Source organism: Pseudomonas sp. NPDC077451, assembly GCF_044543345.1.
GTDB lineage: Bacteria > Pseudomonadota > Gammaproteobacteria > Pseudomonadales > Pseudomonadaceae > Stutzerimonas.
This window is the reverse complement of record NZ_JBITVX010000027.1, coordinates 1-41682: the sequence shown is the minus strand read 5'-3', so window position 1 is coordinate 41682 and position 41682 is coordinate 1. Positions and strand designations below refer to the sequence as shown.

At 62.4% G+C, this 41682-nt stretch carries 34 protein-coding genes and 1 pseudogene; 17 read left to right on the top strand and 18 right to left on the bottom strand.

Going from position 1 to position 41682, the window contains the following annotated elements; genetic code table 11:
• Nucleotides 1-76 precede the first annotated feature (76 nt).
• The gene (locus tag ACIGHL_RS22560) at nucleotides 77-1159 is read right to left on the bottom strand and encodes a substrate-binding domain-containing protein (RefSeq protein WP_499176829.1); all 1083 of its coding nucleotides are present in this window, start codon (nucleotides 1157-1159) and stop codon (nucleotides 77-79) included.
• A gap of 197 nt (nucleotides 1160-1356) precedes the next feature.
• Between ACIGHL_RS22560 and ACIGHL_RS22555 the strand changes: the two genes are divergently transcribed.
• From ACIGHL_RS22555 to fdhD, 5 genes are all read left to right on the top strand, one after another.
• A complete protein-coding gene (locus ACIGHL_RS22555; protein WP_128119829.1) occupies nucleotides 1357-1851 on the top strand; it encodes a formate dehydrogenase subunit gamma in 495 nt (164 codons plus the stop codon).
• Nucleotides 1848-3410: a formate dehydrogenase beta subunit gene (locus ACIGHL_RS22550; RefSeq protein WP_128119828.1), complete on the top strand. Its 1563-nt coding sequence runs from the start codon at nucleotides 1848-1850 to the stop codon at nucleotides 3408-3410. The genes ACIGHL_RS22555 and ACIGHL_RS22550 overlap by 4 nt, the downstream gene beginning before the upstream one ends.
• Nucleotides 3411-3424: 14 nt before the next feature.
• Nucleotides 3425-6259, top strand: coding sequence for a formate dehydrogenase subunit alpha (gene fdhF / locus ACIGHL_RS22545; protein ID WP_128119827.1), 2835 nt, complete (start codon nucleotides 3425-3427; stop codon nucleotides 6257-6259).
• A 103-nt stretch (nucleotides 6260-6362) separates the two neighbouring features.
• Nucleotides 6363-6608 carry a formate dehydrogenase subunit delta gene (locus tag ACIGHL_RS22540; RefSeq protein WP_128119826.1) on the top strand — a complete coding sequence of 82 codons (246 nt, stop codon included), beginning with the start codon at nucleotides 6363-6365 and terminating at the stop codon, nucleotides 6606-6608.
• 39 nt (nucleotides 6609-6647) lie between these two features.
• Nucleotides 6648-7466: a formate dehydrogenase accessory sulfurtransferase FdhD gene (gene fdhD, locus ACIGHL_RS22535; RefSeq protein WP_128119825.1), complete on the top strand. Its 819-nt coding sequence runs from the start codon at nucleotides 6648-6650 to the stop codon at nucleotides 7464-7466.
• A 166-nt stretch (nucleotides 7467-7632) separates the two neighbouring features.
• Here fdhD and ACIGHL_RS22530 read toward each other — a convergent pair whose 3' ends face one another.
• Both ACIGHL_RS22530 and yrfG read right to left on the bottom strand, forming a co-directional pair.
• A complete protein-coding gene (locus ACIGHL_RS22530) occupies nucleotides 7633-9708 on the bottom strand; it encodes a hybrid sensor histidine kinase/response regulator (RefSeq protein WP_128119824.1) in 2076 nt (691 codons plus the stop codon).
• A gap of 166 nt (nucleotides 9709-9874) precedes the next feature.
• The gene (gene yrfG, locus ACIGHL_RS22525) at nucleotides 9875-10555 is read right to left on the bottom strand and encodes a GMP/IMP nucleotidase (RefSeq protein ID WP_128119823.1); all 681 of its coding nucleotides are present in this window, start codon (nucleotides 10553-10555) and stop codon (nucleotides 9875-9877) included.
• 120 nt (nucleotides 10556-10675) lie between these two features.
• Between yrfG and nudE the strand changes: the two genes are divergently transcribed.
• From nudE to ACIGHL_RS22510, 3 genes are all read left to right on the top strand, one after another.
• Complete coding sequence (gene nudE, locus ACIGHL_RS22520; protein ID WP_045431494.1) at nucleotides 10676-11242, top strand: ADP compounds hydrolase NudE; 567 nt, start codon at nucleotides 10676-10678, stop codon at nucleotides 11240-11242.
• Nucleotides 11239-12054, top strand: a complete 816-nt coding sequence (gene cysQ / locus ACIGHL_RS22515; protein ID WP_128119822.1) for a 3'(2'),5'-bisphosphate nucleotidase CysQ — start codon at nucleotides 11239-11241, stop codon at nucleotides 12052-12054. Before nudE ends, cysQ begins: the two co-directional genes overlap by 4 nt.
• A 126-nt stretch (nucleotides 12055-12180) precedes the next feature.
• Complete coding sequence (locus ACIGHL_RS22510; protein WP_128119821.1) at nucleotides 12181-15045, top strand: ATP-binding protein; 2865 nt, start codon at nucleotides 12181-12183, stop codon at nucleotides 15043-15045.
• 8 nt (nucleotides 15046-15053) lie between these two features.
• Here ACIGHL_RS22510 and ACIGHL_RS22505 read toward each other — a convergent pair whose 3' ends face one another.
• Both ACIGHL_RS22505 and ACIGHL_RS22500 read right to left on the bottom strand, forming a co-directional pair.
• Nucleotides 15054-16046, bottom strand: a complete 993-nt coding sequence (locus ACIGHL_RS22505; RefSeq protein WP_128119820.1) for an asparaginase — start codon at nucleotides 16044-16046, stop codon at nucleotides 15054-15056.
• 59 nt (nucleotides 16047-16105) lie between these two features.
• Nucleotides 16106-17551, bottom strand: coding sequence for an alanine/glycine:cation symporter family protein (locus ACIGHL_RS22500; protein WP_128119819.1), 1446 nt, complete (start codon nucleotides 17549-17551; stop codon nucleotides 16106-16108).
• Between the two features lie 151 nt (nucleotides 17552-17702).
• On the opposite strand from ACIGHL_RS22500, the gene ACIGHL_RS22495 reads away from it, so the two are divergent.
• Nucleotides 17703-18524 (top strand): helix-turn-helix domain-containing protein, encoded by an 822-nt coding sequence (locus ACIGHL_RS22495; RefSeq protein WP_128119818.1) that lies wholly within the window; start codon nucleotides 17703-17705, stop codon nucleotides 18522-18524.
• A gap of 130 nt (nucleotides 18525-18654) precedes the next feature.
• Here ACIGHL_RS22495 and ACIGHL_RS22490 read toward each other — a convergent pair whose 3' ends face one another.
• Both ACIGHL_RS22490 and ACIGHL_RS22485 read right to left on the bottom strand, forming a co-directional pair.
• Nucleotides 18655-19413 (bottom strand): substrate-binding periplasmic protein, encoded by a 759-nt coding sequence (locus ACIGHL_RS22490; protein WP_045423398.1) that lies wholly within the window; start codon nucleotides 19411-19413, stop codon nucleotides 18655-18657.
• A 124-nt stretch (nucleotides 19414-19537) separates the two neighbouring features.
• Nucleotides 19538-20962 (bottom strand): aspartate ammonia-lyase, encoded by a 1425-nt coding sequence (locus ACIGHL_RS22485; RefSeq protein ID WP_128119817.1) that lies wholly within the window; start codon nucleotides 20960-20962, stop codon nucleotides 19538-19540.
• Between the two features lie 192 nt (nucleotides 20963-21154).
• Here ACIGHL_RS22485 and ACIGHL_RS22480 point away from each other — a divergent pair, with 192 nt between their 5' ends.
• The 3 genes from ACIGHL_RS22480 to ACIGHL_RS22470 all read left to right on the top strand — a co-directional run bounded on the left by ACIGHL_RS22480 (nucleotide 21155) and on the right by ACIGHL_RS22470 (nucleotide 26166).
• Nucleotides 21155-22060 carry a LysR substrate-binding domain-containing protein gene (locus ACIGHL_RS22480; RefSeq protein ID WP_128119816.1) on the top strand — a complete coding sequence of 302 codons (906 nt, stop codon included), beginning with the start codon at nucleotides 21155-21157 and terminating at the stop codon, nucleotides 22058-22060.
• Between the two features lie 100 nt (nucleotides 22061-22160).
• Nucleotides 22161-25070 (top strand): ATP-binding protein, encoded by a 2910-nt coding sequence (locus tag ACIGHL_RS22475; protein ID WP_128119815.1) that lies wholly within the window; start codon nucleotides 22161-22163, stop codon nucleotides 25068-25070.
• Nucleotides 25060-26166, top strand: a complete 1107-nt coding sequence (locus ACIGHL_RS22470; RefSeq protein ID WP_128119814.1) for an HD domain-containing phosphohydrolase — start codon at nucleotides 25060-25062, stop codon at nucleotides 26164-26166. The genes ACIGHL_RS22475 and ACIGHL_RS22470 overlap by 11 nt, the downstream gene beginning before the upstream one ends.
• A gap of 5 nt (nucleotides 26167-26171) precedes the next feature.
• Here the strand turns inward: ACIGHL_RS22470 and adhP are convergent, their stop codons facing one another.
• The gene (gene adhP / locus ACIGHL_RS22465) at nucleotides 26172-27194 is read right to left on the bottom strand and encodes an alcohol dehydrogenase AdhP (RefSeq protein ID WP_128119813.1); all 1023 of its coding nucleotides are present in this window, start codon (nucleotides 27192-27194) and stop codon (nucleotides 26172-26174) included.
• A gap of 247 nt (nucleotides 27195-27441) precedes the next feature.
• Between adhP and purE the strand changes: the two genes are divergently transcribed.
• The 5 genes from purE (at nucleotide 27442) to ACIGHL_RS22440 (ending at nucleotide 30641) form a co-directional block, all read left to right on the top strand.
• Nucleotides 27442-27933, top strand: a complete 492-nt coding sequence (gene purE, locus ACIGHL_RS22460; protein WP_045423408.1) for a 5-(carboxyamino)imidazole ribonucleotide mutase — start codon at nucleotides 27442-27444, stop codon at nucleotides 27931-27933.
• A complete protein-coding gene (locus tag ACIGHL_RS22455; protein WP_216707048.1) occupies nucleotides 27934-29019 on the top strand; it encodes a 5-(carboxyamino)imidazole ribonucleotide synthase in 1086 nt (361 codons plus the stop codon). It begins immediately after the preceding gene.
• Between the two features lie 101 nt (nucleotides 29020-29120).
• Nucleotides 29121-29372 (top strand): GlsB/YeaQ/YmgE family stress response membrane protein, encoded by a 252-nt coding sequence (locus ACIGHL_RS22450; RefSeq protein WP_025243550.1) that lies wholly within the window; start codon nucleotides 29121-29123, stop codon nucleotides 29370-29372.
• A gap of 51 nt (nucleotides 29373-29423) precedes the next feature.
• The gene (locus tag ACIGHL_RS22445) at nucleotides 29424-29954 is read left to right on the top strand and encodes a DUF3299 domain-containing protein (protein ID WP_128119812.1); all 531 of its coding nucleotides are present in this window, start codon (nucleotides 29424-29426) and stop codon (nucleotides 29952-29954) included.
• Nucleotides 29955-29957: 3 nt separating this feature from the next.
• The gene (locus ACIGHL_RS22440; protein WP_128119811.1) at nucleotides 29958-30641 is read left to right on the top strand and encodes a uracil-DNA glycosylase family protein; all 684 of its coding nucleotides are present in this window, start codon (nucleotides 29958-29960) and stop codon (nucleotides 30639-30641) included.
• Nucleotides 30642-30645: 4 nt separating this feature from the next.
• Here ACIGHL_RS22440 and ACIGHL_RS22435 read toward each other — a convergent pair whose 3' ends face one another.
• The 10 genes and pseudogenes from ACIGHL_RS22435 to ACIGHL_RS22390 all read right to left on the bottom strand — a co-directional run bounded on the left by ACIGHL_RS22435 (nucleotide 30646) and on the right by ACIGHL_RS22390 (nucleotide 41289).
• Nucleotides 30646-31725 (bottom strand): FAD-dependent oxidoreductase, encoded by a 1080-nt coding sequence (locus ACIGHL_RS22435; protein WP_128119810.1) that lies wholly within the window; start codon nucleotides 31723-31725, stop codon nucleotides 30646-30648.
• Nucleotides 31726-31949: 224 nt separating this feature from the next.
• Nucleotides 31950-32840: a D-hexose-6-phosphate mutarotase gene (locus tag ACIGHL_RS22430; protein WP_128119809.1), complete on the bottom strand. Its 891-nt coding sequence runs from the start codon at nucleotides 32838-32840 to the stop codon at nucleotides 31950-31952.
• 155 nt (nucleotides 32841-32995) lie between these two features.
• Nucleotides 32996-33685: an ABC transporter permease gene (locus ACIGHL_RS22425; RefSeq protein WP_128119808.1), complete on the bottom strand. Its 690-nt coding sequence runs from the start codon at nucleotides 33683-33685 to the stop codon at nucleotides 32996-32998.
• On the bottom strand, nucleotides 33682-34377 hold the full coding sequence (locus ACIGHL_RS22420) for an ABC transporter permease (protein WP_045423422.1): 696 nt from the start codon (nucleotides 34375-34377) through the stop codon (nucleotides 33682-33684). Before ACIGHL_RS22420 ends, ACIGHL_RS22425 begins: the two co-directional genes overlap by 4 nt.
• 62 nt (nucleotides 34378-34439) lie before the next feature.
• Nucleotides 34440-35195, bottom strand: a complete 756-nt coding sequence (locus tag ACIGHL_RS22415) for an ABC transporter substrate-binding protein (protein WP_045423424.1) — start codon at nucleotides 35193-35195, stop codon at nucleotides 34440-34442.
• A gap of 16 nt (nucleotides 35196-35211) precedes the next feature.
• Nucleotides 35212-35985, bottom strand: a complete 774-nt coding sequence (locus ACIGHL_RS22410) for an ABC transporter ATP-binding protein (RefSeq protein WP_019340445.1) — start codon at nucleotides 35983-35985, stop codon at nucleotides 35212-35214.
• A gap of 293 nt (nucleotides 35986-36278) precedes the next feature.
• Nucleotides 36279-38336: a BCCT family transporter gene (locus ACIGHL_RS22405; RefSeq protein ID WP_128119807.1), complete on the bottom strand. Its 2058-nt coding sequence runs from the start codon at nucleotides 38334-38336 to the stop codon at nucleotides 36279-36281.
• 308 nt (nucleotides 38337-38644) lie between these two features.
• Nucleotides 38645-39601 (bottom strand): DMT family transporter, encoded by a 957-nt coding sequence (locus tag ACIGHL_RS22400; RefSeq protein ID WP_128119806.1) that lies wholly within the window; start codon nucleotides 39599-39601, stop codon nucleotides 38645-38647.
• Nucleotides 39598-40329 carry a TetR/AcrR family transcriptional regulator gene (locus tag ACIGHL_RS22395; protein WP_241509083.1) on the bottom strand — a complete coding sequence of 244 codons (732 nt, stop codon included), beginning with the start codon at nucleotides 40327-40329 and terminating at the stop codon, nucleotides 39598-39600. The genes ACIGHL_RS22400 and ACIGHL_RS22395 overlap by 4 nt, the downstream gene beginning before the upstream one ends.
• Nucleotides 40330-40489: 160 nt before the next feature.
• A pseudogene (locus ACIGHL_RS22390) lies at nucleotides 40490-41289 on the bottom strand (substrate-binding periplasmic protein).
• Between the last annotated feature and the right edge of the window lie 393 nt (nucleotides 41290-41682).

Sequence of the window (41682 nt, the reverse complement as noted above, 5' to 3'; positions counted from 1 at the left end):
GTGATACACGGTAAGCGTTCAGCGTGTGATACAGCTACCCGTGCAGCCTGTGATACAGATACGCAAGGTGAGTTAGCTAGACGCTTACGCTCCATTGCTCCACTGCCTGGGTAAAAGGCAGCACGTCGCCGGGACGGCTCAGGGCATAGCCCGGCAGACGGCTTATGCGTTCCTGGAATTCCGGGTCCTGTAGTACGCGCAGCAGCGCGGCCATCGCCGGAAGCTCAAGACTGTCCTCGCGGCACAGGAGACAGTAGTGTTCGCGGGCCATGGGGATGAACGTAAGGCCGAACTGACGCGCCGCAGCCTCAACGCCAAAGCCGACGTCAGCCATGCCGCTGGCGACGTAGGCGGCGACGGCCGCGTGGGTAAACTCCTCACTGTGAAAGCCTTTGATCGCTGTGCTGTCCAGACCATCGCGGCGCAGCAGGTCTTCGAGCAGCAGGCGTGTACCGGAGCCCGGCTCGCGGTTGACGAAGCGCAGCTCGGCGCGCGCCAGGTCTGCCAGCGCCTTGATGCCGAGTGGGTTGCCGGGGGCGAGCATCAGCCCTTGGGTTCGCACGACAAAGGTGATCACCCGCTGGTCGGGGCGCAGCCAGGGCTGGATGCGGTTGATGCTCAATGCACCGAGCGGCCCGGTCGGCACGTGCAGGCCGGCCACCTCGCAGTCGTGGCGCTGCAGGGCGATCATCGCCTCGCTGCCACTGCGAAACTGCACCTCCCACTGCCAGCTGGGGTCGCGTTCCAGCCACTCGCGCAGCGCCGCCACGGCGAAACCGTGACTGGCGTGGATGCGCAGGCCGGGTTTGCTGGCCTGCAAAACCCGGTTCAGTTCCAGTTCCAGCTCACCGGCCAGGTTGTCCAGCTGCGGCGACAGTCGCGCACGGATGCGCTGGTCGGCCCACAGCAATTTCTCTCCCAGCGGCGCCAGGCGTGCGCCCTTGCCGCGCTTTAGTTCGATCAGCGGGCTGCCGAAGAATGCCTCCCATTTGCCCAGCAGATTCCAGGCATGACGGTAGGAATAGCCTACCCGGGCGGCTGCTTCAGTCAGCTTGCCGGTGTCGTGCACCGCCTGCAGCAGCGCGAGCCCTTGAGGGTCAAGGCTGCTGCCGTCGCTCTGGTGAAACCGCCAGCGCGGCTGGATCTCGATTCGAATCATATGATGTGTGCTTCATATTTGTTCATGGAAATGGCCATGCTACCTTGCATTACCCGGGCGATAGGTACCGGATAATAAGAACTTCATTTCATATCTGGCGAGCGCTTTTGTGCCGCCAGGGATAAGCACCAATCAGCCGTGACTGTGGTGCTTATCTCGGACAGTACCGGTTATAGCCGCCGGCTGGAGCTTCGAATATGGCCATTCTTCCCCAGCGCTTCGCTCCCGATCAGTGTCAGGCCGTTGCCCGTGAGGTACTCGCCGCCCGCCGCGGCCAGCCTGGCGCCTTGCTGCCCATTCTTCACGATATTCAGGATCGCCTTGGTGCGGTTCCGCCGGACCTGTTGCCAATGATCGCCGAGGAGCTTTGCCTGTCGCGCGCTGAGGTGCATGGGGTGGTCAGTTTCTATCACGATTTTCGCGCCAGCCCACCCGGTCGGCATGTGCTCAAGCTGTGCCAGGCAGAGGCCTGCCAGTCGATGGGCGTGAAGACACTCACCGCCGAGCTGGAACAAAGGCTGGGCGTGTCGCTTGGCGAGACCCTCGAGGATGGCAGCCTGAGCTTCGAAGCGGTGTATTGCCTGGGTAACTGCGCTTGCGCGCCCAGCGCCATGCTCAATGGCGAGCTGCACGGTCGGGTCGATGCCGAAGAGCTGATGGCGCTGCTGGCCGAACAGGAGACCCTCGCATGAATCCGTCCATCACCGTCTATGTGCCGCGCGACGTTACTGCCCTGAGCCTTGGCGCCGATAAGGTGGCCAAGGCGCTCGTGACCGAGGCTGCTGCACGCGGAATCGAACTGAATCTGGTGCGCAACGGATCTCGCGGGCTGTTCTGGCTTGAGCCGTTGGTCGAGGTGGCGACCAGTGCTGGGCGCGTCGCCTACGGTCCGGTCAAGGCCAGGGACGTTGCCGGCTTGTTCGAGGCCGGTTTTCTCGAAGGCGGGGCGCATCCGCTGGGCCATGGCCTGACCGAGGAGATCGAATATCTCAAGCGCCAGGAACGTCTGACCTTTGCACGTGCCGGCATCACCGACCCGCTGTCCCTGGACGACTACATCGCTCACGACGGGTATCGCGGCCTCAGGCGCGCCCTGGGCATGACGCCCGAGGCAATCGTCGCCGAGGTCACCGAGTCCGGCCTGCGCGGCCGCGGCGGCGCCGCGTTCCCCACCGGCATCAAATGGCGCACCGTGCTTGGCTGCGAGGCCACCCAGAAGTACATCGTCTGCAACGCGGACGAAGGCGACTCGGGGACCTTCTCCGACCGCATGGTGATGGAAGACGACCCCTTCGTGCTCATCGAGGGCATGACGATCGCCGGCCTGGCCGTCGGCGCGACCATGGGCTACATCTACCTGCGCTCTGAATACCCGCATGCCGAGGCCGTTCTCAAGGCGGCCATCGCCAGCGCCAACGCCGCCGGCTACCTGGGCGACGACTTGCTCGGCAGCGGCCACGCATTCCATCTGGAGCTGCGCCGCGGTGCGGGTGCCTATATCTGTGGTGAGGAAACCGCGCTGCTGGAGAGCGTCGAAGGCAAGCGTGGCACCGTGCGTCCTAAGCCCCCGTTGCCGGCAATCGAGGGGCTGTTCGGCAAACCGACAGTTATCAACAACGTCATCTCGCTGGCCTCGGTGCCCATCATCCTCGATAAAGGCGGCGCCTATTACAAGGATTACGGCATGGGCCGCTCGCTTGGCACCTTGCCGATCCAGCTGACCGGCAACATCGCCCGCGGCGGGCTGATCGAGAAGGCCTTCGGCATCACCCTACGCGAGCTGCTTTATGAGTACGGCGGCGGTTCGGCCAGTGGTCGGCCGATTCGCGCAGTGCAGGTCGGCGGCCCCCTCGGCGCCTATCTGCCGGAGTCGCAATTCGACACCCCTCTGGACTACGAGGCCTTCGCCGCGCTCGGCGCAGTGCTTGGTCACGGCGGCATTGTGGTGTTCGACGACACCGTCGATATGGCCGATATGGCGCGCTACGCCATGGAGTTCTGCGCGGTCGAGTCCTGCGGCAAATGCACACCCTGCCGGATCGGCTCGACCCGTGGCGAGGAGCTGCTCGACCAGATCATTGTCGCCCGCTCCGAAGGGCCGCAGCCGGGCCGTATTGAACTGCTCAAAAGCCTGTGCGACACCATGCTCGGTGCCTCGCTGTGCGCCCTCGGCGGGATGACTCCCTACCCCGTGATGAGTGCACTCAATCATTTTCCCGAGGATTTCGGCGACTCCGCCGAAGCCCGCTGATCCGGAGGCACAACATGGCCCTGTATCGTGAACTCGACTATGGCACCCCTGCCCGCACCGGCGCTCCGGTAACCGTGGAAATCGACGGCACGGCGATCAGCGTGCCCGCGGGCACTTCGGTGATGCGCGCCGCTCAGGAAGCCGGCATCGCCGTACCCAAGCTGTGCGCCAGCGATAGCCTGGAGCCATTCGGCTCGTGCCGCCTGTGCACGGTGGAGATCGAAGGCCGGCGCGGCTTCCCTGCTTCCTGTACCACGCCGGTCGAACCAGGCATGAAGGTGCGCACCCAGAGTCCCAAGCTCGCTGAACTGCGCCGCGGCACCATGGAGCTGTACATCTCGGATCACCCGCTGGACTGCCTGACCTGCTCGGCTAACGGTAACTGCGAACTTCAGGACATGGCTGGAGTGGTCGGCCTGCGCGAGGTGCGCTACGACCCGGTGAAGACCCACCTGGCCGAGGCCAAGGACGAATCCAACCCTTATTTCACCTACGACCCGGCCAAGTGCATCGTCTGCAACCGCTGTGTGCGTGCCTGCGAAGAGGTGCAAGGCACCTTCGCCCTGACTATCGATGGCCGTGGCTTCGACTCGCGGGTCGCAGCCAGCCAGGCCGAGGACTTCCTCGACTCCGAATGCGTGTCATGTGGCGCCTGCGTGAACGCCTGCCCGACCGCCACCCTGACCGAAAAGTCGCTGATTGAGATGGGCCAGGCCGAACGCAGCGTCACCACCACCTGCGCCTACTGTGGCGTGGGCTGCTCATTCAAAGCCGAGGTCAAGGGCAACGATGTTGTGCGCATGGTGCCGAACAAGGATGGCCACGCCAACCACGGCCATTCCTGCGTCAAGGGTCGTTTTGCCTGGGGATATGCCACTCACGCCGACCGTATCAAGACCCCGATGATCCGCGACAATATCAGCGAGCCCTGGCGCCCGGTGAGTTGGGACGAGGCGATTGGCTATGCTGCCCGGCGCTTCAAGGAGATCCAGGCGCAGTACGGCCAAAATTCTGTGGGCGGGCTGACGTCCTCGCGTTGCACCAACGAAGAAACCTATCTGGTTCAGAAGCTGGTGCGCGCAGCATTCGGCAACAACAACGTCGACACCTGTGCAAGGGTCTGCCATTCGCCCACCGGCTACGGCCTGAAGGTGACGCTCGGCGAATCCGCCGGTACCCAGGACTTCGACTCGGTGCTGTCGGCCGACGTGGTGCTGGTGATTGGCGCCAACCCCACCGACGGGCACCCTGTATTCGGTTCACAGCTCAAGCGCCGTCTGCGCGAAGGCGCCCGGCTGATCGTCGCCGACCCGCGGGGCATCGACCTGGTACGCGGGCCGCACGTAAAGGCCGACCACCATCTGCAACTTCGTCCGGGCAGCAACGTTGCCTTGCTCAACAGCCTGGCGCACGTGATCGTCACGGAGAACCTTGTCAACGAGGCCTTTGTTGCCGAGCGCTGCGAGGCCGAGGGATTCGATCAGTGGCGCGCCTTCGTCGGCGAGCAGCGCAACAGTCCCGAAGCCATGCAGGAGCTGACCGGCGTGCCGGCCGCCGAGGTTCGCGCCGCGGCGCGTCTGTACGCCACCGGCGGCAACGCGGCGATCTACTACGGCCTCGGTGTCACCGAGCACAGCCAGGGTTCGTCCACCGTCATTGCAATCGCCAACCTGGCCATGGCCACCGGCAACATTGGTCGCCCGGGCGTCGGCGTGAACCCGTTGCGCGGACAGAACAATGTGCAAGGCTCCTGCGACATGGGCTCCTTCCCCCATGAACTGCCGGGCTACCGCCACGTTTCCGATCCGGTGGTGCGTCCGCAGTTCGAGCAAGCCTGGGGCGTCACGCTGCTCGACGAGCCGGGCCTGCGCATTCCGAACATGCTGGCGGCGGCGCACGCAGGGACTTTCAAGGGCCTGTACATCCAGGGCGAGGATCCGGCGCAGTCGGACCCCGATACCCAGCACGTCACCGGTGCGCTCATGGCCATGGAGTGCGTGGTGGTGCAGGACCTGTTCCTCAACGAAACCGCCAAGTTCGCTCACGTGTTCCTGCCCGGTGCTTCTTTCCTGGAGAAGAACGGCACCTTCACCAACGCCGAGCGGCGCATTTCGCCGGTGCGCAAGGTGATGCCAGCGCTGGCCGGTAAGGAAGACTGGGAAGTGACGGTGGCGCTGTCCAACGCCCTCGGCTACCCGATGAACTACACCCATCCGTCGCAGATCATGGACGAGATCGCCAGCCTGACGCCGACGTTCACCGGGGTGAGCTACGCCAAGCTCGATCGCATGGGCAGTATCCAGTGGCCATGTAACGACGAGGCGCCGGAAGGCACGCCGATCATGCATGAGGACGCATTCGTGCGCGGCAAGGGCCGCTTCGTGATCACCGAGTTCATCGCCACCGACGAGCGCACCTCGCGTAAGCGGCCGCTGGTACTAACCACCGGGCGTATTCTTTCGCAGTACAACGTAGGGGCGCAGACGCGACGTACCGCTAACAAAGCCTGGCACGCCGAGGACATCCTCGAGCTGCACCCGGTGGATGCCGAGGACCGGGGCATCAACGACGGTGATTGGGTCGGTATCAACAGCCGTGCGGGCGAGACGGTGATGCGCGCCAAGGTCACCCTGCGCATGCAGCCAGGCGTGGTGTACACCACCTTCCACCACCCGGAGTCCGGTGCCAACGTGATCACCACGGACAACTCGGACTGGGCCACCAATTGCCCCGAATACAAGGTCACCGCCGTGCAGGTGCGTAAGGTGGAGGTGCCCTCGAAGTGGCAGCAGGAGTTCAACGCCTTCACCCGCGAGCAGGTGAACCTGCTGCCCGTGGTGCAGTTGTGAGCTACTTCGAAGCGACAGTCGTCGGGGGGGTGCGCCATGCGCCCCTGTCCCGCGCTGGGCAGCCAGCCGGTGCGGATTTCAGGTCCAATAGCGGAGCACGTCCATGGGCATGAATGCCACGCAACTGATCAGGATGGCCAACCAGATTGGCGCCTTTTTCGCATCCCAGCCCGACGCCGAGCAGGCGCGCACGGACTTTGCTCTGCATCTCAAGCGCCAGTGGGACCCGCAGATGCGTACGGCGCTTTTTGCGCACCTGGATGCCACGGCCGGCGAAGGGTTGAATCCGTTCGTCCTGAGTGCTCTGAGCGGGCTGCGTGAGCAGATCGAACCGCAGGTACACGCCTGAGTCGAATATCCTTACAGCTCGACTGCAAGGAATACCCTCATGCCTCGTCCTGCGCCCCTTAGTACCACCATGCCCGTCATTAGCTCCGCGCCGGACGCTTATACCTATATCGAGCTGGATGACGCGGCAGGTTCGGGCCGCGCGGTATTGGCGGAAGAGTGCGCGCTGGCCATCGCTTATAACGGCATCAGCCATGCGGTGATGATGGTCTCGCCCAGTGCGCTGGAAGACTTCGTGGTTGGCTTCAGTCTGAGCGGTGAAGTGGTTGGCGGTATCGACGACATACATGACATCCAGCTCAATCGTCGCGGTGACGCATTCAGCGCCGAGGTGCAGATCGGCAATAGGGCGTTCTGGGCGCTCAAGGAGCATCGGCGCAATCTGGCCGGGACCAGCGGCTGCGGGCTCTGCGGAGTGGAGGCCATCGAACAGGCGTTGCCGAAACTGACTGCGCTGGCGCCCAGCCCGCTGCCGCCGGCCGCGCATCTGCACGAGCTGCGCGATCGCATCAACGACGCGCAGCGCCTGGCGCGCCAGAGCGGTGCACTGCATGCGGCGCTATTTGTCGACGAGCAGGGCGAGATCGTGCTGTGCCGAGAGGACATCGGTCGCCACAACGCCTTGGACAAGTTGATCGGTGCGCTGCGTCGGGAAGGTCGTGATAGCCGGCAGGGCTTCGCGGTAGTTACCAGCCGTTGCAGTCTGGAGTTGATTCACAAGGCAGTGCGTGCGGGTTTATCGACCCTGGTCAGCCTCTCGGCACCGACCGACCTTTGCGTGCGCTGGGCGCGTCAGCACCGGCTCAATCTGATTCACCTGCCGCACCACAACGCGCCGCGGGTCTACAGTTCTCTGTAACAGAGCCTGGCCGGGCGCTGCTTGCAAGTAGCTGCGGCAAATCCCGCTGCTTGGCCGAGCAGGTCAGGGTAGCTTCAGCGACCGTCTATGCTCAGGTCGTTGCTCTGTAAATCGCCGGGTGCACTCCCGTTAATGTTGCGCATATGGACCTGACCGCACGCGCCCTCTAGGGCATGTCAACAAGTATCTTGCGTACCCGTGCTGCCAATTGATCGATGGTGAAGGGTTTGCTGATCATGTCCATGCCGGCATCGAGAAAACCGCTGCTGATCGCCTGCTCGGCGTAGCCGGTCATGAACAGCACAGGTAATCCGGGGCGGTGCTCGCGGGCGATATCTGCCAACTGTCGGCCGTTCATCCCTGGCAGCCCGACATCGGATACCAGCAAGTCGATACGCTCGTCGCTCTGCAGCAGCTTGACCGCCGCGTTGGCCTCGGCCGCCTCCAGTGCGCAGTAGCCGAGCATGCCCAGCACGTCGAGTACCAGCAGACGTACAGCAGGATCATCCTCGACCACCAGCACGGCTTCGCCTCGCGCCGCTTGTGTGGTCTGTTCAAGCGGCGGGACCGCTACCTCGGTCGCCAGCAATGAATGGTGTGCCGGTAGATAGAGGGTGACTTCGGTGCCGTTGTCCGGTTCGCTGCGCAGCTGCACGTGGCCACCGGCCTGCCGCGCGAAGCCGTAGATCATCGACAGTCCGAGCCCGGTGCCCTGGCCGATGGGTTTGGTGGTGAAAAAGGGCTCGAAGGCCGCTGCCAGGACCTTAGGCGTCATGCCGCAGCCGCTGTCGATGACGCTGAGGCTGACATAACGTCCGGCTGGCAGCTCGCCCACCTCGCCCTGCTGCAGGGTCACATTGGCCGTCGCGATATAGAGGCTGCCGCCGTCGGGCATGGCGTCGCGTGCATTGATCACCAGATTGAGCAGGGCGCTTTCCAGTTGATTCTCATCACTGCTGGCCGGCCACAGACCCGATTCGAGCATGGTGTCGACGAGGATGTGGCTGCCCAGGGTGCGCACGATCAGATCGCGCATCGACTCGACCAAGTCGTTCAGGTCGACTCGCTTGAGATTCAGCGGCTGGCGTCGCGCGAAGGCCAGCAGGCGATGGGTCAGCGCCGCAGCGCGGTTGGCCGAGGTGACTGCGGCATCGATGAAGCGCTGGGTTTCAGCGTGGCGACCGGTTTGGTTGTAGCGCTGGATCAGGTCCAGTCCACCGATGATGCCGGTAAGCATGTTGTTGAAGTCGTGAGCGATGCCACCGGTGAGCTGGCCGACGGTTTCCATCTTCTGTGCCTGACGCAACGCCTCCTGGGCCTGTTCCCGGCTGGCCATTTCGGTCAGCAGGCGCTCGTAGACTTCGGCTAGCGCAGTGGTGCGCTCCTGGATTCGGCTTTCAAGGGTGTCGTTGAGCTCGCGCAGCGCCTGCTCGGCGCGCCAGCGTTCAGTGACATCCTGCGCCAGCACAAAGAGCCCTAGCACCTCGCCATCACCGCCACGGTGCGGCAGATAGTGCATCAGGGTCTGGCGCAGCACGCCGTCCTGGTGAGGCATAGAGGCTTCGAACACAACGTCCTGTCCGGCAAGAGCCGCCTCGATTTCTGCGCGGCGTGCGTCGTATGCACGCTGGCCAACCACCTCTGTCAGGTGCTTCCCATAGAGCATCTCGGGAGTCTGGCCGAACCAGCTTTCATAATGGCGGTTGTTGTAGCGATAGCGTTTGTCGCGATCGACGTAGCTGATGAGCACGGGCAGGGCATCGGTGATCTCGCGGACTTCCGCTTCGCTGCGGCGCAGGCACAGCAGTTGGCCACCAATGCTTTGGCCGTCGCGGATCGGGCTGACGGCCAGGTCGAACCAGGTCGTGGTGCTGCTCGTAGTAGTTGTGGCGCAAAGGCGACGGTTGCGCAGCACGCATGCCTGGCCAGATTCGCCGCGCATGCGCGCCTCGATCAGTTCGGGCCAGATCTTGTCCCATGTCGCGGCCACCGGCATGCCCAGTGCGCCAGGGTGGTGGCTGTCGATCAGCGCGGCGTGCGCATCGTTGTACAGCTGAACGCCGGCCTCCCCCCACAACACGCACATCGGCAGCGGTGCCTCGAGCAGCGTGTCGAGGAGCACCCGTAGCGACGCTGGCCAGTGATCGACCGAGCCCAACGGCGTTTCGCTCCAATCGTGCCGGCGGATCCGCCGGCCCATTTCGCTGCGTTCGGAAGGCCAGAATCCTGCGTCTACAACCATAGTTCATCCATTTGAGCGAGCCGGGTGGGCCACAGTTTTGCACTTAAGTAGCGTTCATTTGCAAGGTGCACATCAGTCACCCGGATAGCCCTTTTCACCATCCGCTCGCCCCCCTCTATAAGGCGGAAGCACATGGACCTGAGTTAAGCACGCCAGCATCTTTCGGTCAGGACGAGAAACCCTGCAGGCTGCGGATCAGTTCGAGGTAATCGTCGACAGCAGTGAATTCTTCGGTTTGCTTCTTGCCGCGGCGGCTGTCCGGTTCGCTGATAGCCAGCAGATGGGCGACGCCGTAGGCCCGCGCGCTGCGCAGGACGGGCAGGCTGTCGTCGATGAACAGGGCGGTTGCCGGATCGAAATCGAGGTCGGTTTTCAGAGCGTGCCAGAACTGGGCCTGCTCTTTGGGAAAGCCATAGTCATGAGAACTGATCAAACGATCGAACCAGGGGGCCAGCTCGATGCGTTCGAGCTTCAGCGATAGCGAATCGCGATGGGCATTGGTGATCAACACCACGCGCTTGCCGGCGTCGCGCAGGGCTGCGAGAAACTCGTCTGCAGCAGGCCGCAGAGCGATCAAGTGAGCAATTTCACGCTTCATTTCGCGGATCGGCAGGTTCAGCTCGCGGGTCCAGAAATCCAGGCAGTACCAGGTGAGTTTGCCCTCGTGTTCGTTGAACAGGGGGGCCAGCTCCAGCTCGGCCATGGCGCGGCTGATGCCATGCAGCTCGGCGTAGCGCTGCGGCAGGAAGTCGAGCCAGAAATGGTTGTCGAAATGCAAATCCAGCAAGGTGCCGTCCATGTCCAGCAGGACGGTGTCGATATCGGACCAGGGCAGTGCAGCGATCATGGCAGACTCTTGTTCGGCGGTTGGCACAATGGTGCGACAGCGGTCGGCTCGATGCAAAGCGTTCGCAGCGATCACAAAAAGCCGGGTTATGATTGGCCTTCGCGTTTCAAGGATATCCCCATGCGCCAGAAACCTACCGTACTTGCCCGTGAGATCGTCGCCAGCAGCCGCCTGTTCCGTGTCGAGGAACTGCAGCTGCGGTTTTCCAATGGCGTGGAGCGTACCTATGAACGGCTGGTGGGCAAGGGGACCGGTTATGGCGCGGTGATGATCGTCGCGCTCGAAGCCGACGGCCGGGCGTTATTGGTCGAGGAATACTGCGGCGGTACCGATACCTACGAACTGTCGCTGCCCAAAGGGTTGATCGAGCCGGGCGAAGACGTGCTCGACGCGGCCAACCGGGAATTGAAGGAGGAGGCCGGTTTCGGCGCGCGCAGTCTGGAGCTGCTCACCGAGCTTTCGCTGTCGCCGGGCTACATGAGCCAGAAGATTCAGGTGGTGTTGGCGCGCGATCTCTATCCCGAGCAGCTGCCGGGGGACGAGCCGGAGCCGATGCGCGTCGATCGGGTGGATTTGCGCGAACTGTCCAGCCTGATCCAGAACCCGCAGTTCAGCGAAGGACGCGCCCTCGCAGCGCTGTACCTAGCGCGTGACCTGCTCAGCCAACGGGGCGAGTTCGATCAATGAGCCATCCCTATCTGGCACCCGTCATCGATCTGGTCCGCGCCGCGGGCGAGGCGATCCTTCCGCACTGGCGCAACGATGTGCAGGTGCATGAGAAGGCCGATGCCTCGCCCGTTACCGCCGCTGACATGGCGGCCCATCACCTATTGGCCGATGGTCTCCGCGCGCTGGATGCGGCCATTCCGGTTTTGTCCGAGGAAGACTGCGCGCTGGGCCTCGCCGAGCGTGCCGGTTGGACGCGCTGGTGGTTGGTCGATCCGCTGGACGGCACCAAGGAGTTCATCGCCGGAAGCGAAGAATTCACCGTCAATGTCGCGTTGATCGAGCATGGGCAGGTGTTGTTCGGTGTGGTCGGGGTTCCGGCCAACGGCCGCTGCTATTACGGAGGGGCTGGGTTCGGTGCCTGGCGTGCCGAAGCCGATGGTGCGGCGCAGCCCCTGCGGGTGCGGCATCAGGCAGCGGGCGGCTTTACCGTCGTTGCGAGCCGTCGCCATTCGAGCCCGGAGCAGGAACGCTTGCTCGATGGCTTGCGGCAGCGTTTTGGCGAGCTCGTGTTGGCCAGTGTCGGCAGCTCCCTGAAGTTCTGCCTGTTGGCTGAGGGGGCCGCCGATTGTTACCCACGGTTGGCGCCGACTTCTCAATGGGACACGGCGGCTGCCCAGGGGGTACTGGAAGGTGCGGGAGGCGAGGTGCTGGATATCGCCGGTGCAGTACTGACTTACGAAGCACGGGAGAACTTCCTCAATCCCTCTTTCCTGGCGCTACCTCGTGACGCCGAATGGCGGGCCGAACTGATCGAACTGGCGAGGCGTTGACCAAAGGGCGCTTTGAGGGCCGGATATTCGCGCGAACCTCCGGGCGAGTCGGCCGCGCTTACGGCCATGCTAGGATTCGGGGCGTGAGCAAGCCAAGCGCTTGAGTCGGAACGCTGGAGCCGCGCTGTGTCGAGAAACCCAATCGGGGTACGCCAATGGATCTGGCGTGCCTTCGTTCAGACAACGCTGATCCCACTGGTACTGGTCGAGGTGGTGCTGATCGCGGCCTACCTGCTGACCAACAGTGCCATCCGCGATGCGCAAATCGAGCACCTGCGCGAAACGGCGCTTTCCGAGGTGCAGACAGCGGTCGCTCGTGAATCTCGGGTGATCAGCCAGCAGCTGCAGGAAGTGGCGAATGCAGCCACCCTGTTTCGTAATCTCACCGTTCGTGCGCTGGAAGACGACAGCCCCGCAGCGCCGGTGCCGCTTGAGCTCAACGCCGATGGGGTTCGCTATAGCCCCCGCGACTTGGGCGGCGCCGCCAGCTTCTACTCGGGGTTGACACCGCCGGAGCGCCACGATCTGCAGAAGGTTGCCAAGCTTCATCGGCTCGACCCGCTGATGAAGGAGCTGCACGCCAGCAACCCGCTGATTGCCAGCATTTATTTCAATAGTTGGGACAGCTACAACCATATCTATCCCTGGTTCGACACGGCCCGGCAGTACGCGCCGGATGTGAACATTCCCAGCTACAGCTTCTATTACTTGGCAAATGCCTGGCATAACCCGGCGCGCAGGGTGGTATGGACCGACGTCTACCTCGATCCGGCCGGGCAGGGCTGGATGATGTCGGCCGTGGCGCCGGTTTACCGGGGTGACACGCTGGAAGGTGTCAACGGTATCGATATCACTGTTAGCGGCATCCTGAACCAGATCAGCGGTCTGCGTGTGCCCTGGGATGGCTATGCAATGTTGGTCAGCCGCGACCTGAGCATCATGGCATTGCCGGAGTCGGGTGAACGGGAATTCGGGCTCAACGAGCTGACCGAGCACTACTACGACGACGCCGTGCGCCAGGAAACCCTCAAACCTGAAGGTTTCCGGCTCGATCGTCGCGGCCAGACACGCGAACTGGCAAAGGCGCTCGCTACCCAGGGTGAAGGGGTCATGAGCCTGGAGCTCAAAGGCAAACAGCGGCTGGTGGCCTGGACAACGGTGCCGCAAACCGGCTGGCACCTGCTGGCGGTGGTCGACGAAACTGCCGTTTTCAGCCAGACCAACGCTTTGGCCAGTCGCTTTCAACAGATCGGTTATCTGCTGATTGCCGGGCTGGTGTTGTTCTATCTGCTGTTCTTCGCGTACATGTGGCTGCGCGCGCGCCAGCTCAGCCAGGCACTGCTGAAGCCGATCGCAGGGATCTCGCAGATGATGGGCCAGATCGGTCTCGGTCGGTGGCGGCCAGATCCCGTCTCGTCAGAAATCCGCGAGCTTGACGATCTGGCACAGCACACCCAGGCCATCGGCGCCCAGCTGGAAGACAGCGAGGCCCAGCGTGCGGAGGCTCAGGAGCGTCTCGAGCTGGTACTGGAAAGCGCGACTGAGAGCCTCTGGGAAAACGACATGCGCCGCGGCGTGATGCAGCTTCGTGGCCGTCTGCCTGCGCGCTTCGGGTTGACTTCGGCGCAGCTGAGCGAGGCTCAGTTTCTGCAGCGCATCCATCCGCTCGATGTTGCTCAGGTGCGGGCCGAACTGGACCGGATGCATGAAGGCCAGGCGTTGCACTATGAAAGCGAGTTCCGTTTCGCGGATGCACTGGGCGAGTATCACTGGCTGCTCAGTCGCGGCCGCGTGCTCGAGCGGGATCCTCGAACAGGCGAAGCGACGCTGGTGGCCGGTACTCATGTGGATATCGATGCGATCAAGCGGGTCGAGGACGATCTGCGCCAGGCCATCCAGCAGGCGCACGCAGCCAACGAGGCCAAGACTCATCTGATATCCAGCATCAGCCATGAGCTGCGTACGCCGCTGAATGCGATCCTCGGGTTTGCCCAGCTGATGCGTATGGACTGCTCACCGGATGCGCAGCCGGAAGCCGCTGATTACCTCGATGAGATCCTGCTGGCCAGCCGGCACCTGAATCAGCTGCTCGGCGACATTCTCGACTGGTCGAGCCTACAGGCCGAACGGCCCCGACTGACGCTCAAGCCTGTCGAAATCACCGCCTTGATGCGTGAGTGCGCCGAGCTGGTGGCGCTTGATGTTCAGCGCCACGGGCTGCGGTTGGATTTCGATCTGCCGCCAGGGCCCGTCGAGGTGCAGGCCGAGCCACGCCGGTTACGTCAGGTGCTGCTCAACCTGTTGTCCAACGCCATCAAGTACAACAAGCCAGGCGGGCAGATTGTGATGCGGATCGAGACGGTCGCCGGGCAGGTGAGGCTGGTGGTCGAAGATACCGGTCTTGGAATCGATGAAGGCCTGCAGGCGCAGCTGTTCGAGCCGTTTCGCCGGCTTGGCCGTGAGAGTTCGAATATTCAGGGCGCGGGAATCGGCCTATCGCTATGTCTGGAATACGCCAAACTGATGGGCGGCAGTATCGGTGTGAAGAGCGCGCCCGGGATCGGCAGCCGCTTCTGGATAGCCCTGCCTCTGCTTGCCACGCACAGCCCACGGCCGCTTCGCCATCGGCCCCGTATTGTTTATGTCGAAGACGATCCGGCCAGCCAGCTGCTGGTACGCAAGGCGCTGGCCGATCTGGCTGAGGTCAGCGTAATCGGCAATGGGCGGATGGCATTGGAGCACCTGCTGGCCGACCCGCCGGATTTGCTGTTGCTGGACCTCAACCTGCCGGAGCTTGACGGGGAGCAGCTGCTGCGTTTGCTGCGTCAGGCCCCGGCTACCCGGTACCTGCCGGTGATCGTGCTGAGTGCGGTGAGCGAGTTGAAAGCCAAACTCGAGTGCCAGGGGTGGCTGAGCAAGCCACTGGACCTCGACGAGCTGCGCCGGCGGGTCCAGGCCTGTCTCCAGGAGCTCGATCTCAACCCGAGTTGAGCCACCGATCAGTCGACGCGTTCGCCGCAGAGGTCAAGTGCGAACCAGTGCTCGACCTCGGTCTGCGACAGCCCGGCACCGAGCAAGGCGAACAACTTGCCCAGCGCGGCCTCCCGGGTCATGCCGCCGCCTGACATCAGCCCGCTGGCTTCCAGCTTGCTGCCGGCGGCGTAGATCCCGAATTCGACGTGGCCCTGCGGGCATTGGCTGATGGCGGCCAGGACGATGCCGCGCTGATGGGCGTCCTGTAACGCCTGCAGCAGCTCGGTGTCATCGGCGGGGCCGGTGCCGCTGCCATAGCACTCGATCAGCACCCCCTGCACGCCACTGGACAGCAGTGCTTGCAGCTGCGCCGCCTGGATGCCTGGATAGAGCGGAAGCACCGCCAGGTTCACCTGCTGACGGGGTTGGCGATAGTCGAGCGCTGCGGGAATGCTAGGTGCGCATTGGCCCTGACGCAGCCGCGGCAGCACCCCGAACGCATCGAGGCTGGCGGTACCCAGTTTGCTGACCCGGGCGCCGTGCATGAGTTTGCCGGCGAAGTAGAGATGCACACCCGGCTCGACGCCAGCGTGCAATGCCTGCATCGCACCGAACAGGTTGTCCCAGGCGTCGCTATCGGCCGCACCGGCGGGCAGCATAGCCCCGGTCAGCACTACCGGCACCTCGAAGCCCAACAGCAGGAAGCTCAAGGCAGCAGCGCTGTAGGCGAGGGTGTCGGTGCCATGCAGGACCAGTACCGCGTCACAGCCATCTTGCTCGACGCCGGCCCGAATGGCCTCAACCATCGCCAGCCAGTGGGTCTGGTTCATGTTGGCGCTGTCGATGGGCGGTAGCAATTCACGGAACTGCCATTCCGGCGCGGCCAGTTCGGGGTGCTTGTCCTGCTGGTCGCGCAATCTGCTGGCGAAGCCAGAAGCGGGCATCAGCCCTTCGGCGCTCTGTTGCATGCCGATGGTGCCGCCGGTGTACAGCACCAGGGTGTTTCTGGAAGCCGACATAGGGGTCTCCTATATGAAAACAGGGGCCAGCGGCCCCTGTTCAAGCGACGCGGACCAACTTAACGCTGAGGTGCCTGACTGGCAGCGGTGCCGGTCATGATCGGCGATTGGTCGCCCACTCTGGCTGGCCAGACGCTCGGGTCCAGATCCAGGTCGGCAAAGTTCTTCGGATCGAACACCGGTGACTCGACACCTGCCTTACGCTGGCTATCGTAATCGCGCATCAGGCGCAGGCCTACCTTGAACAGCAGCGCCAGGGCGATCAGGTTGCAGATTGCCAGCAGACCCATGGTGACGTCGGCAAAACCGAATACCGTGCCCAGGTCCTGAATCGAGCCCCACATCACCAGACCAATGACCATGACCCGGTAGACCAGAACCGGCCAGCGCTTACCGGTAAAAAAGCCCAGTGCGTTCTCGCCGAGGTAGTAGTTGTAGATCAGCGTGGTGAACACAAACAGCAGCAGAGCGACGCTAATGAACACCCGGCCCCACTCGCCGACGACGGCGGCAACGGCGGTTTGCGTCAGGACCACGCCGGCCATCTCGCTGCCCGGCTGGAAAACACCGGAGAGGATGATGATCAGCGCGGTGCAGCTGCACAGCACGATGGTGTCGATGAACACGCTCAGCGACTGCACGATGCCCTGCGCCACCGGGTGCTTGACCTCTGCAACTGCCGCCACGTTGGGCGCGCTGCCCAGGCCCGCCTCGTTGGAGAACAGGCCGCGCTTGACGCCCATGATGATGGCCGCACCGATGCCGCCAGCGAAGGCCGGCTCAAGACCAAAGGCGCTGCGAAAGATGGTGCCGAAGGCTTCAGGAATGGCGCCGGCATTGCTGCCGATGACGAAGACGGCCATGGCGATGTAGGAAAACGCCATGATCGGCACCAGCACGTCGGCGAACTTGGCGATGCGCTTGATGCCACCAAAGATGATCAGGCCGATCACCACCATCAGCACGATGCCGCTGATGTAGGTCGGCACGCCAAAGGTGTCGTTCATCGAGCTGGCGACGGTGTAGGACTGCACGGCATTGAAGCCGAAGCCGAAGGTCACCAGGAGCAGCAGCGATACCACGATGCCCAGCCAGCGCTGACCGAGGCCGTGTTGAATGTAGAACGCCGGGCCGCCGCGATAGCCACCGTCGGTCTCGCGGCGCTTGTACAGCTGCGCCAGGGAGCATTCGAAATAGCTGGTGGCCATGCCGACCAGCGCGACGATCCACATCCAGAAAATCGCACCGGGTCCGCCAAGCATGATGGCGACCGAGACACCGGCGATGTTGCCGGCGCCGACGCGACCGGCGACGCTGAGCATCAGCGCCTGGAATGAACTGAGTTGGCCCGGCTGTCGTTTGAAGGCCTCGCCGAAGATCTGAAACATGCTGCCGAAGTAGCGGAACTGGACGAAGCGCGAGGCGATGGTGAAGTACAGGCCTAGGCCAATCAGCATCACGATGAGCAGCTTGCTCCAGATGAGATCATTGAGAAGATCGAGCATGGCGGAAGGGTCTCTCTTGTTGTTTTGACAAATGTTGAAACACAGGGCCGGAATGGTTGGCCAGACTCGATGGTCATGCAATTGCGCGGGTCGCGGCGATCTGGCGCAAGTTGATGCTAGAATCGCGCCGCTCGCATCACAGGGATCGACCATGCAGGACCACCTCGGCGCCAATCTCAAGCTGCTCTGCAGCCATTACCGTTCGATTGCCGAGGTCTGCCGCAAGCTCTCGATCAACCGGGCGCAGTTCAACAAATACCTGAACGGCCAGAGCCGCCCCACCGCTCACAACCTCAAGCGCATCTGTGATTTCTTCGGGGTCGAAGGCTACGAGCTGAGCCTGCCCAGCGACCAGTTCACGCAGCTGATCGGCATGCGCAGTCATGACCAGGAACGCATCGCCGCCAGCGACCCGCTGCTCGAGCTGTTCCAGCCGATGCGCGACAACGCCAACAGCCTGTCGCGTTACTGCGGCTACTACTTCGAATACGCCAACTGCATGTCTGTGCCGGGGCAGATCCTGTTGTCGCTGGTGCATTTGCGCGAGGACCGTGGCAGCTATGTGTTTGAGCGACAGGAGCGTCAGGAGCAGTCGCGCCCCGACAATCCCAAACAGGAGGACTGGGTCGTGCGCTGCCGCTACCTGGGTGCGGCTTTCTATCTTCAGGACCGTTTGTTTCTTATCGACTACGAGTCGCTGACGGGAAATGAAATGAGCCAGACCATCCTCATTCCCAGCTTCAAAAGTCGCATCAGTCGTCTTAATGGATTGAAAACTGGCGTTTCCAGCGGTGACCGCCGCACCCCGGCCTGCACCCGGGTGGTCTGGGAATACCTGGGCCGTGAGATCAATCGGGTCAATGCCTATCGGCAGGTGATGCTCTATGGCCTGGATGATCCGCGCATCGACCCCGAAATCCGCGAGCGACTGGCGGCGGTATCGTTGCGCGACGGGCTGTTCGAGATCGAGTGAGGGTGGGGTGCGCTGCAGGGCGATCGATCAGGGTAGATCGAAGGCCGGCTGGAATCTGGAGCGAAGAGCAGCATGGTGGGATGTTGCACGCTGCGATGGCGCGCCTCGCGCCATCGACCCGGTGCTGGGTTCAGCAGAGTTCAGGATGCTTGACGCAGGTGCCGTAGCCTTCGGTCTTCATCTCGTCCAGGGCGTTCTGCAGGCGGGTAACCACTTCATCCGGCGTCTCTTTGTTCAGCGCCAGGTACAGAGGTGCGGAGTTGAACACCAGTACGGTATTCAGTCCGCCCACCCCTTCTTGCTTGGCGTAGTAGCGCCAGACCGGGTCGGAGGTGGCCCAGAGGTCGATCTTGCCGCTGAGCAGCTTCTGCAAATTTTCCTGGTCACGCAGCGAGTTCACCGGCGTCAGGCCCTGCGCTTCGACGCGTTGGCTCACCGCGCTGCTTTTGTAGGCACCGATGGTGTAGTCCTTCGCCTGTTCGAGGCTGGTCAGCTTGAGGGTCGAGCCGGGTGCCGAAAGCAGGACGCTTTCGTACTGGGCTATAGGACCAACCCATTTGAACAGTGGGCGCCGGGCATCGGTCATCGACGTCGAGAACAGGCCGTGATTCGGCGAGTCCAGGGTCGCCTGGTAGATGCGATCCCACGGAAAGCGCAGCGTCATCGAGTAGGCGATGCCGGCGCGCTTGAACATCTCCTGAACGGTTACCGCGCTGATGCCCTGGATGTGTTCTTCCTTGGCGAAGTTCTTGCCACCGTCGGCCATGTTGAAAGGCGGGAAGTTCTCGGTCTGCAGTACCACTTCGTAGCCTTGCGGGAGCTCCGCATGAGCGAGCGGCGCGCCGATGATCGAGCTGAACAGCAGGGTGATGGCGAGTAGTTTGCGCATGGTGCCTCCGGGAAATCGGCGGAGTCTACGCAAGGACGGAAAACGGCGGCTTGTGCCGCATCACGCTTTGGCGGGTAGGCCTGCGCCGCCTCGTCCGAAGGCGGCGCAGGCAGTGCTGGCGGCGTTACGCCTTCAGCGGCACCAGCCGTGGCGCAATCATGTTTTCCGGACGCAGGATGTCGTCGAGGGTGGCGTCGTCGAGCAGTTGCTCCTCGCGCACCAGTTCCAACACGCCGCGGCCGCTGAGCAGTGCCTGGCCGGCGATGCGGGTGGCGTTCTCGTAGCCGATGTAGGGATTGAGTGCGGTGATCAGTCCGATGGAGCTTTCCATCAGCTGACGGCAGCGGTCCTCGTTAGCGGTGATGCCAACGATGCAATGCTCGCGCAGCATATCCATGGCGCGCTGCAGCAGGCGGATCGAGTCGAACAGTTTGAAGGCGATCAGCGGCTCCATGACGTTGAGCTGCAGCTGCCCGGCCTCGGCGGCCATGGTCAGCGCCAGGTCGTTGCCGATCACCTCGAATGCCACCTGGTTGACCGCTTCGGGGATGACCGGGTTGACCTTGCCCGGCATGATCGAACTGCCTGGCTGACGCGCAGGCAGGTTGATCTCGTTGATGCCGGTGCGTGGGCCGCTGGACAGCAGGCGCAGGTCGTTGCAGATCTTCGACAGTTTCACCGCCAAGCGCTTGAGCATGCTGGAGAAGGTGACGAAGGCGCCCATGTCAGAGGTGGCTTCGATCAGGTCGGCGGCGGGTTTCAGCGGGTGGCCACTAATCGTCGCCAGGCGTTGCACCGCCAGGGCCTGATAGTTCGGATCGGCGTTGATACCGGTGCCAATGGCCGTGCCGCCGAGGTTGACCTCGATCAACAGCTGCGGGGCGATCACGCGCAGATGCTCAAGGTCTTCGCCGAGGGTGGTAGCGAAGGCGCGAAATTCCTGGCCGAGGGTCATGGGCACCGCGTCCTGCAGCTGAGTGCGGCCCATCTTGAGGATATGCGCGAATTCGGCAGATTTGCCGGAGAAGGCCCGGACAAGACTGTCGAGGCTGGCCAACAGGGTGTCATGTCCCAGTAGCAGGCCGAGGCGGATGGCGGTGGGGTAGGCGTCGTTGGTCGACTGCGCCATGTTCACGTCGTTGTTCGGGTGAAGGTGGCGATACTCGCCTTTGGGGTGACCCATGTATTCCAGCGCCAGGTTGGCGATCACCTCGTTGGCATTCATGTTGGTCGAGGTGCCGGCGCCGCCCTGAATCATGTCGACGACGAACTGGTCATGATGCTCGCCGCGGATAACGTGCGCGCAGGCCTGGCTGATCGCCATGTGCTTGGCATCGCTGAGATGGCCTAGCTCGCGGTTGGCGTCCGCCGCCGCCTGCTTGACCATGGCCAGCGCCACGACGAGCTTGGGAAAGTGCGAAAGCGGTACGCCGGAGAGGTGGAAGTTGCGCACGGCGCGCAGGGTCTGGATGCCGTAGTAGGCGTCAGCGGGGACTTCGAGTGGGCCAAGCAGATCTTTTTCGAGGCGGAACGATGCAGCGGAGGACATGAGGGATCTCATCCGAGAGGAAAGCGGCGATTGCCGCGAAGGCCGCTACCATAGGGGTTGAGCGGCTTTATCGGCCAATGCCGTTGATCACTGGGTCATGCCACATCGGCATGGGCGTGGTGTGACGCGGTTGCGTTGCCGAGCGTTATTTCGCTGTGTGAGGGACCATCCCCAGGCCCGTCAGGAGTCGGCATGAACATCGAAACCAAGTGGCTGGAAGACCTGGTCGCCCTGGCGGCGACGCGCAGTTTTTCTCAAGCGGCAGAGCGGCGCTTCGTCACCCAGCCCGCGTTCAGTCGACGTATCCGTAGCCTGGAGAACTGCCTCGGCCTGACCTTGGTGAACCGCGCCAAGACGCCGATCGAGTTGACCGAGGCGGGGCAGCTGTTTCTCGTCACCGCACGCAACATGATCGATCAGATGGGCGAGGTCGTTCAGTACCTGCACAACCTTGAAGGTCAGCGCGGCGAGGTGCTGCAGATCGCCGCCGCGCATTCGCTGGCGCTGGGCTTCTTTCCAGAGTGGCTCGCGCGCCTGCGTCAGGATGGGGTGCCGGTGAACAGTCGTCTGGTCGCAACCAATGTCGGCGAGGCGGTGCATTCGCTGCGCGAGGGCACCTGCGATCTGATCCTCGCCTACTACGATCCGGATGCCGCGTTGCAGATGGATCCCGAACTGTTCCCCTCCCTGTCGCTCGGGCGCACTGAAATCGTTCCGGTGTGTGGCGTCGATGCCGCTGGCGAGCCGCTGTTCGACCCGGACAGCGGCCAGAGCGTCCCGCTGCTGGCTTACAGCGCCGGTGCCTCGCTGGGACGTTCGGTCAACCTCCTGCTGCGCCAGCGCGGTCTGCGATCCTCGACGGTTTACGAAACCGCCATGGCCGATAGCCTGAAAAGCATGGCGATGCAGCGGCTCGGCCTGGCCTGGGTGCCCAGGCTAAGCGTTACCGCGGAGCTGGAACGGGGCGAGCTGGTGGTCTGTGGTGGTGAGCACTGGCGGGTGCCGCTGGAGATTCGCCTGTATCGCTGCGCATTGGTCCGCAAGGCGCCGGTCCGCCTGCTTTGGCGCAAGCTGGAAGGCGGTGCAGGGCGGATATAAGACCGACTGAGCCATTGGTCGGAGGCAGGCGATCCTTTCGAGCGTGGTGATATCATTGAGCCACCATTCTATTGCTACTGTCTCGCCCACCGGAGCTATTGTGCCCCCAACTCCTCACATTGGTCTGCGCCGCTGGATATGGCGCGCCTTCATACGAAGTGCCTTGATCCCCCTGGTGCTGGTGGAGGCCGGGCTTATCGCCGTCTATCTGCTGAGCAACCAGGCCGTGCGCGACGCACAGATCAACTACCTGCGCGAGACGGCGTTGCACGATTTGCAGGCTTCGGCGGGGCAGGAAGCCCGGGTGGTCGATGAACAGCTCCGTCATATCGGTGCATTGACCGACTTCTACCGCGACATGACAGAACAAACCCTGGCGGGAACCGCGGCCGTGGCTCCAGTGCCTCTGGCCCTGACCGAAGATGGGGTGCGTTATACGCCAGACGACAACGGTGGCGCGGCAGTTTTCTATTCCAATGTCATCGCACCGGAGCAGCAGGATCTGGATAAGGTTGCACGGCTTACAGCGCTGGATTCGTTCATGCAGGGGTTGCAAAAAACCAACCCCCTCGTCGCTAGCATCTACTTCAACAGCCATGACAGCCTTAACCACATCTATCCCTGGTTCCTGACGCCCGACCAGTATCCGCACGACATGGTCATACCCAACTACAACTTCTACTACCTCGCAGACGCCACTCATAATCCCGAACGCAAGGTCGTATGGACCGATGTCTACCTCGATCCGGCCGGCCATGGCTGGATGATGTCGGCCATTGCTCCGGTCTACCGCGGCGATTTCCTGGAAGGCGTTGCCGGCCTCGATGTGACGGTAGGCGGCATTCTCGACCATATTGGCGAGCTGCAGGTGCCGTGGAATGGCTATGCAGTGCTGGTGAGCAACGACATGACCATCATGGCGTTGCCCTCGCGTGGCGAAGACGACTTCGGCCTGAACGAGTTGACCACCCATTCCTATGAGGAGGCAATTCGCCGGGAAACCTTGAAACCCGAGGATTTCAACCTTGCCCGGCGCGAGGCGACGAAGCAGCTGGCGCAAGCCATCAGCGACGCGCCTGATGGCGTGCAGACGGTGTTTCTTGGCGGGCGCTCCCAACTGGTGGCCTGGACGACCATCGAACAGACCGGCTGGCGCCTGCTTACGGTCGTGGACGAAGAGGCCGTATTCGAGAAGACCAACGAGCTGGCCAGTGAATACCGCACCCTGGGTTACTGGCTGATCGTCGGGCTGGTGGTGTTCTACCTCGTGTTCTTCGGCTTCATGTGGCGCCGCGCGCGCCAGTTGAGCCAGCGCCTGCTCACCCCGATAGCCGGGATCTCCCGGATGATGACCGAGATCGGTGCTGGCCGCTGGAGGCCGCAGCCTACCGATTCACGCATCCGTGAACTGGACGAGATGGCCAGCCATACCGCAGCGATCGGTGAACAGCTCGAGCGCAGCGAGGGTGATCGCGAGCGTGCCCAGTCGCGTCTTCAGCTGGTGCTGGAAAGCGCAACCGAAAGTATCTGGGAGCGCAGTGAAGACAGGACCATCCAGGTGCGCGGGCGCTTTTCCAAACGTTTCGGCATGCCCACCACCATGCAGGAAGCGGCGTTCGTCGATCGCGTGCATCCGGACGATCGCGCCGCCATCCAGACCGCACTGGAGCGTGTGGCAGCGGGGGCACAGGACTACTCCGTCGAGTTTCGCTTCGCCGATGCCAACGGCCGCTATGTCTGGCTGCTCAGCCGTGGCAAGGTGCTCGAGCGAGACCCCGACACCGGCATGGTGCGCGTCATGGCGGGCACCCACGTTGACATCGATGCGCTCAAGCGCGTCGAGGCCGACTTGCGTGCGTCTTCCCTCCAGGCCCAGGCAGCGAGCGAGGCCAAGACGCGCTTCATCTCCAGCATGAGCCACGAGCTGCGCACGCCCTTGAACGCGATCCTTGGCTTCGCCCAGCTGATGAAGCTCGAACGGGACGCGAGCGAGGCGGCTTCTGACGACATCGAATATCTGGATGAGATTCTGCTTGCCAGTCGGCACCTGAGCCACCTGGTCGAGGACATTCTGGACTGGTCCAACGTTCAGGTCGACGGCCGCCAACGGGAGCTCAAGCCGCTGCAGGTGCGTGAACTGCTGCAGGAGTGCGCGGATATGGTGGGTGCCGAGGTCAGGCAGCGCCATCTGCGTCTGAACCTCGATCTGCCAGACGAGTCGCTGCAGGTCGCCGCGGACCGGCGCCGCTTGCGCCAGGTAATCCTCAACCTGCTTTCCAACGCAATGAAGTACAACAAGGAGGGGGGTGACGTCACCCTGACCTACCAGGTGGCGGCCAGCCATGTCCGGCTCATCGTAGAGGACACCGGGATCGGCATTCCGGCTGATAAACAGGCCCAGGTGTTCGAGCCCTTCCAGCGCCTGGGGCGCGAAAATACCGCCATCCTGGGCACCGGCATCGGCCTGGCGCTCTGCAAGGAATTCGCTGCCCACCAGAACGGCGTGATGGGCCTCCACAGCGAGGAGGGCATCGGCAGCAGCTTCTGGATCGAGCTGCCACTGCTTGACGCGACGCTCGCCCTGCCGGTGGCGGCCCCGACCAAGCCGGTCGTCACCAGAGCCCTGCACGTGAACACGAGGGTGCTCTATGTCGAGGACAACCCGGCCAGCCAGTTTTTGGTGCGCAAGGCACTCGAGCCCATAGCCGAGGTCGCCGTCGAGCAGAATGGGCGGGCAGCGCTGGATCGCATCCTCGCCAGTCCGCCCGAGTTGCTGCTGCTGGATTTGAACCTGCCTGGCCTGAGCGGTGAAGAGCTGCTCAGGCAACTCAGGCAACACAGCCAGACCCGTGATCTGCCGGTCGTTGTGCTGAGCGCCGCCGTCTATGATGATGCCGAGCGGCTGAATGGGCTGGACTATCAGGCGCTGATGCTAAAACCGATAGACGTTGATGAGCTGCGCCAGCTGGTCGCCGATATCTTGAAGGAAGGTGAAACCCATGCTCCCTGACGCCCTTCGCTTTGCCCGTATCGTTGCAGTCGATGACCAGCCGGCGAACCTGCGCCTGATTCAGACGAGTCTCAAGGCGTTTGGTGCACGTCAGGTGGAGGCCTTTACCGACTCCGCGGCGGCGCTGCAGTGGTTGCAGAGCAACCCGTGGGACTTGTTGCTGCTTGACCTCGACATGCCTGCGCCAAACGGCTTCGAGATCCTGCGCCAGCTGCAGCAGCGCGATCGCTGCTGTCAGCCGATCATCATCGTGACTGCCATGAGCGACGCCGATAATCGCCGCCGCGGCCTCGATCTGGGCGCCAATGACTACCTGAGCAAGCCGCTCGATCTGCCCGAGCTGCTCCTCCGTGTCCGCAACACGCTGCATCTGGGTCTGGCCAGCCAGGCCCTAATGCGCGAGCGCGATGATCTGGAGCGCATGGTCAAGGAGCGAACCCGGGAACTGGAAGACAGCTTCCACGCGGTGATCCGCGGTCTTTCACGCGCCGCCGAATACAAAGACAACGAGACGGGCAACCATATCCTGCGCATTGGCGAGACGGCAGCGCTCATGGCCAAAGCCATCGGATGCGACGCGCGATGGGCGGAGCTACTGCGCCTGGCTGCGCCGATGCACGATGTCGGCAAGATCGGTATTCCGGACAGCATACTGCTCAAGCCCGGACCGCTTACCGCCGACGAACGTGTGCTGATGAACCGGCATGCCCGGATAGGCCATGACATCCTGCGCGACGAGTCTCGATCACCCCTGCTGGACATGGCTGCGGAAGTTGCACTCAGCCATCACGAGCGGTGGGATGGCAGTGGTTATCCGAACGGCTTGCAAGGCGAGGCGATCCCCCTGTCAGCGCGTATCGTCACCCTGTGCGACGTATATGACGCGCTGCGCTCGAAACGACCCTACAAGGAGGCCTGGCCGATTGAGCGTGCCAGATCGCACATGCGTGAGGAGGCGGGCAAGCACTTCGACCCATCGCTGGTTGCAGTACTCGAATCACTGTATGACGAGATCGAATCGCTGCGCGAAGGGCTTACCGATGCGCCCCTGGCCGAAGCGGACGGCAGCCCCTTCGGCCAGGCACTTGCTCAGTAGCAAGGCTAGCTGGTCAGCACGATTCGGCCCTCGATGGTGCCGGCGCGCATCTGGTCGAAGATCTGGTTGATGTCGTCCAGCTTGCCGCTGTGGATGGTCGCCTTGACCAAGCCTTCGGCGGCGAAATCCAGTGCTTCCTGCAGATCCGCGCGGGTGCCGACGATGGAGCCGGTGATACTGATCGCCTTGAGTACCACATCGAAGATCGGCGTTGGGAAGTCGCCCGGCGGCAGCCCAACCAACGCGACGGTGCCATGCCGCCGCGCCATGCCGATGGCTTGGCCAAACGCGCTGTTGGACACCGCCGTGACCAGCACGCCATGCGCACCGCCAATATCGCGCTGGATGACTTCGACCGGATCTTCCGTACGGGCGTTGATGGTCAGGCTGGCGCCGAGTTTTTTCGCCAGTTCCAGCTTGGCGTCGTCGACGTCAACGGCTGCAACGTGCAGGCCCATGGCCTTCGCGTACTGCACGGCAACATGCCCCAGCCCGCCGACACCGGAAATCACCACCCACTGGCCCGGTCGTGCGTTAGTCACTTTCAGGCCTTTGTAAACCGTCACACCCGCGCAGAGGATGGGTGCGATTTCGTCGAAGGCCACTTCTTTGGGCAGAAGACCCACATAGTTGGGGTCGGCGAGGACGTATTCGGCGTAACCGCCATTCACCGAATAGCCGGTGTTCTGCTGCTCCGCGCACAGCGTTTCCCAGCCGGTCAGGCAGTGTTCGCAGCAGCCGCAGGCGCTATACAGCCAGGGCACGCCAACGCGGTCGCCTTCCTTGACGCGGCTGACCCCACTGCCGACGGCTGCGACATAGCCGACGCCTTCGTGACCTGGAATAAATGGCAGGGGCGGGCGTACAGGCCAGTCGCCTTCGACCGCGTGCAGGTCGGTGTGGCAGACGCCGCACGCCTCAATCTTCACCAGAATCTGTCCCGGGCCGGGTAGGGGCACCTTTACTTCTTCGATGCGCAGCGGTTCACCGTAGGCATGGGCCACGGCAGCTTTCATGGTCTGGGTCATGGCTGTCTCCTTGCGATCGGAAGGCCGAGTCTGCACCCGGTCTGATGACGAGGCCATTGACCCCCGGCAATTCAACTACTTTTTCCGGCCGTTTCAGATGACCGGTCGCAGGTGCCGGGGGGTGGGGCCTGCGCTATACTGCGCGGCCTTTGGTCGGACCGGTTCCGACCCTGTTCCTGCACGGCCGCGCTGTTTTCAGCGCGGCCGTTGTTCCTGATGCGCCTAGGCGCCGAAGAGAGGCACGACGATGACCGCACTGGTAGGCGTGATCATGGGCTCCAAGTCCGATTGGTCCACCTTGAGCCACACCGCAGACATGCTGGAGAAGCTCGGCATTCCGCACGAAGTCACCGTGGTGTCCGCACACCGCACGCCCGATCTGCTGTTCCAGTACGCCGAACAGGCCGAAGCGCGCGGTTTGCGGGTAATCATCGCTGGCGCCGGCGGTGCTGCCCATCTGCCGGGCATGTGCGCAGCGAAGACGCATCTCCCGGTGCTCGGCGTACCGGTGCAGTCCTCGATGCTTTCCGGTGTCGATTCGCTGCTGTCGATCGTGCAGATGCCGGCCGGCGTACCGGTCGCCACCCTGGCTATTGGCAAGGCAGGCGCGATCAATGCCGCGCTGTTGTCGGCCAGCATCCTAGGCCACGAATTCCCTGAATATCATGCCGCGCTGAAAAAATTCCGCGACGAGCAGACCCAGACCGTGCTCGATAACCCGGACCCGAGGGACGCGTAAATGAAGATTGGCGTGATCGGTGGCGGCCAGCTTGGCCGCATGCTCGCCCTGGCAGGAACCCCGCTGGGCATGAACTTCGCGTTTCTCGACCCGGCCCCGGACGCCTGTGCCGCGGCACTCGGCGAGCATCTGCGTGCGGATTACAGCGATCAGGATCACCTGCGTCAGCTGGCCGATGAGGTCGACCTGGTGACCTTCGAGTTCGAGAGCGTGCCGGCTGAAACCGTCGCCTTCCTGTCGCAGTTCGTGCCGGTTTATCCAAGCGCCGAGGCGCTGCGTATCGCCCGTGATCGCTGGTTCGAGAAGTCGATGTTCAAGGCGCTGGCAATCCCGACGCCCGAATTTGCCGACATCCAGTCCCAGGCCGATCTAGACGCTGCGGCCGCCAGCATCGGCCTGCCGGCGGTGCTCAAGACCCGCACCCTGGGGTATGACGGTAAAGGCCAGAAGGTCCTTCGCAAGCCATCCGACGTTACCGCCGCCTTTGCCGAATTGGGCAGCGTGCCCTGTATTCTCGAAGGTTTCGTGCCCTTCACCGGAGAAGTGTCGCTGATCGCGGTACGCGGGCGTGACGGCGAGACCTGCTTTTATCCGCTGGTCCACAACACCCATGAAAACGGCATCCTGCGGTTGTCGGTGGCGAGCAGCAACCATCCGTTGCAAGCGCTGGCCGAGGATTACGCCGGGCGCGTGCTGACAGAGCTGGAGTACGTCGGCGTGCTGGCCTTCGAGTTCTTCGAAGTCGACGGCGGGCTCAAGGCTAATGAGATTGCGCCGCGCGTGCACAACTCCGGTCACTGGACCATCGAAGGCGCCGAGTGCAGCCAGTTTGAAAACCATCTGCGAGCGGTCAGCGGTTTGCCGCTCGGCTCGACAGCCAAGGTTGGCGAGAGCGCCATGCTCAACTTCATCGGTGAAGTGCCCGCCGTGGCCAAGGTTATCGCCGTCGAGGACTGCCACCTGCATCATTACGGCAAAGCGTTCAAGGTCGGCCGCAAGGTCGGCCATGCCACGCTGCGCTGCCCGGACCGCTCCACGCTGGATCGGCAGATTACAGCCGTTGAGTCGCTGATTGCCCGCCATTGACCGTCCGGCCGTCTGGCTTGCTGCTTTTGGCGGCGAACTGGCTGGATCGCCTCAGGTCCGAGAATACGTAACACTTATTTTCGGACTTGAGGAGATTGCCCATGGGCATCATCGGAACCATCATCATCGGCCTGATCGTAGGCCTCATCGCTCGCTTCCTGAAGCCCGGCAACGACAGCATGGGTTGGATCATGACCATCCTGCTGGGTATCGGCGGTTCGCTGCTGGCCACTTACGGCGGACAAGCGCTCGGTCTGTATGAAGCCGGAGAAGGCGCAGGCTTTATCGGTGCGGTCGTCGGTGCGATCATCCTGCTGGTCATCTACGGCATGGTCACCAGCCGTAAACACTGATTCGCCCCGGGGCCGTGCCCTGCGGCCCCGTTCTCTCATCTATCGGTTGTCATGCGCGCCTTAATTCTGTCCCTCCTGCTTTGCTGTGCTTCCATTGCCCATGCCGCCCCGGCGGAGCTCGACTGGCTTGAGCTGATGCCTGCTGAGGATCGCAAGGCGCTGGAAGAGATGCCGGAAATCGAGCATGACTCGCCGGAGAACGACGGTTTCAGCGATCAGGGTGGTCTCAAACAAGGGGCTGGTCTGCCCGCGGTGATGTATTCGGCCAAGACCGTGCCGTCACTCAACGGCAAGCAGGTCCGTCTGGGTGGCTACCCGGTCCCGCTGGAAACCGACAGCCAAGGCCGCAGCACTGAGTTCTTTCTGGTGCCTTATCCGGGCGCCTGTATTCATGTTCCACCGCCACCTCCCAATCAGATCGTGATGGTCCGCTACCCCGCCGGGATCATGCTGGACGATATCTACGCGCCGCTCTGGGTCGACGGCCTGCTGCAGATCGAGCCCGTGAGCAATGATCTGGCCGATGCGGCCTACGCGATCTCGGCAGCCGAGGTGAAGCTGGTGGACGAAAGCGACCTCTAGCCGATGTCCAAGCCGCTGCCCGTTAAACCGTCACTGCGCCAGGCCTTTCGCGAACTGGCAGTTGAAACCGAGGGTATCGACGAGGCGGTCTACGAGGCGTTCGATAAAGACCCACTGGAGCCGATCATCGGTCTCGGACCGGCCGACGCGCCCCTTGCGTTCTTTGGCCGCGATCCAGGGCGTGAGGAAGTGCGCCATGGCGAACCCTTCATTGGCGGCGGTGGCCAGCTGGTCCGCCGTGTCCTCTATCGGCATGTGCATGGTGAAGAAATGCCGGATTTCGAGGCCAGCCGCGCCATCGGTGATGGTTTTTTCTGGATCAACACCGTGCCTTACAAACCGCTCGGTAATCGCGCCTGGTCGATGGCGGTCAAGCGGCGCTTTCATCCACTGATGCGCCAGTTGTTGCTCGACCACTGGCAGGGCCGCGACATCATCACGCTCGGCCGTGAGGCGTTTCTCTGGTTTGGGCTGGAGCAGCCTCGCGACGTGCGTCAGCAACTCGAGGCGTTCTGGCAGCGAGACGATCGTTTCACAGCGCATTTCGAGCTTGATCTGGCAGCGGAAGAGGGGGGGCAGAGAACGTTTCGCCTGCATCCGCTGCCACATCCTTCGCCACGCAACCTGACCTGGTTCAAGCGTTTTCCAGAGTTGCTGGAGGCGCGTCTGCAGCAGTTACTCGACTGACTTCTTAGCTCTCGGCACTGTGACGGCGCACGAAGCGGCGGTCGAGATGTTCCTTCAGGTCACCGAGCGTGCGGCCTTCGACCGCCACCCCTCCCCAACTCAGCAGTGCGCCACGTTGACCATCGGCCAGCAGTGCGAGGCTGCGCGCCTGCGGATGATAGTGGCGCAGCGGTTGGCCGATTGACACACGAGCGAGGTTGGTGGCCAGCACGCGCGCTTGGCGCACCGCATGTACGCCGTTATGGACGGCGCCTGGTAGGCTGGCGCAATCGCCGCTGGCGAACACATGGGGATGGGAGCGACTCTGCAGGGATGGGCAGATCTCGATGAAGCCACGTCCGTCCACACGCAGGCCCGACTCGCGCAGCCAACCCAGCGGGCTGGGACCTGTGGCGACGATCAGGCGTCGCCCGCGCCAACGCACCTGGCCTTCGCCGATCAGGGTATTGCCATGTACGGTCTGGATCGGGGTGTGCTCATGAACGTGCACCTTGGCATCTTGCAGGTGCCGCAGTGCCAGCCGTCTGAGACGAGGCGGATGACCGGCAAGCAGCTCGTCTGAGCAGAACAGATCAATCGCTGGTACACGCCCGGCCACGGCCAAAGCCAATTCGATGCCTGCCGCACCGCCCCCAACGATACCCACCGCTTCGGGAATTTCCTGCCACTGTTGCCAACGGCGGATAAAGTCGGCGAATGGCTTGACCGAGAGCAACTCCATGCCGTCATCGGTCTGTTCCGGCAGCCAGGGCAGGGAGCCCAGGTTCAACGACAGCCAGGTGCTGCGAAGCGTCTCGCCGGTCGCCAGAAGCAATTCAGGCGTTTCGGGAAGCAGTGCGACCAAGGTGCCCTGGATGAATTCCACCTCGGCTGCGGCACACAGCTTGGGCAGCCCAACGCGGCAGTCGCGCGTCTGGTAATGCTCGGCAACCAGCCCGGGCATCATGCCTGAATACCAGGCGTGGGGCTCGGCCGAGACCAGCCCGATCCGGCCCGCTGGTCGGTCGCGACTGGCCCACTGGCGCAGCACCCCGAGATGGCTATGTCCGCCGCCGGCCAGTAGGAAATCGAAGTCGGCGTTCATAGCGCACCAGAGCAGGGCTGATGCAGACGCGGCACGGGCTGGCAAGGGACCGTCTTTAGCGGCGTGGCTTCCATGGCAGAAGTCCTCCAGAGCATTGCAACTGGCCGGCAGGCTTGCATCAGCGCCCCCGGTCGTCGACCGGGTGGGGATGGTGCTCGCTTGCAGTATAGATTCAATACGTCTCGTTGCCCGGAACCTTGGCCAGCCGTTCGCTGCCGGTCGGGTCAGATGCTTTCGGTGCTGATCGAGACGCTCAGCGTGTGGCTGGCGCTGGGCTCGAGCCGGATCACATCATCCATGACGTTGGCCGTCTCGATGCACAGCATGCGTTGCCAGGCATCGTCGGCAAACTGCGACAACCGCTGTGCCTTGGCGATCCAAGGGTTCCACAGGATGGCCGAGCGTGAACCTCGCGTCTCGAGAAGGATTTGTCGCTTGAGGCCCGGGTCGCGCAGGCTCAGCCTGGAAGGCAGATCCAAATAGATGCGATCGGTCTCGCCGCCGAATATCAGGTCGCCCTGTTGCTGTCGCTGCTGCCAGTCTTCCAACGTTTCGATATAGGGACGCCCGTCCAGTCCCTCGACCGTCACCTGATGGATGTCGCTGATGGCGAAGTAGGTGTGTAAGGCCTGAGACAACGCGATTGTCGTGTCGCCGCGGTTGTGGCTGGTCAGCGACAGGTGCAGGCCCTTGCTGTCCAGGCTGATATTCAGGCTCAGCTCGACTGCATGCGGCCAGCCGGGCAGCTCGCGGTTGCAGGCAAACACCAGGGTGACGCTGTGGTCATTGGTGTCGCTGCGTGCCATCACCCAGTCGATGTTGCGCACCAGCCCGTGAGCTGGCGCCGGCTGGCTGCCCTGGTAGGTGTCTTGAACCGACTGCGGGTTGCGCGCCAGATCGCCAAACCAGGGCCAGCAGACCGGCACGCCGCCCCGCACCGCCTGTCCAGCTTGAAACGCCGCTTCTTCGCTGAGCCAGATGATCGGTGCCGCCTCGCCCTGTCGATAGCTAAGTACCTGGGCGCCTTGCTCGGCGACGATCACTTCGGCGTCTTCGTTACGAAGGCGCCAGCAGCTGAGTTGGTCCTTTTCGATGCGCTGAATGTCGACGGGCATGGGCTGTCTCGTTGGCTATAGGATGGTGTGTTGAGACCCTGCCGCGGCTCAGGGATTCCGCTACGGCCAAGCGTGGCGAGCAAGGGGGTGGGCAGAGCCTGTGCCGAACGGCCCGCGGCGCAAGGCCGCGGGCTCAGGCGAGTAGGGCTGCGGGTTCAGCGCCCTTGGCAGGCGTCGACACGCAGCCAGCGCTCCAGCAGCTTGAAGCCCTGCATCAGCACGAAAGCAATGATGAGGTAGATCAGGCCGGCGGTGAGGAACATCTCTTCGTGCATGTAGGTGCGCGCAGCGATTTTGCGCGCCATGCCGGTCAGCTCCAGCAAGGTGATGGTGCTCGCCAGGGCGCTGGCCTTGAGCATCAAAATCACTTCGTTGCTATACGCGGGCAAGCCGATGCGGGTTGCCCGCGGCAAGATGATATGGCGCAGAGCTTGATAGCGCGACATGCCTAGCGCGCGGGCCGCCTCGACTTCCCCGGCCGGTACGTTCTGGATCGCCCCACGCAGGATCTCCGCAATATAGGCGGCGGTGTGCAAGGTCATGGTGATGATCGCGCACCAATAAGGATCGCGCAGGAACGGCCACATCCGGCTTTCGCGCACGGCCTCGAATTGGGCCATGCCGTAGTAGACGAGGAACAGCTGGACCAGCAGCGGCGTGCCACGGAAGAAGAAGATGTAGCCATAGGGCAACGCGCGCACCGCCAGCAGGCGCGACGACCGTGCGATGCCCAGCGGCAGTGCGAGAAACAGGCCTGCTACCACCGAGACGCCAACCAATTGCAATGTCAGCCAGGCACCTTCGATAAAGTCGGGCAGCCACTTGATGAACAATTCCCAGCTCATGCGGCGCTCCTGATAAAGCCACGACCTGCACGTTTTTCAAGAAAATACATGCCAGTCATGGCAATTACCGTCAGCCCCAGGTAGATGCAGGCAGCCACCACGAAAAAGACGAAGGGTTCTTTACTAGCCGTTACGGCGATTTGTGAGGTACGCATGATCTCTTCCAGGCCGATGACCGAGACCAGCGCGGTGTCTTTCATCAGGATCATGAACAGGTTGCCCAGCCCTGGCAGGGCCAGGCGCCACATTTGTGGCAGGATCAATCGCAGGAAAATCCGCCGTTTGCCCAGGCCCAGTGCGAGACCGGCTTCGCGATGGCCTTTGGGAATAGCCAGCAAGGCGCCACGGAACACCTCGGTGGCATAAGCGCCGAAGCACAGGCCGAGGGCGATAGTACCGGCAGCAAATGGGCTGAGAGCCAGATTCTCGATGCCAAAGAGCTCGCCGATGCCGCGTACCAAGCCGATGGTGCCGAAATAGATCAGCAGTACCCAGAGCAGTTCGGGAACGCCGCGAACGATGGTCGAATAAGTGCCGCCCACCCAGCGCAGGGTGGCGTATGGCGATGTCTTGGCAAGTGCGCCGAGCAAGCCGAGCACCAGGCCCAAGGCCAGGGATGCTACGGCCAGCTGAATGGTCATCCAGGTACCGGCGATCAGCGCCGGACCGAATCCGTGAAGGTCGGGAATCATATAGGCTCAAACACCAAAGCCCGGCCTACCATTATTGGTGGCCGGGCTTTGATTCAGACGGATCAGTAGATGTTGAAAGGGAAGTACTTGGCGTTGATCTTCTCGTAGGTGCCATCGGCTCGGATTTCAGCCAGCGCCTTGTTCAGCTTTTGGCGCAGCTCATCGTTGCCCTTGCGCACGGCGATGGCGATCTTGTCGTTGTCGAACACCGGCTCACCCTTGAACTCGAAATCCTTGCCGGCATCGCTCTTGAGCCATTCCCACTGCACGAAAGAGTCGGCGAGGATGCCATCGACGCGGCCGGAAGCCAGATCGAGGTAGGCATTTTCCTGGGTGTCGTAGAGCTTGATGTCTACGACGTCGTCCATGTTGTCTTCGAGCCAGGTGCCGGCGATGGTGGCCCGCTGAGCGCCGATGGTCTTGCCTTCCAGGTAGCTTTCGTCAGTTTTGAAATCAACCGACTTCGGCGCCACGAACTGCAGCTTGTTGGTGTAGTAATGATCGGTGAAGTCGACGGCGTTCTTGCGTTCCTCGGTGACGGACATCGAAGCCGCGAGGAAATCGAACTTGCCGGCGTTCAGGGCGGGGATGATGCCGTCCCAATCGGAGGTCACCACTTCGCATTCCACTTCCATCTTGGCGCACAGGGCGTGAGCGATATCGAGGTCGAAGCCGACCACTTGGCCGCTGGCATCGATCAGGTTGAAGGGTGGGTAGGCACCCTCGGTACCGATGCGCAGCTTGTCGGCGGCGAAGGCGTTGGCGCCGAGCATCAGGGTGGCGGCGGCAGTCAGCAGAATCTTCTTATAGCTTTTCATGCGGTGTGTTGCTCCATTAGCGATGGCTGGACATGAACTGTTTACAGCGTGCCGATTGGGGGTTGTCGAACACCTGCTCCGGCGTTCCTTGCTCTTCGACCAGGCCCTGGTGGAGGAAGACCACCTCACTGGAGACCTGCTTGGCGAAGTTCATTTCATGAGTGACCAACAGCATGGTTCGGCCCTCATCGGCCAGCGACCGGATCACTGCAAGCACTTCTTGTACCATTTCCGGATCGAGCGCCGAGGTGGGTTCGTCGAACAGGATTACCTGGGGCTGCATCGCCAGGGTGCGCGCAATCGCAGCGCGCTGCTGCTGGCCACCGGAGAGCTGGTTCGGGTAAACGTGACGCTTGTCGGCTATTCCCACCTTGGCCAGCAATGCCTCGGCCGTTTCGGTGGCTTCGGCCTTGCTCTGGCCCAGGACGCGACGCGGCGCCTCGATGATGTTGTCGAGCACGCTCATGTGCGGCCAGAGATTGAAATTCTGGAACACGAAGCCCAGCTTGCTGCGCATCTGGTTGATCTGCTTGGCGTCTGCAGCGACTAGATCACCGTCTTTGGCGCGCTTGAGGCGCAGCTGCTCGCCCGCGACGATGATCTCGCCCTCGTTGGGGTTTTCCAGCAGGTTGATGCAGCGCAGGAAGGTGGATTTCCCAGAGCCGGACGAGCCGAGGATCGAGATGACGTCGCCATCGCGGGCGGTCAGCGAGATCCCTTTGAGAACTTCCAGATCGCCGTAGCGCTTGTGCAGATTACGAATTTCCAGTGCAGGTATGGCCTCGGCCATAGAGCTTCCTCTTCTCGAACCCGGTCATTGCCTGGCTCGTTTCTATGTAAATTGCGCTCCGGCCAACTGCTCGCCGTCCTGGCGAGGCGCAAACCTAGCATGCGAGGGGGCATGCGCCAAGCGCGGCGCGGCCCCGAGCGCAGTGACCGGCCGGTCACGGTATTTGCCAAGGCCAATGTGCCCTACCTATATAGATGAAATTGACGTCACTCGCCCGATACGGCAGCAGGTTCGGGTGACAAACGGCTGGCCGGCCCCTGCTTGGTGGGCCGGCGACTAGCTGTTCGAGCCTGTTAGGTCGGGTCGCTCTTCGGCAGATCGGGATCACCGGTGAGCATCTCGTCGTGCTCGCCCATTTTCCACGGCAGGCTGCCGGGGGAGATATGTAGGAAGTGCAGGTACTTCTCGAACTGATCGAGGATGTCGCTGATGATGTCAGCCTGATCGTAGCCGTAGATGTCGTAGTGCTGACCCCCGCGGCGCAGGAACACCTCGGCGCGGTAGTACTGCTCGTCCGTGTCCGGTCCCTCGGACAGGGCGAACGCCGGCATGGCGTAACCGACCGCGCGGATCTCATAGACGAAATCCACCTGGTCTTCCTTGATTACTTCCAGATACACCCGCGAGTTGGCTTCGTCGGTATGCACCTCGGCGTTCCACTCCTGGCCGCCAAGCTCACGCTGCACACGTCGCATGGCCTTGAGGACGGTACTGCTCATGAACGCGTCGACGTGCTCGCGATCGGGAAAGCTGACCATGCCGGCCAGACGCTTCTTCCACAGGCCCGGGCCGGCATTGCTGGCCAGTCGGCTGCTCTGCATATGGTTCTGCAGGCTGGTCTCATGGTGCCCTTCGATCACCAGCGCACGCCACATGCCCAGCGCCGCAATCATCATGATGATGGCAAAGGGCAGGGCACTGGCGATGGTCATGGTTTGCAGGGCGCTGAGCCCACCCGCCAGGAGCAGCGCGGCAGCGACCACGCCTTCGATACTGGCCCAGAACACCCGTTGCCAGACCGGTGTGTGACTCGCGCCGCCTGCCGCCAGGGAGTCAATGACCAGCGAGCCGGAGTCGGACGAGGTAACGAAGAACGTGATGATCAACACCACCGCCAGGAACGAGGCGATGGACGTCATCGGTAGCAGCTCGAATAGCTTGAATAGCGCGATGGCGTTATCGGCCTGCACGTCAGTGATCAGTGAGGTATAGCCTTCGACCATGATCAGATGCAGCGCGGTATCGCCGAATACCGAGAACCAGAGAAAGGTGAAGATGGTCGGCACGAACATCACGCCGAAGACGAACTGGCGGATGGTCCGGCCGCGGCTGATCTTCGCGATGAACAGACCAACGAAGGGCGACCAGGCGATGGTCCAGCCAAAGATGAACAAGGTCCAGTTGCCGATCCAGTCGCTTCGCGAATAGGCCTGGAGGTTGAAAGTGCGTTCGATGATGTTGTTCAGGTAGCTGCCGGTGTTCTGCAGAAATGTTTCAAGGATGAAGATGCTCGGACCGACCACAAAGACGAATAGCATCAGGCCGATCGCCAGGATCATGTTCAGCAGCGACAGGTTCTTCACGCCCTTATCGAGACCGGCGACCACCGAGCAGATCGCCAGACCGGTGATGATCGCGATGGCGATGATCTGCACGTTGATACTGATCGGAATCGAGGGCCAGAGGTAGTTGATACCTGCGTTGATCTGGGTGACCGACAAGCCGAGCGTCGTGGCAATACCGAACAAGGTGCCGAGAATGGCGAACACATCCACCACGTGGCCGATCGGGCCATAGATGCGCTCGCCGATGATTGGGTACAGCGCCGAGCGCATGGACAACGGCAAGCCGTGACGGAACGAGAAATAAGCTAGCACCAGCCCCGTCAGCCCGTAGATGGCCCAGATGTGAAAGCCCCAGTGGAAAAACGCGATCTGCATCGCCTGCTTGGCGGAGTCGACAGTCTCTGCCGCGCCAGCCGGAGGCGAGGCGTAGTGCAGCACCGGTTCGGCGACGCCGAAGAACAACAGCGCGATGCCGTAGCCTGCGGAGAACAGCATGGCGAACCACGCCGGGAAGCTGTATTGCGGTTCTGCGTGATCCGGTCCTAGCTTGATGTTGCCCCAGGGCGTCATCGCGATGCCGACGATGAACACCAGGAAGAACGCCACCGAGAGCATGTAGAACCAGCCGAAGTTGGTGGTGATGAAGGCCAGGGTCGAGCTGAAAACCTCGCCGGCCAGGTCCGGGTTGCTGATCGTGCCGACCACCAGCAGCAGGGTGACGACCACCGCTGGAATGAACACGGGAAAGAGAATGATGGACCTGGGTAGCTTTTTGTCTGCTTCCATGAGGATGCTGGCCTCCGGTTGGCGGGTGGGATGGAAAACGCGCTATGGCTCCCGAAGCGAAACTGCTATCTGAAGGGTAGACGGCGTTTGGCCAGGGAATACTCACCAGAAATTGCTGTTGTGGAGCGTTTAAGGCTCAAGCGAGTTGCCGGCCCTCTGCCGGATGGACGAGCTTTCCCGAGCCCAAGCAGAACTCTCGCCGCTGCTCCGTCGCGTTGAGGTGCGGCAGGCCTGCCTGGCAGGCGCGCCGCAGTAGAGCGCGCGGAAATCCTGGCTCGCCTCGTTGGCCTCCAGCTACCTCGGCTGTGTTAGTCCGCCATGCTCTTGATGCGCGATTGCCTGCTATAAAACGCCTGAATAGCCCACACAACGCCTATGAACAGCATCCCCGTGCCAACCGCTTCGGCAGTAGACGGCCAGCGTTGCGTGATGAGCAGACCCAGTGCAGTCGCGTAGAGGGTTTCACTGGCGATCAACTGACCGCTGAGCGCGAGAGGTAGCCGACGAGTTGCGACTGACCACGCCCAGGCAGCGGCAAGTGTGGCGCCCAGGCCTTGGACCATTCCACTGATTATCAGCGCCTGGGTTCCGGCCACTTCGCCTGGCTGAATAGCGAAGTTGGACAGCTCCAGGTAAAGCCCAACAGGGATAAAGACCAGCATTTCAACGGCGCAGCTGAAAATCAGCATGGCTGACCACAGCATCGGTGACATCTTAGGGCGTTGGGCCAGAGCGCTTTCATTGAACAGGCCGAACCCCGTCCAAAAGGCAATAGCCACCAGTGATGCAAGCAACCCAAACAGTATTGAGCCTGTTGGGCGGTCCACCATCGCCCCGCTCGCGTTGAACGCGCTGTAGTTGACCACCCCTATCCCGAGGGCTGCCATCACCAGCGGGCCGGCAATTGCGCGCCATGGAATGCTGGAGCTTCGCAAGTTAGCAGTAATGGCGAGCACTATAGGTACGGAGCCCATCATGACTGGAGGGATCACCGGACCTGCAGCCAATACCGCCGTCGTAATCAGAAAGAAGAAGCCGATATAGCCCAGGAACCCCAGCAGCGCTGCCCATGCCCAGTCGTTCAGCCGCAATTGCCGAACTTCTCTGCGGTAGACGAACAGCACTATCGCGCTGCCCACGCCGGCAAAGGCGTAGCTCACCACGGCCAAATCGAAAACGCTGTAATCGCCAACCAGTTGCGGAAATATAAAGAGCAGTGACCAGGAAAACGTCGCAGCAATTGCTGCCAGCAGGCCGAGTGTCATGCGCTCTGCTCCTGTGATGCCTGTTGCTGGATCCAGCCTTGAGCCATCCTGCGAGCTGTATCGAATACCGGCGTGTCCTGGCTCATTGAGCCGCTGACAAAACTGCCCTCCAGCAGGATAAACAGGCCTTCAGCCGCCATATCAGGGTCTCGTACACCGGCGCTCGCGGCCAACGCCGAGAGATTCTCGCGAATCCCCTGTTTATGCCGACTGACTGCCAGGCGCACAGGATGGTCCGGCTGCGGGAACTCAGCCGCACTGTTGACAAACAAGCACCCGCGCCCGCTGTCTCGCAAAAGAAAGCGCTCATAGAGGTCGAAAAAAGCAAGCATGCTGCTGACCGGATCGGGCTGCTTCGCCAAGGTGCGCGCTACCTCTTCACGCCAGCGCCGGTCGCGCTCATCAAGACAGGCCACTATCAAGGAATCTTTGGATGGGAAGTGGCTGTAGAGCGTCATCTTGGTAACGCCGGCCAAAGAGGCAATGGCCGTTACCCCAGTGATATGCACACCGTGCGATAGGAACAGTCTCAGCGCCGAATCAATCAAGCGCGTTCTGGTTTTGTCCATGGTACTGGTCTCAGCGTGGTGACAGCTGAAACTATACTGACCGGTAAGGTTGGGATTTGCCCAAATACGACCTGGGTTCTGGCTGTTACGACAAGGACAAGAAGTGGTGACTAGGCGGCCGTGGAGAGCCTCGTCTATCTGTGCCTGGACATTGGCCATGAGACGGGGCTCGGTCCCGGCGGGGCGGTTCAGTGGGTATTTCTGGCCGCCAAGAAAAAGCCCCTAAGCAACAGGCGCAGCCAGTTAGGCTTCCAGCTCAACGTCAATGACAGCGTGAAGGCGGAAGTGCTGAGCAGCAGCGCCATGGTGTGCGCAGCGTTCAGAAGGCGGCTTCGAGCTGGTAGCGGCGCAGGATCTTCGGCACCGTGCCATCGGCTATTGCCGCATCCAGCACCTGCTCGAAGGCTTCGAACTGTGCTGCGCTCACCGTCTTGCGCGAGAGACCGATGCCGTAGCGGATCGGACCCATCTCGCCGGCCTCACGCACTCCGGCAAGGCGCTCTTCCTCGATCAGGTGCCAGGCGACATCCTGATTGAGCACCGCCAGACCGTCCACGCCGAAGCGCCCGGACTGCAGCATGCGCAAGAGTCGGCGATTGTCGGTAGTCAGGTGCAGGCGTACGTCAGGCACCCACTTGAGGCGCTCGGACAGCACATAAGAGGTGCCGGACGGGCCATAAACGCCAACCAGCCGTCCCGCCACATCAGTTGGTTGATTGAAGACGAAGCTGCTTTTTTGGCCTGGGCGAAAACACTGTAGCGAGAAGTGACCAGCATCCGGCTGATGTGGAACATCTGCTCGCGCTGCGGTGAAGGTGTCAGTGTGAATATTCCGTCCGCAAGCCCCTGTTCGGCCAGGCGGTATGCGCGCTGCCAGGGGTACAGCTCAATCGTGCACTGATGCTGCAAGCGTGCGCAGATCGAATTTACCACCTCCACAAACGGGCCGGCGGCGGCAACGCCTGCGGTTTCGCTGACCGGCGCGTCAGCCGGATAGGTGAAAGGGGGGAAATCTTCGGTCACGAAGCGCCACTGCGCCGCGCTGGCCGGGGCGGCGCTCGACAACAGCCAGATCAGCAGAATCCTGTGCACCGTTCGGCTCCTTGCGTTGTGGGGCATTCCTTGGCAGTTCGACGCGGCCGGACCAATTCAGCTCAGCCCTCCCACCGTTAGCATCAGCCTAGCTCAGAAACAAGTCGTTGGGATGAGGTGACAAGGCTTGGCGGGATGTGCGTGGTTTGCGGCGATTCGTCCAGATGTACTTTCTGCGGCCGCCTGAACTAGGCTTGTCAGTCTGCAGGCAGTGCAGGGCAATATCATGCGATATTCGCTATGGGGCGCTGTTCCCTTGCGCACCATCATAAAGATGCTTCTGAAAGCCGAAAAAAAGATTCTTGATCAGCTCCGGCCTACCTAGGGAGACACTGCATAAATAGCCAGCCGCCCCCACCCTTGGCACACTGAGCCCCCTCAACCAGCCCCCTCCATGAGCTTTGTTACGCGCGTGCAGAA

Bases quoted from the DNA above. Each gene is read 5' to 3' on its own strand.
- ACIGHL_RS22560 (WP_499176829.1), bottom strand. From the start codon at position 1,159: ATGATTCGAATCGAGATCCAGCCGCGCTGGCGGTTTCACCAGAGCGAC.
- ACIGHL_RS22555 (WP_128119829.1), top strand. From the start codon at position 1,357: ATGGCCATTCTTCCCCAGCGCTTCGCTCCCGATCAGTGTCAGGCCGTT.
- ACIGHL_RS22550 (WP_128119828.1), top strand. From the start codon at position 1,848: ATGAATCCGTCCATCACCGTCTATGTGCCGCGCGACGTTACTGCCCTG.
- fdhF (WP_128119827.1), top strand. From the start codon at position 3,425: ATGGCCCTGTATCGTGAACTCGACTATGGCACCCCTGCCCGCACCGGC.
- ACIGHL_RS22540 (WP_128119826.1), top strand. From the start codon at position 6,363: ATGGGCATGAATGCCACGCAACTGATCAGGATGGCCAACCAGATTGGC.
- fdhD (WP_128119825.1), top strand. From the start codon at position 6,648: ATGCCTCGTCCTGCGCCCCTTAGTACCACCATGCCCGTCATTAGCTCC.
- ACIGHL_RS22530 (WP_128119824.1), bottom strand. From the start codon at position 9,708: ATGGTTGTAGACGCAGGATTCTGGCCTTCCGAACGCAGCGAAATGGGC.
- yrfG (WP_128119823.1), bottom strand. From the start codon at position 10,555: ATGATCGCTGCACTGCCCTGGTCCGATATCGACACCGTCCTGCTGGAC.
- nudE (WP_045431494.1), top strand. From the start codon at position 10,676: ATGCGCCAGAAACCTACCGTACTTGCCCGTGAGATCGTCGCCAGCAGC.
- cysQ (WP_128119822.1), top strand. From the start codon at position 11,239: ATGAGCCATCCCTATCTGGCACCCGTCATCGATCTGGTCCGCGCCGCG.
- ACIGHL_RS22505 (WP_128119820.1), bottom strand. From the start codon at position 16,046: ATGTCGGCTTCCAGAAACACCCTGGTGCTGTACACCGGCGGCACCATC.
- ACIGHL_RS22500 (WP_128119819.1), bottom strand. From the start codon at position 17,551: ATGCTCGATCTTCTCAATGATCTCATCTGGAGCAAGCTGCTCATCGTG.
- ACIGHL_RS22495 (WP_128119818.1), top strand. From the start codon at position 17,703: ATGCAGGACCACCTCGGCGCCAATCTCAAGCTGCTCTGCAGCCATTAC.
- ACIGHL_RS22490 (WP_045423398.1), bottom strand. From the start codon at position 19,413: ATGCGCAAACTACTCGCCATCACCCTGCTGTTCAGCTCGATCATCGGC.
- ACIGHL_RS22485 (WP_128119817.1), bottom strand. From the start codon at position 20,962: ATGTCCTCCGCTGCATCGTTCCGCCTCGAAAAAGATCTGCTTGGCCCA.
- ACIGHL_RS22480 (WP_128119816.1), top strand. From the start codon at position 21,155: ATGAACATCGAAACCAAGTGGCTGGAAGACCTGGTCGCCCTGGCGGCG.
- ACIGHL_RS22470 (WP_128119814.1), top strand. From the start codon at position 25,060: ATGCTCCCTGACGCCCTTCGCTTTGCCCGTATCGTTGCAGTCGATGAC.
- adhP (WP_128119813.1), bottom strand. From the start codon at position 27,194: ATGACCCAGACCATGAAAGCTGCCGTGGCCCATGCCTACGGTGAACCG.
- purE (WP_045423408.1), top strand. From the start codon at position 27,442: ATGACCGCACTGGTAGGCGTGATCATGGGCTCCAAGTCCGATTGGTCC.
- ACIGHL_RS22455 (WP_216707048.1), top strand. From the start codon at position 27,934: ATGAAGATTGGCGTGATCGGTGGCGGCCAGCTTGGCCGCATGCTCGCC.
- ACIGHL_RS22450 (WP_025243550.1), top strand. From the start codon at position 29,121: ATGGGCATCATCGGAACCATCATCATCGGCCTGATCGTAGGCCTCATC.
- ACIGHL_RS22445 (WP_128119812.1), top strand. From the start codon at position 29,424: ATGCGCGCCTTAATTCTGTCCCTCCTGCTTTGCTGTGCTTCCATTGCC.
- ACIGHL_RS22440 (WP_128119811.1), top strand. From the start codon at position 29,958: ATGTCCAAGCCGCTGCCCGTTAAACCGTCACTGCGCCAGGCCTTTCGC.
- ACIGHL_RS22435 (WP_128119810.1), bottom strand. From the start codon at position 31,725: ATGAACGCCGACTTCGATTTCCTACTGGCCGGCGGCGGACATAGCCAT.
- ACIGHL_RS22430 (WP_128119809.1), bottom strand. From the start codon at position 32,840: ATGCCCGTCGACATTCAGCGCATCGAAAAGGACCAACTCAGCTGCTGG.
- ACIGHL_RS22425 (WP_128119808.1), bottom strand. From the start codon at position 33,685: ATGAGCTGGGAATTGTTCATCAAGTGGCTGCCCGACTTTATCGAAGGT.
- ACIGHL_RS22420 (WP_045423422.1), bottom strand. From the start codon at position 34,377: ATGATTCCCGACCTTCACGGATTCGGTCCGGCGCTGATCGCCGGTACC.
- ACIGHL_RS22415 (WP_045423424.1), bottom strand. From the start codon at position 35,195: ATGAAAAGCTATAAGAAGATTCTGCTGACTGCCGCCGCCACCCTGATG.
- ACIGHL_RS22410 (WP_019340445.1), bottom strand. From the start codon at position 35,985: ATGGCCGAGGCCATACCTGCACTGGAAATTCGTAATCTGCACAAGCGC.
- ACIGHL_RS22405 (WP_128119807.1), bottom strand. From the start codon at position 38,336: ATGGAAGCAGACAAAAAGCTACCCAGGTCCATCATTCTCTTTCCCGTG.
- ACIGHL_RS22400 (WP_128119806.1), bottom strand. From the start codon at position 39,601: ATGACACTCGGCCTGCTGGCAGCAATTGCTGCGACGTTTTCCTGGTCA.
- ACIGHL_RS22395 (WP_241509083.1), bottom strand. From the start codon at position 40,329: ATGGCCAATGTCCAGGCACAGATAGACGAGGCTCTCCACGGCCGCCTA.